This is a genomic window from Parasutterella excrementihominis YIT 11859 (genome assembly GCF_000205025.1).
GTDB lineage: Bacteria > Pseudomonadota > Gammaproteobacteria > Burkholderiales > Burkholderiaceae_F > Parasutterella > Parasutterella excrementihominis.
Map to the genome: position 1 here is coordinate 1 of NZ_GL883727.1, position 57,671 is coordinate 57,671.

Below are 57,671 nucleotides of genomic sequence, written 5' to 3' on the forward strand. Positions count from 1 at the left end.
ATATAGTACAAATAATTGAGAAACCTTTAATTGAAATTTTTGATTGTATCTCTTTTTACTTCTTCCAACTTTCCACAGTTCCTGCTTAAAAGTTTGAAAATAACCGAATAATTCTTTTAATTCAAGTTGTTAGCTATGACTTTGAAACGTTGGCAATAGTTTAAAGGGCCTCAAACCGGCTAGTACTAAACTATGAATAAAAGATCTTATGGTTTACCAGTTCTACCAAGGAGTAAAAAATGGCAAAGGCAATCCGACCATTGGCACCACAAGAAACTGAGAAAGTATTATCAATGCTTTCAAATCTTGGTTTTCACCAATCAAAAATTACTGATAAGCAAATTGAGTTTTCAGGCGACAATTTGCCAACCATTTATTTGCACAATAAGAGAACAAAAGAAGAGCCTCTTATCTGCGGTATTGTTTGTTTTAACCCTGAGCTTGACTTCGAAAGAAATCATTTAGAGGGGTTCATGCATCGGCCTTCTCAATCCGGTGAATTTAAGTCAAAGAATTCAAACTGGACTGCTTTTCCGAAGGATCTTATCAACGGAGGCGCTAATGAAGGAGTGCGAAGCGATTTTGTCTCTCCGGAGCATTTGAAAAACCTTGTTCTTCAAGTCATGAGCTTGTATCGGACTGGAAAAGTAAATTCCAAAGAGAAAAACAATTCACTGTTCACCGCTAGCAATCTCAATAAGAAGTCCCAACCAAAAACCATGGAAAATAAAGAACTCCATGGGGCGAACATAACTAAGTCTCCTCTAGATGACTTCCATACCGAAGCCAAAGTGCCCGAAGGCAAACCTAGGACTTTTTTCACCTACCGCTACGAAAGAAGTCCTAAATTAAGAGCTGCTGTATTGAACAAATTTGGGTATAAATGCGCTGTCTGCGGATTTGATTTTGAGAAAATTTATGGGCAGCTCGGCAAAAATTTCATAGAAGTGCATCATATGATTCCTGTTTCTGAAAAGGAAAGGGAAAATGATGTAAATAATCTTCGTCCCCTCTGCTCAAATTGCCACAGAATGATCCATAGACTTTATTCAAGTCTTGAGCCAGAGGAATATGCCGGAGCCATTGATTTGCTTAAGTTAACGATCAACAAATAATTTCTGAGTTAAGCGATAATTTCAGGCTGTCGAAACAGCCTGAAATTTAAAGAGATTTAGCTTCAAAAGTCCCTATCGAGGCTTCTTCACTCACATAATTGGTCCCGGCAAAAGTCTTGAGCAACGCATTAAGAATGATTGACGCTCCCTTCGGAGGGACAGCCATACCAATTTGTTTTCTTACAGATTCTTTCGAACCGATAAATTCAAAATCATCAGGAAAGGTTTGAATTCTTGCCCTCTCCCGATTAGTTAATGCTCTGGGTTCTTCCCAGTGATAAGTATGAGTCCCGCCGCCGCCCGACCCCGTGACCGTGTAAGCAGGTTTATCAGGATCTAACCTTCTGTAAATCTGAGAGAGACGAGCACCTTTCACCTTAAGCCGCAAGTGTTCGGGCATTCTGTCTTCTGCTTGCCAAACGTTTTCTCCGGGTCTTATAAATTTAAGACGCTCCATCACGACCTTGCTTTGGTTAGTTTTTTCCTGATTAGAGGCCCAGTCAGGGATGTCTTTCAAAGCTTCTTTGACAGAAGTCACTATTCCAGGAGCTTTGGGCACCCTGAAGAAAAGTTTTTCTCCATTCTTTGGCGAGACAAGGTCCCCTCTAATACCAATGAGAATAAATCTATGTCTGGCTTGAGGAATCCCGTATTGCTCAAATTTATAGAGATGAGCCGTGACGTTATAGCCAAACTTTCCTGCGTTGTTTAATGCTTTTAGAATGGTCTTGAATGCGTTTCCTTCATTAGCAGACCGGAGCCCAGAAACATTTTCGGCAAAAAAGAAAAGCGGATTATTGATATTTATATACTCAACACCGTATGAAAACAGCGGCCCAAAATGACCATCCAAGCCTTTACTCTCACCGACATTCGAAAAATCATTGCAAGGGAAGCCATAAAGAAAGCCGTCTGCCTGGGGAAGTTCCTTAGCTATATCGACTTCTCTAATATCTTTGCAGATGCTGAGGGCCTCTTTATGAATACCTGTGAAGATATTCTTTCGATACGTCTCACATGTATCTGAATCGTAGTCTGTAGCCCACAAATGCTTGAAAGAAAGCTTTCCTCTTTTCGTTTGATTAAGAGCTAAACCAATACCGCCCGGTCCGGAGAACATCTCTCCAACTGTTAATTCTCTTGGGCCTTGGTATTGGGGAAGAGGCCTATCTAAAGGCTCTTCGGAGAACAAATCCCCCTGAAAATTGAATTCTTTCCTCGACATCTTAAGCTTCTTGACGTTGGTCCGTAGAACTATAATTCAATTCAGGTATTTCTCCAAATTGATCCGAACCTTCTAACCAAGCAGCAATCTTTAGTGGAAGTTTTTCCCTAGCCTCTTTCGTTTTCATCGAACACTCCCACACCCAAAGGACCCTCCATCCAGCCTTTAGAAGTCTTTCTTTGTTCTCATAGTCGCGGACTTTGTTCTTTGAAAGTTTTATGTGCCAATAATCTTCTCTTGATTTGGGTAAAACAGCTCGGGAACAACCGTCGTGTTGGTGCCAAAAGCATCCTTGAACAAAAATTACCGCTTTCTTTTTTGGGAGAACAATGTCAGGTTTACCGGGTAGGTCTTTTCGATTGATTCTGTAGCGATAGCCAAGCCTAAAGAGCGCAGAGCGTATAAATACTTCTGGGCCAGTATTCTTTGACCTAATCTTTGACATGTTTAGGCTCCTGGCCTCAGAAGATTTATTGTCCATAATTACTATCGAATATAACGAGAAGTTTCAAAAGGATGATCTAAACTGATTTCTGCTCTATCAACGAGTTCTAAGCACTGATCTTTTCTGGCAAACATATTAATCATTTGGTTGCCCATGTTCCTTCTAATAATTTGATCTAACTTTTTAGCCAGCTCTGTCAAGGGGTATAGGATCTCCTCTGGTACTTCTTGGAGGCTCCATATTTCTGACCAATCTATCCGATTCCTATATTTTTTAGAAAATAAATAGATTGAGTAATTAACTATCGTACGAGGATTTTTAAAATTGTCCTCCTTTAGTCTTCGTTCTAAAGTTGAAAATACCATCCATTTGCAAATTAATTCTTTAACCTCCTTAACATCTGGAATCCGTTCTTTTACTCCCTCATTAAACTCCAAGAAAGCTAACTGAGCTCCTTTACAAGCCGACTTGGGTTTTAAGTCCCAGCACAAAGCCGAAACGGCAAGATCAGTTTTATCAAACATCTTTTCTTTAGGATATGTAGCCCTAAAGAGGTTCATTCCCTTCCGCTGGCCAATAAACTTTGCTTCTTCTGCCTTGTAAGATCCACGGGCTCTTTCAAAGAACCAATGATCCCCATTTGAGGTTGTAAGTTCTCGGGATATTTTTTCAAACTCCTGGTAATACTTAACTGAAGCAGATAGATCTGAGGCCTTAATTGCATTTTGTGTGTTAGCTGCGATGGGTATTTGAGCCGCAAAATCAAATCCGTTGGACTCTAGATTCGTTTTCTTTATTCTCACAATTTTTAATGGAACTTGAATCTTTGCGAAATTATCTTTAATCCTCTTTCCCTCTTCCTTTTTCTTCATTCTTTCGGCTGCTTTAAAGGTGTAGTAAAGAGTAGCTGTCGTTTGGCCTCCATTCACAATCTGAAAATTTTTTAGCTTCTTTAATTTTCCTAAGCTAGTTTCCACATCTTCCGCAACCATCACTAATCCATTGTTAAGGGCAACGAAAGTCTCAGGCGCTTCTTTGATTGTGGATTCAATTCCTTTATTGGCTTTTTTATTTCCAAGATAGGCGCGTACATTTTTTTCTATTAATCTGGTTCCGTACGCGGAATAAATTTGAACTAGATAATTTGCTGGGATTGAGGCTAGATAGCAGTCAAATTGGCTATTATCTCCAAGGTTTAATTTAAGAACGTCTATGCCTCCCACAGGCGAAAAGTCGAGAAAACTGTGAGCTCTTTCGGCGTCAGAATCTGCAAGATAACTCAAATCCACCACACGTTGGACCAGCTCTACAGGCTGTCCCCACAACGTAATGTTAGCTCTCTGACTATATTCTTCATTAGCGAAGCGATTACTTAGAATCCATATAAAAACTGAGGAAATCTGAGCTTTATTTTTGATAATTTGGTTGCATACTTCATATGCACTTCTCTCGCGCGACAGCTGATTCTTAAAACTTTCTTCTCCCGCGTTATAAATGAAGTAGTAAGCCTCTGAGGAAAGTTTTTTTACTTCCTCCTTCGTAATCTTTTCTACTTTCACCCTTCTCTCGTAGTCGGTCACAAAAATGTGGAGATCCAACTCTCCATGACCATTTGGAAGAATCAGACAGCCGTCCATTCTCATCCTTTTATCTGACCCTGGAAACACGGCTTCAAATCGATCAATTTCGTTGAAGTAATTCAGCTCATCCTCGGAGGGTACCTGGATAACACTGTTGCTAATAAGTTTATTTAAAACCACATCGGCAAAGCATATTGACTCGAAGGCTCTTTCTGGCTCGGCATTGTCCATTCCACAGGAAACGGCCTCATTGAGATCTTTTAAAGATTGTTCTACTTGTTCAGTTGATGCCATTTAGTTCTCTTTCTCTTAACAAAAGTAAATATTCTTCCTTTGACAAAGGAGGCGTCCAAAATTCGCCGTTCTCAGTGGTCAGCGTAATTTTGTATTTCGCGCTAAGGATTCCATGAATAGATGAGGGAGTAATCCTTGGAAGCTTAGAAACATCGTAAAAGGACATACCTTTACAGACAAACTTATAAAGTTCCTCCTTCTTTTCGATTTGTCCCAATCCAGCCGACATTAATAAAGATTCAAACTCTATAACGTCAAGCTTGTTAGAGAGACGAGACTTAATCCTATCGCCAAGATCGGAAATGTTGACACCATCTTCTTGATTACTGCAAAGAACAGCGGCAAGAAAAAGATGTTCTTCCGGACCATGGTCAAACTGCAGCAATGAATCGACCGTTATTTCAAAAGGATTGTCTTTCAGAGATGTTTTTACTTCTAAGTACTCGCTATCACTGAGTTTAAAATCGTGGCTATCTCTTAAGGGACCTGTCCAAAAATCAGTAAAGCCAGTAGACCTTTGCCCATTAGATAATAAAAATTCCAGAACTGTTAATTCTCCAAATATTCCCATTTGGGCCTTCTGATCTAGCTTCCTGCCGCGTATAGCCATAAATTTCTGCCAAGCTTTGATTCGGGAAATTAATGACTTGAATCTATTCCCGGCATTTTCTTCTTTCGTATCAAAAGAAAGCCCCAATAAATTTGCTGCCAATGAGGAAAAGATGCTCTGGTCTGAACCTGGATTTTTTAAAATTGTTAACTCTTTGCTATCCCCTTCATCTTTAAGTTCCACGGAAAAACCCAGAGAGGAGATCTCTCCCAAACGGACGTTTTTAGGGAATTGAAAAGCCAATCCTACAATGTCATCTTTGAGCCTTATTAATTTGGTTGGATGCCGCCCTCCTTCCATAAGGACGTAACCGTCCAGAACGATTTTTTCCCATAAAGCCTCGATCAAGGAGGCGTTATAAATCTGATCTGTCATTAAAACATCCTCCTAGCCTTCTGATTCAGAAATAGTACTGTTGCCAAAAGCAATGATATTTGAAGCTTCCTCATCCTCCGGCATCCACATAAAATAAGAGACCAAAGGAATATGCCCATCGGAAGTTTGGAGGTCTTTTCTCTCTCTTATGGTTTTAGTGGTTATCAAGTAGAGCTGAAAGAAACCTTCTTGGTTTACACCGTACTTAGTGTCGCTTGCTAACTTTCTCATTCTGCGAAAGACAAGGTTCTCCTTTTGAGAGGATGCTGCGGCGGCTTGATAAAGCGCCGGGGGAACACCAACGTACTCACTCAAACCCGTCTTTAAAATTGAAAAGCGCAGTTGTTTTGCCTCAATATCGTCTGACGAGTACTTGGCAGATTTGCTTCGGTCTACAAATTTGGACCCAGCCTCTTTCTCAGTTTTAGTAGCCAAAGATTTGGGATCTCCTGGAACCCAAACTGTCCAATAATTAATCTTCTCTTTCTCATCCTTCTGCTTTAAATATTCAATCAGCATCTTTTGATCTTGGTCCGTATCTTCCCCCTCCGTTACCTTTGTCGCATGAAAATGATCCAGGAATTCTATGATGATGGATGTGGGGACATTCCTCCACAACCTTCCCTCGGGTCTTTTGTTTTCGTCGTATGGAACGGGGGAAGGCAAAATATTGGCTTCCTCTGCAGAAGAATAGGCTCGTTCCCCAAATTCTTCTATGTTGGAAAGAAGGGTTTTGGCGGCAATCCAGTTGTTTTGAAAAACGTCGTAGTTCAAATCAAAAGAACTTTTGTAAGACACCGGCTTAATTGGCCCCTTGGTAACAACTCTGGCGCTGAGCATTTTGTTTCTTGCTGTTATTCTTAACCCAGGGTGTGCTCGAACTTTCAGGCCGAAGGTCTCCGGGGTGAGATCATGGGAGTTCATCTCATCAATCTGCGCCGTAAAATCTAAAATGGCGTCTGTGATGCTGATATAACGATCAATTACTTCCAAAGGAGCATACAATCGGCATAAGTCAAGATAGCCGTCTCGATAACCGAACCACCTGCCCATCTGCATCAGCGTGTCATACATAATGGAACCGCGGAGAAAGACGCTCACACACAATCCAGGAAGTGTTAGTCCGCGAGAAAGTTTATTCCCGCCTATGAAGAGAACTGCTTTAGGAACCTCTGAAAAAGTTTCTTCGGGGTCAAGATTTTCTTCTTTTCCTTTGCTGCTTTCCCCGTTTACCACTCGAATCTCGATATTAGCGGCAACTTTTCGAATATCTTCAATGATTTCGTCTAGAGAATCAGGCAAGCTCCAGTCACCTACTGTATCAACATCGTGCCTCTTTTCTTTAACTCTTGGAGTGATTTCATTTTTCTGCAGTTCGAAAAGCTGTGCAAGAGTGTCAAGGGAGTCATTACCAAAGATCGAACCGTTCAAATCCGCTGAAATTTCTTCTAGTACCGCACTAACTTTTTGCCTTTGGTCTTTATGATCTGCAATTAAATGAGAAACATGGAAAAGCATTGAGGATTCGAAACGTTCCTTTTGGGAGCCTGAAAGGTAATCGCCTCTTGTTTTAAATCGTCTCCACTTAATAGCAGTAGAAAGAATAAATTGCAGAATCGCTTTTTTTAGCGTCTTTGAAATGAATTTTTTATCTTTTGTGAATTGCTTTGCTTCGGAAGGTTCAAAAATCTCGTACAGCCCTAAACCTTCTTCATTTTCAGTTCCAAAGAGTTCTTTTGGTCCAACATAATTGGCGGGAGAAGCTAAGCGGACAATAAAATCTTTAGGGTATAGGTCTTTGGAATACTCGTCGTTGTCCGCTTTTGAATCAATGAATACATTAGCGAAGGGAGTCGCTGTATATCCTATGAAAGCCGAACGCCTAAAAAGTTTTAGGATCTTGCGAATAAATCGATTAGTTGCTGTAGCTTCGTCAACAGCACTCGTGTTAATAGAAGCTAAGTCCGCCTCGTCATCGATTACAAGAATTGGTCTATCAGAGTGATCCGTCAGCCATTTTTCCAACTTACCTAAAACCGTCGTATTTTTCTTTACGACAAAGAGCCAAGGAAGCTCTTCTGCCGTTATGGGCGTCCCCTTAAAATCATCATCTAAGGTAGTCGCTGATTTCGGTTTTCTTTCATCCGAGTAATCCGGTAGAGTGCCCACACCGACAGGGTCGGAATCAAATTTGCCGCCTTCTAATGTCCGATTATGAAATCCTGTAAAAGCTTGATCTAACCGTATTTGTGTTTGTTGTCTAAGGTCATTATGAATGCCGGACAGGACCACAATAATTTTGTAACCTGCATCTGCTGCCTTACACGCTAAGGCACAATAATTAGCTGTTTTTCCACTCTGGATTGAACCCAGGACAAGGCCGCGGATGTCCCAATCCTCTTCATCTTTTGGATCGTGAAGAACTTCCAAAATTCTTTCACTTTCGTCGTCAAGTTTCTCAACAATACTCAAATTACCCCACTGTTGAAGCAACTCACGATACAGCGGCCAGTAATATCTTTCTGAGATTCTTTGTTTACTAAGCCAATTAGTACAGCGTTTCGGAACTATAACATCAGCTTTGGGTACGATTGCATAGTTACCCAAACCTGCAATGATGGCTTGCTTTTGTTCTTTTATATATTTACGCACCAAGTCTTCATTCATCAAGCCTTTTAGCAAATGGGTGTCGGAAAGTTCATCTAATTTTTTCGTAACCATTTCAATTATTTCTACAATGGAAACTGAATGGCCCTGTCCCTTTAAGCTCTGTAACTCTATCTCGCAATCGCGCTCTACGCTGCCCAAAAGCATAGAAATTAGTCGTTCCGAAGAAATCCCTGTCATTTTTCTATTTCCTTGAGTATTTGTTTGACTTCGTAGGGGTATAAGTTAAATGGAGGTAATTTAAGAATATTGACCGCCTCTTCCTGAAACCTTTCTTCTTTTTTGATTTCTCCAACCGCAGAATGAAGCGCAAGCAATTCATTTTCAGAAAGTTCTTTCCTCGCTCTTTTTAAATTGGAAGGCGAACATCTGGCAATTAAGTCTAAGAAACCTTCCGTTACCTCCTTAGAAACTCCCTTCGAACAAAGCTCCATAAAAATGATCAGAAACGGCTGAGAAAAATCTAGACTTTCAGCTTTTCCCCTTTGTTTAAGCCAAATTCCAGAAGTTTTACCGCTCACACTTCTCGATATGTCATAAAGTTCCTCTGCCTCTTCCCTTGCCGCACGGAGATAAGGTTCAATCCATTTCTTTACTTCTATTGGAGGTATGGCGTTCTTCTTACGGATATCCAGTCTCCAGCCGCCATCAACTTCACCAGTAAAATCAATTTTCGTTCGAATCAGAGATGTTTCCTTAGATTTCGGCATGTTCTTTAAGCCTAGCCAACCCCCGTAACTGATAAGCCGCTTGGAACGATATATGTAAACCCCCTGCATGTTATAAATTTCTTCCTCGGTAAGACTTGAATCTACCTTCAGCATTTCTGGAGAAAGAAGAAAAGTTTCTGCGGTAACTTTCGGCTGCTCAGGCATTGGCGGCCACGCAATTTTTGGGCTCCGTCTGATTAGAGCCATGCTGTCGGGATTAAATGGGTTTAAGGACTCTAGCCTTTGCCCCTGAAACCAAATGTTCGTATCGCCGTCTTCTAGGAATCTATGAAAGATTAAACGAAGGTGCCTTCTAAGGGACATAAAGGAGGCATTGAAGGATTCCTTATCTTTCCCCCTCAAAGCTTTTACTTCAGGCCAATAAACTAAGGTTCCGCTTTTTAAACTTTGTTCTTCTGATCGAAACCTCATTTCGGGGAGACAATTTGAATGTTCAATTAATTCCCATCTGTCTTTTTTTCTCACTAAATCCAGATTCCATTCAAAACAGGAAGCTTCCTGATCACTTTTAGACCTTACAACCAAGCGATCACTTTGAGATAAAGAAGCCGTTTTCAAGCCTAGACCAAATTGCCCCAAATCAGATATTTTTCTTGTTTGCCGAGGATCAAAAGAACCAAATCTCATTGCCCTCAATAGTTCAAGCCGCTTCATTCCGCATCCATCGTCTTCAATTTTGAGAAAGACTTCTTTTGACTCATGAAGCGCAAAATCCACGTAAATATTTTTAGCTCCCGCCGCAATGCTGTTATCGAGAATGTCAGCCACCGCGCTGTTGAGATCATAGCCAATCGAACAGAGGGACGTTATGAGATTCGAGGGACTAGGCGGAGTCTCAAAGGTTTTATCTTCCATTTACCGCTCCGTACGACTGAAATATTCAGCCATGATTTCATAAAGAAGCTTTCCTCTTTCGACCAGAAGATGACCAAATCTTCTTTCCAGGTCTTCTTCTGATTCTTCATGACTTCTCCAGGCTAAAAATAGTTCTTTTGCTTCCTGAGTAATTGGCATATCTGAAATAGCTGATTCAAATGATTTTTTTCTCCTTCAATCGGCGTAAGTATCCCTTCAGTACCAAAAGGGGACGCGGGCAATGGAGGGGGACAGGAAATAACTTCCGGCCCCGGGGATCCAGCCTCCCCTTTTGGCTCTTCCCCTTCACCAAAAGGAACCTTCACACCCTCCGTACCAAATGGCGAAGGCGGTATTTTGGGGGTTCCTTGGACAACAGGTACTTCAGTAGGGCCTATTTCATCTCCGGTGTTTTTCTTTCCTTTTTCAGGATTTCCATTGCCTGTTTCACCGAAAGGTGATTCTGGTATCGGTGGAAGCACTGGTATTATTTCCGGTTCTGGCGATTTATTCTTTCCAGCCGGAACGCTTTTTCCTTGTCTTTTTGTTTCAGGCAGCTCGCCTGTTGGCTCTTCGCCTCCATTTTTGTCGTTTCCGCCGCTTAGCTCTTGGAGGTATTTATTTGTTTCAATCCCGCCCCTAGACCTAAGGAAACTTGCCATTTCCTCTCTTTCTGCGAATAAGGAAAGATCTACGAGGTTATACCCTAACGACCCAGTGAATTCATTCCAATCTGGGTTCTCTTTAATGAAGTAATCTATAGAAGAAATGTTACCGATCCCTACCGCACCCTGAATAACAGCAGGGAGTGTTCCACCAAAAACCTCACGTTTTTGATAATACTTTTTGACGATTGGCTTAACGTCAAAACACAGAGATTCAAGATCTGCCCTGGACAGCGGGACATATACCCCATAACGCAGCATTAACTCAATGGATTTTAATTTTTTCTTTTCAAGAGCCCATAAAAACAAGTCCTGCACTTTAAAATTCAAAAAAGACGCTCGGAGACTGAAAACTCTTGGATCACTGAACAACTTCTTAAGTCTCTCAGTGTCCTCTTTCAGTACGAGCCTTTGTGCAACTTGAAAACTAATATTGTAAATTTCTGGAAATAAAATCTGCTGAAACCAAGGTTCGAGAATATCCTTGTGCCGAGAATGCTCAACAAATTGAGCTAATGTCAGAAGAAAAGATTCGTTCTCTTCTCGAACTTGAAATAACTCTTTGTTTCTATGAATGAATGGGATGATTTCATCAAAATCTGCATTTGCGATCCAGGCATTGAGATCTACAGATGGGAATTTGTTTTCTGTTAACACAATAAACTAGCCCCTCAGATCCAACTCATTTTCTATCTGGCTGCATGAAACAAAATAATCTCCTGTTTCAAATACTTTGCTTAATTCGTGGGCAAGCTCCCTATCGCCAATTTTCAAAAATCCGTCTTCTCTTCTTTCATTCAAATCAAGCAATGCATTGACCGTCACAGCCGAAACCGGCCGTCCAAATTTTTCGGTGCAGTCTTTCAGTGAAGATAAAACTGACTCCGTACCGCGGCTAAAACCACCGGCAACGTAAAGAAAGAAACCACAAGGATGAACGTTGTCTATCTCTTCTGAACAATCCTTGTAGTAAGTTTGAAGCTTGTTCTTATCGGTTAAACCAAAGCTATAGGAAGAGGTTGCCTTAGTATCGCCTAAGCCGCAAACCGTCATCCCATCCTCGTAGATGTAAATATCTGGGAAGCCTCCATCACGTTTTTTCTTTGACTTCAACTGACCAATGTGGCGGGACTGTTTAAATCCCAAATTTTTGAGGATATTGGTAACGCCTTTTTCAAGCGTAAGAGCTTCTTTTCCTCCAGACAGGGAGGCTCTTATGAGAACATCACGTTCGAGCGTCCTTTGACGAGGAATTATTGATTCAATCCGAGAGTAGATGTCTTGCTCAGGTTTTCCTAAATTCCCGGCTAAGCCTTTTACAAAATTCTGGATGTCTACGCCGTAGGGATCTTTCTCCATCGCCGATATGAACAGATTCCTCGCCATTACAGCCAGACCATCGAGTTTTTCCGATTCGCCTACGTTCTGAACTCCTCGTTTGCTGTCGTACCTGCCGTAAAACTGCTGCCACCTGCTCTCGTCGCCGGAAACAAGAGGATAAATTTTTTGTTCATTTAGATAAGGCTGAATCTCTTTCCGAAGCTTAGAATCCTCGATTAGAGAAAAAGTTTTATCTTCGTCCTCATTAGGTTTTATTAATAGAGCTGCACGAAGATAGTTAACTGCCGTATTCGCAATTTCAAACGCATCCACTATGCCAAGCTCAAGATCGCGTTTATCTCCATCTAGCAAGTCAGAATGATCCCTTTTTGGAGTTCTTACAAGGTCAGGATCGGTAATGACAGAAGAAAGGTCATTGTCGTTAGACCTAAGTTCAATAATTTTTGATACGCACAATTCAAAATCTGAATCTGTATGTCCAAAGACCACGGGCACAGTAATGTCTTTGCAGGAAAGTTTGTATCCGAGCCGCTCTTCGTTCAGTAATCTAAGTAGAAACTGAAAAGGTTTAATTTTTAAAGTCGGAGAAATTCGTACATTATTTCCTAAGCCATAAACGGATGGATACTGCATTCTGAGAAGTTGACAGCGAAGGACTTTTAGCGGATTTTTTCCGGCGATTACTGACTTACCCGCCTTTGTTGGATAAAATTTTTTATCTTTTCTCCAAAAAAGACCGAGGCAGGCAAGCTGAGCAAGGTAAGTTCGAAAGCCGCCTTGATTTGTAGATCCGTCTTCGTTTTCTTTTCTTTTGACGCCTAATTCACTCAGCTGTTTATAGAGTTCATCCTGAACATCCTGAGACTGAACATCGCCAATGCATACTTCCAGCGCACTTGAAATCTGTGTTAGTTTCCAAGGTTCGATTCTTCGAATATTTCTAGGAAACATCCACATTGTTCTAAATTTTTTAGATTCCATAGTTAAAAACCAACATCAAATTTTCCGGCTCGAAATTCCTGATAATGAAGAGACAAAAATTCTTTGTTTATCGGAGTCCTTGTATCTAAATCTATCTTTATCCCTTCCAACGGCTCCAAAAAATTATCCCAAAATTCTGTTGACCGTTGCTTTAAACTTTCTGCAAACTCAACTGTCCCGTCAGGAGAAATTCCCATAAAGTTCTTGTCATAAGCCTCATGGAAGAAAGGATTTAAGGCAATACCGTTCCCTATCGTAAGTCTGTCAGCTTCACCGGCTGACCAAGAAACAATATGTGCCGCTTCCAATAACTCAGGTGTCCTGCAGTGAGAAATAAGACAAGTATTTCCACAATTTGCTAGCACGGCGTTGCGAAAATATCCTTGTCCGACTCGTCGCTTCACTATTGAAACAGCCTCAGTCTTTCTGATTTCCGGAAGGATATCTACACCAAGTATGACTTCTAAGGCATGACTTTTATCAACAGGAGAACAAACGGCACCAAAAATTGATTGAACGGCATCCGATAGTTTTTCCAAATCCACACTTCCCGAATCAGGGTCTAGGAATCGCTCCATAACCTCGGTGTCGGTTCGACTTCCGTGAGAAAAGCCTCTAGGCCCTTCTCCTGCGTTCCTGTCGATGGCCCTAAAATTTGCAAGCTTAAATGCTATGGCAGAAGAACTCCTTCCAATGTAGGCGCTTGCATCTTTCAGCATTGGATTAGTTCCGGATATTTTTGTGGCAGGAACACGATAATAAAGAGCCAGCGCAAGTGTGAGCTCCCTCTCATTCCAATTTGAATTCCTGCTCATAAATAACCTCGAGACTTCGCGATTGGTTTTACATTTAGTTATATTTTCAATAGTGTATTACGAAGTGGTAAAGCTGTCCTCCCTGCGCTGAGTTTCTTGAGCGCGATGCTTCAAATGCATTATTTTTAAAATTTTCTCCAACCATCTATGAGTAGGAAATCGAGTGGGATATCCACTCATTAAAATGGATGTCTTCTTTTGAGAGAGATTAAACTGTCGCTCTGTCTAGTCTCGCTAAGCGATCACCTCTGTCCAAGGCAAAGTCATGAGAAAGTTATGAAAACTATTGAAGTTGTTGCTGCCATTATTCATCACGATGGAAAGATCCTCGCTACACAGCGAGGATATGGTGACTTTAAAGACGGATGGGAGTTCCCGGGCGGAAAGATGGAAGCCGGAGAAACAGCCGAACATGCAATTGTTCGCGAAATCGAGGAAGAGCTCAATGTAGAAATTCGACCCGAAAAGCTTCTTCATACTGTTGAATACGACTATCCGAACTTCCACTTGACGATGCACTGCTTTATCTCGGTCATTACTAAAGGAACCATCGAGCTGATTGAGCACGAAGACGCAAAATGGTTAAAACCGGATGAGTTGGATTCCATTGCTTGGCTTCCGGCTGACGTGGAAGTTGTCGAAAAGCTCAAAATCTATCTAAAAGAAAAAAACGAACTCTAAAGAGTTAGTACGGACTTATGCCAACGTCCGTTGGCAAAGTCACATTCAGTGCCCGACGGACAAGGCTAACGTGAAAGCCTTATCTTTGTTCGGCAGGAATTACTTTTCAGCCAATTTATTGAGGTTTTCCTGGGCGGCGATCAAGTCAATGATGCCGAAGGCCAGTTTTTCTACTTTCGTATCAGGAGAGTAATCCGTCGGTGCAATGTAAGAACAACGATTGTCTGCGAGAAGCTGACCGGCCTTCTCTTTCTTTCGCGCCGGATAAACAGCAATAGAAAATCCGCCCTCTGCCTTAACGAGCTTCATGCAGGGTACATCCGTATCACCGTCTCCGAAGTACACCATCCTTCTGAAAGGTACGCGCCGTTCATCTTGCGGAATGTATTGATTTACTTTCTTGACGTCCGCTAAATCTAATGAATCCTTGTTGATACGGAAAATATATTGCGTCTTAGTCGTGAAATTCACTATCTGCGCTGGCCAAATCGGCTTTCCATAAGCATCAAAAATGAAGGCCGATGCAAAAATTTTTCTGAACTCTTTAGCGATCGGTGTTCCTTCGATGATTTCCTTCAGACCCGAAGAGATAATAAAGTGCTCGACTTTTAAGCCTTTGGTGTGAGCGTATTCATTAATTCGCTTGAACCAAGTTTCAACGCCGGGAAACAACTCCACAGTTTGCCCGAGCTTGATGAGGTTTTCCTTACTAATGTTGAGGGCCCTGCTTTCCGTTTCCTTGATCATCAAGTGCATGTAAGCGGAAATCGGATCCATCTCGAACTTCCTCGCCTCTTCATTGGATTTTCTCCAGAATTCCGTACTACTCTCGCCTAACTTATCCAGGAAGCCATACTCCTGCATATTTCCAGGCGACAAAGTTCCGTCAAAGTCATACATAAAAGCGACAACAGGTTTGTTCAAACGCGTACTCATAACACTTGGTCTTTGGGAGAAAAGCTCTGGAAACTATAAAGCGAAAGCTAGAATCGCTTCGCTCAATCATACCCGCGATGAACGATATTACCAATAACAAGTGATGCTCCTATCCTCTGAAGCACCTGCTGACATTTGCCGTATGCTTTCTTTATTTACCAAAATGATTTTCTGTCCCCACAATTTCACTGAAAGGAGTCCACGCACGGTAAATGTTTCGTCAGATATAAACTTCCGGCGGGACCAAAAATTCAACAGTCAATTTCCACTAATTTATCCCTAAGCCAATATGCAAATGTTCTGTGTTTTCTCGAGGTCAGCAAATTTTGATGAATGGCGATAAATGTAGGTTGTTCTCCAACATGCCAATCAGGCAAAATTTTAACTAACTCCCCTTTCTTTAGTTCCGCTTTGCATAAAGGGAGCGGCATATCAAGACAGAGACCCGCACCATCTAAAACGGCCTTCTTTATGGTCAAAATATCAGCGGACAACAATACATTTTCGCCTGAGATCAGAAAACGTTCTTCACCCCTTATTAATGCACTGGGACTGGTTCGATTTTCACCGTCATACTGATAAATCGTATGCTCTTTTAACTGTGCAGGATCATTAGATACAGGATTTCTCTTAATATAAGACGGCGCTGCTATTGAAGCATATGTCACCTTACCTCTCGGGATTAAAAAGATCTCGGGTGAAGATATTTTTCCCGTTACACAGGCAATATCTGCGAGATTATTTTCGATATCAGCTATGGAACCGTGGCCTGCCAATTTAAAAACGACCTTAGGGTGGTACTTTCTAAACTCTGTAATCAACTTAATCATATAAAGTGAAAGACCTTGAGCGACAGAAACCCTAATCTCACCCTCAAATAAATAGTTAACTGATACCAGCTCCGAAATAATTTGCTGATGTTTCCTGAGATGCGGACTCATCAGCTGCTGGGCTTTTTTTCCAAACTCGGTAAGTTCTAAGGGTCTCGTTTTTCTAAAGACTAACTTCTGACCTAACGCTTTTTCTAATGTGTCTAGGTTCCGTGTGATCGTAGAAAGATCACTTTCAAAATAATCAGCGGTAACCTGGAAATTTCTTGTATTCGCCAGAGAAAGAAAAATTTTCCAGCTGTTTAAGTTGTCGAGTTTGTTCATTATGAAGTTTTCTTTTGGCAAGAAATTTGTAGCGATATTCGTCGTTTTGGGGCGAAAACTCTAACAAAAATTTAACACCGTTTACTTGCAATTAATGCAAGTCCCGACCGAACTCATCCTATAGATGAAAAAAGAACAAACGCTAAGAATAGAGCCCGTGCTCAGATCAGAAACGAGCCAATGCCTCTAAGGAGAAAAACATATGACAACACGTCGATCATTCTTAAAAACTTCATCATTGACGGCAGTCGCGGGCCTAGGTGGTGTTGCAGAAGCAGTCTTCGCTAATACTACTCTGCCCTCTGCCTGGGACCTTAGCACTGAGATCGTAGTTGCTGGTTCCGGCCCCGCTGGAATGGGTGCAGCAGTGACCGCTATTGACAACAATGCAAAAGTATTAATTTTTGAAAAGGGAAAAAATTACGGCGGCTGCGGGGTCATCAGCGCCGGAATCTTGAAGCTTGAAGGCGGAACACGTTCCCAAAAAGCTGCGGGAATTCAGGATTCTGTTGAACAATACTACAAGAGACTGACAAATCCTAATGAAGATTTAAGCAGAGCGGAACGCATGGGAAACCAGGAACTCCTGGCTAAGAAAGTCGAACATACTGCCGCATTTGAAGACTGGGCCATTAACCATGGAGTTAAATTCCGCCCCGGCCTTACAACAGCAGGAGTTGATTCACAGCATCCAGGTATGTGGCACCATGTGTGGTGGAAGGACGGAGGAGAAGGAAGAAACATGATTCCCCCGAACAAAGACGGATACGTGACCTGTGCCGGCTTGATGCTTCCGCTGAAGGAATATTTTGAGAGCAAAGGCGGAAGAATATATCTTGAACATAAAGTAACTTCTGTTATTAAAGATGCTAACGGCCGTGTTATCGGTGTTGAAGTACTCAGTCCGAATGGAAAAATCTTAAAAGTCCTGGCAACAAAGGGTGTGGTTCTCGCTGGCGGCGGCTTCAGAGGAAACGTGCCGATGCGCATGCTCTTTGATGCCAGAATGACAAAAAACATGATTGCAACCGGAGAGCCTTTCGTCTTCCAGGATGGCAGTGCGATCAAAGTCGGCGTGAAGGCAGGTGGCTTTATGGTTCGAGACGGCAATCGCCCACATAGTAATTTCCGTCGAAAGTTTGGAACGATCCACTATAACTTCCCTCTTAATTCGCCCTATGGTGCGCCTGGATTAGATGTTGCAGGAAACCGATGGAATCAAATTATTTTCACCAATAAAAACGGTGATCGCTTTGTTCAGGAAGTTGACAAATGGGATCTGGGCACGGGATATAACTTCTATGACTTAGCCTTGGCTCAGCCGGATCAGCTTATTTGGACGATTTTTGACGACGCAACGGCAAAGAAATATCGCTGGAGTACCAAACCACCGGTTTGTGAAGAAGGTTTAGCTTTTGATGCAAACACCTTAGATGAACTCGGAAAATTAACCAATCAGCCTAACCTTGCTCAGACCGTGGAGCGTTATAACAATTTTGTCGATACGAAGGCTGACAGCGATTTTGGCAGACCGGCTGCAACAATGACAAAGAAGATCGAGAAAGCTCCGTTCCATGCGGTCAGGTGTGTACTAGCAGTCCATAACATTTCCGCCGGATTGGCAATAAATGGCGACGGTCAGGTCATTGATATTGACTTACAACCTATCCCCGGACTTTACGCTGCGGGCGAAAGCGCCGGTGGTATCGGTGGAGGTGTCACTGGTTCTATGATCGTCGGACAAATTGCTGCAGAGCATTTGACTAATAACTAATCCAATGAGAAAAGGCGGGGTTTCCCCGCCTGAATACCCATGAAAAAACGTCCACTCCTCTTTTTTTTGAGTCTTATCCTCGGACTAACATTTGCAGGGCCGGTTTCTGCGCAAAACGCACAACAACAAATAACCAAGGAGCAATGTTTGGCTTGTCATGGTCTAACATTTAGCGAGTTAGTGAATAAAAACATCCAGGTTGAAAGTGATACAGGCCCGGTAAACCCGCATGTATTCCTGCCCCACAATGATCCGAACGGCGAGGTGACGGAATGTACAAACTGCCATCAAGTGCATACAACGCCCCCTCCTAAAGGATATAAAGATGATCAGGCATCCCTTGAGACTTGCTATTCATGCCATCATAACTATGAACTAAAAAAATGTTCATCTTGTCACGATAAGTAGGCCTCCTGGAGATGAATGCCAACCGCATCGCAGTCAACACTGCATGTTTGGAGATCGCCGCTTGCTTTTTTTATTTTTCCAGCTTGAAAAGGGAAAACTTAATAGAATAACTCGGCGCTGGGTCGACTTCTCAGCGCCGAAGTTTTAATTGATAACTATAAGGTGTTGCTCAATGACAGCCACAAAAAAATCCTTCTCTCTGATCTAAATTAACGATCATTCCTCAGCATACTGAAGGACGGTCGGGCTCTCGACATCAACACCGAATTCCTTTGCTCTCTTCAAAATTGCACGAGCCAATTCGGGTTTCAATTCTTCAGGGCAATATCTGAAATAAGCTTCAGCTGCTCTGACGTGTGCCGCATCAGGCATCGGGTATTCGCGTCTTTCGGGCAATCCGTATACAGATGTCGGAAGTTCTTCTTTTTCTGCATAACTTAATCTGTCGCTCATGGTTCCTCCCATATCAAAAATGTTCCGAGTATAGGAGTTCGATAAATTGTCTCAGTATAATTTTGAGCATAAGTGGGCACACAAAAATACAGACCTCAACCATGTTTTCCTTGCCATCCTTTTTGCTTTATACATTCGTAACGTCCATCACACCTGGACCCAACAACATCATGTCTATGTCTTTGGGGCTCAAGGTCGGATTCAAAAAAACGCTTTATTTCAATGCCGGTGTCCTCACCGGGTTTTGCATCATTACCCTTCTGTGCGCCTTCTTTTGCGCAAAGTTAAACGAATGGATTCCTGAAATCCGTTTACCCATGTTGGTGCTGGGAACGCTTTATCTCATCTGGCTTGCCGTAAAGATTTTGAGAAGTACATATGACACAAAAGCCGTTGAGCCGAAAAAAGGACAAGCGTATCTCTCTGGTTTGTTACTGCAGTTTGTAAACGTAAAAGTAATGGTGTCGGCCATCGTCTCCATCCAAATGTTTGTTCTTCCGTACTATCAAAGTACAGAAGCGCTTGCAGCGTTTGCGATCTTCATCGCGATCGCCGGAACAAGCTGTAATTTGGTTTGGTCTGGATTTGGATCTGTCGCTTCGAGATTATTTGCCAATCACACAAAGCTGATAAACACAATTTTGGCTATTTCGTTGGTTTTCTGCGCCGCCGGTTTTTGGTTCTAATCAACTTCATTCAGGCAAGCTCCCTCATTTGTTTAATTCGTCCTTTCTATATGACCCTACTTCCTTATTGTTATAAATTCAATAAATTATTCATTAGAGGTTAATTAGAAAAGGCATAATCCAGCCCGAAGAAATGAGAGAAATTAGCCGCCCGTTAAAAAATTTACTCTAATACGAGCAAAAATCGGCGCTAACTGTCATACAAAGAGATAAAGATACAGAGGGGAATTTTTAGTCTTCTTAAAACCGAACTTTGTGTAAAAACTGGCCACTTCCGGTGTTTTTGCATCCACTATCAAAGCCCGCACCCCAATATCCTCTCTAACTTTTAGTGCACTTCGAACAGCGTGACCTAAAAGAGCTGAGCCAACTTTATTACCTTGAAACCTTGATGAAACTGCGAGCCGAGCAATCTTTATTGCTGGTATGGGATAACGGGGAAGACGCCTCAGATCAGAGGGATTCAAGTCCTCAATGGAAAGTGATGAAGAGCATAACGTGATGAACCCTAAAATTTCTTCTCTTCTTTCTGTGTTAGCCAAAACGTGAGTTGTTGATTGACTAATTCTTTGATTTTGTGCTGCGTATTTTTTCAAAAAAACGTCAAGTTCCTCATTTCCGCAGGAAAACTGTTGTCTGTTATGAACGGCTGGTTCAAGTTTTTCAAAAACCAGCATTCAAAGCTCCGTTTTTCTCAATCTGCTCTGCAATTGTCATGGCCTCTTGAAGTCTCTTATTCGGAACAAAACCGTTGTCGAGTACAGAAAATAATTCCCTTACTTCTCTACCGGAAAGAACATAGCGATCATTTTTGCTTATGGTGTCTTTCGCAGCTGAGATAGCGGCTTTTCTTATAAAAGCAGATAAGGAGGTTCCGTCTAAAGAAGCGGCCAATTGAAGAAAAGCTTTATCTTCCGAACTTAATCGGATGTCACATCTTTCAAGTGCAGTTGTTGTCATATTCTACCACCTCATATTTTGTACGTAATTATACCGTACACAATAGAATTCCGTACTCCTCTTGGGTAAGCAAAGCTATGAGGTCTTACTCAGTGGCTCTAAAAATCAAAAAGTTAAACGTAACCAGTTAGTGCCTCCAACCCCGACCTTTTATTATTAACGGTCCACAGGGCATTTTTTGTTCTCTTCAGGATATTCAATGTGTTATGCGTTCAAAAGACATGCTTTTTATAAAAGCGAATGGTTCGGAAAAATCCCGTAAATTCGGAAAATTCCTCCAAACTGAACTTTTTCTTGGTTTCCATCAAATCTGTCAGATACGTTTCCTCAAACTTCGGAGTTGTCGTACACCCGTTTATGACACTATAACTGTCATGAAAAAAAATAAAACAGCAGAAAAAAGAGGACGGGTTTTAGTCGTCCTCTCAATAATTAGTGAAACTGATCTTCGGCTTAATTTTGTTTCTGGGGAAGAATCTTCTTCATATTCCACAGCGTGGCAAAGGCCGGCGCCATATCGACGTCAATCAGCTTGCGCTGGAGATTTAAGAGATCACGATACAGCTTGGTGTTTTCAGCACGCGGCTGGTAAGACTGATCGATCTGAAGAATCTTCGAGAGTTCAGGAATGATTTCCGGAACATCTTTAACGGCATAAGCCGCAAAGATGCAGTTCGTCACAACAGCGCCGCCCGCATTCTTATAACGAACAACTTCGGCGTCGAGCATGTCGGACTTGATTTGGTTCCAGAGCGAGCTGCGGCTTCCGCCTTCGGCAACCGTCAAACGCTGAAGGTCAACACCGGCAGAGCGGTAAAGATCGCAAATTTCCATGTAGTCAAAGCCGATGGATTCCAAAACCGAACGCCACATCACAGACTGATCGTCATCAAGCGTCAAACCCAGGAAGCAGCCGCACTTCTTATTGTTGATATCCTGACCGCCGGTAAGGTACGGAAGGAACAAAACACCGTTGGAGCCCACCGGAACCTGGGCGGCGCGATCATTCAGATCGTTGTAGTAAACCGCGTCATTGGCCTTGTGGCAGACATTGTCTTTAAACCAGCGCAGAGCTAAGCCCCCGGTACGAATCGTGCCCCAGTAGAAATAAGTGTCAGGAAGCGATCCGGAATTAAAGATAAGGTTGTTGCCCTTCTTACTTAACTCAGGAATGATGCCCTTAGTCGAAACGCAGAACATCGCGCAGGTACCAGCAACGTCAACGCCCTTGCCTGCTTCATAGTTTCCGCAGCCGATCATGGACTGCATGGTGTCCCCGGCGCCGGCACAAATCGGTGTGCCTTCGGGTAAACCTGTTTTTTCTGACATCGCTTTTGTTAGGCCGCCAATAATGTCCCAAGGTTTGAGAATACGCGGCATGTATTTTTCGTTGATGCCGAGAATTTCGAGCTGTTCTTTGGACCATTCTTTCTTCATAACGTTGTAGCCCAGACCCCAGCCGGACATAGCGCCCCAGTCGATAAAGGCATCTTTGCCTTTTAAGCCGGCTAAGTGAGAAAGAATGTACGGAGCGTTGTGCATGAACTTAACGCCCTGCTGCTGGAATTTGGTGTTGTTTTTCAGGAACCAGCGGGCAAACATTGCCGGGAACATCGTGCAGGCTTCCGGATTTCCGGTTTCTTTAACCCAGATGTCCAAGTTCATGTCATTGATGAAACGTACGTCATCATCGGTACGTGTATCGAGGTAATTAATATAAGGGGTGATCGCGTCGCCCTCTTCGTTCACACCGGCGATACCGCAGATAATGCCGTCGCCCATAACAGCTCGCACGTCTTTGGGATCGTAGCCGAGCGCTTTAATGTCATCGACACAGCGTTTGATGCATCGAACCGTAATGTCCAAAAACTCATCCAGGTCCATTTCGACCCAGCCGGCATGCGGATAACGAAGAATCGTGGGCAGACTCTGTGAAGTGATGCTCTTGAGATTCTCGTCATAGACAGATACCTTAACGCTCTGAGTTCCCGCATCAAAGCCTAAGTAAAGTTTGGACATTACAGACTCCTTCTTATTAATTTCGTTTTCTAAATAAGTCCGTCAGCGCGGCGGTCAATTCTTTCCAAAGCTTTCAGGCTCAGCGCGCCAGCGAAATCAAGATGACTCCTGTCATCATAGCAAGAACACCCGCCGTCTTTAAAGGCGTAACCTTTTCATGAAGGGCTTTTGCTCCGATAAATAAGGCAAGCATCATGGAAACCTCTCGGGTTGGTGCGACATATGCGAGCGGCGCGTAAAGCAAAGCGAACAAAACCAAGAGGTAAGCAGCCGGATGTGCAATACCGATGTAAAGTGCGTACTTCCAACGCTTTTTAATGTCTTCTTTAAAGCTTTTACGCCCCGATTCCTTGGAAAGAATCCCAGGGCCTAGAAGAAAGAGCCGAACCGCCATGCCGGGGACGTAATACATTAAAGGCGTCAATCCGATCAGCTGAATCGCAAATCCGTCCAAGCTCGAATACGAAGCAATAAACACGCCCGTCAACACACCCCAGAACAATCCTTCGGATAATGAACTCTTGAGCTGCTTGTCTTTACCCGGCATTGCGAGCAGCACAATACCCAACAGAACGCAGGCAATTCCGGCAAACCCCAGCGGTGCAAGCTTTTCTCCAAAAAGAAAAACCGCCACTAAAACCGTAAACGCGGGGCCCGTGCCTCTGGCGGTCGGATAAACAACGGAATAATCCGCCTTTCGATAACCAGTTTGGAGAACAATCGTATAAATGACATGAAGCACTGCGCTGAGAATAATCAGCAGCCAAAGTTCAAGCGGAAGAGACAAAAGCCTTTTGAAGTCCACTAAATACAGCAAAGGCATGTAAATCAAAAAGGCAAAGGTCTCGTAAAGCAGGACAAAAGACGGACCTCCTCCGCTCTTCTTAGAAACGAAGTTCCAAGAAGCATGCAGTACGGCCGCGAAGAAAACCAGCGCCAGTGCTATAGCATTCATTTGACGTATTCGATAGGATCTTTAACACCATTGGCTTCAAAAGCGGCTTTACGATCAATGCAGGTGCCGCATTCTCCGCAGGCCTTCTCGCCGCCGTCATAGCAAGACCAAGTCAGCTCATAAGGAACTTTTAACTCCAGGCCCTTAGCAACGACCTGTGCTTTGTTCCAGCGGTTCAGTGGCGCACGAAGTGAAACCAAACCGTAAGTTCCGATATTGATTGCCTGATCCATTGCATTATTAAAGCCTACAGAGCAGTCGGCATAAGCGTTGCCTGCTGCATCATCAGCATGGGCCCCGATCCAGATTTCGCATTTTTCTTCCGGGAACAAGGATTGAGCCAGTGCCGCTCCGGCTGAAAGCATTAAGCCGTTTCTAAAAGGAACGTACGTCGAAACCTTGCCCTCTCCGTTTTTAGAGATCTGTTCGGCATAACTTTCATGGACGGGCTTTTCCGTGCTAGTAGATAACAGGGAGCAGTTGCTGAAAGAAAAGATCTGAGTCAGGTTAAAAACAACGTGTCTGACACCGTAATAATCTGCGACCTTCTGAGCGCTTTCTAACTCTTTGCAATGTCTCTGACCGTATTCAAAGGACAGAGTAACGACGTTTTCTTTGCCTAATTCATGGACGGCCATGGCAAGACAAGTCGTGCTGTCGACACCGCCGCTGCTGAGAACAATGGCTTTCACCGTTTTTCCTCGACTAACTATTAATGAGTGTTTGGTATTTTAATCAGCGGCTCTGCAAAATTCCCGCTGCCAAAACAACTCAGTCCGCCTCTGGGACGGACTGAATTGACCTCTTCTTAGTTTGAACTACTTGATTTTGAATTGGATTTCAGCGGGGAATCCTTTCACCAAGTCACCGGCCTTTACGCCTCTGAAAGCGTTTTCTTTATCGACACCGGCTTTGATCGCTTTTTCAATCAAAGCCTTATTATCAACTTCCGGTGTCTTGCACATTGCCGTGTTGACCTTAAAAGCCGCGTCCCCGGCAATCGCATTCACCGTAGCACCGCCCTTAAAGTCGGTAATGACGGCACATGGAAGCGCTTTTTCAAGTTCAAGAACTGCTCGGCTTCCGGCGTGAACGGCATTCGTGTTGCCGTAACTTCCGTTGGAATGGCCGCCGGGGCCGGTAATGAAAACTTCATAAGTTGCGGCAGAAACCGCTGATGCTGCAAAGGCGCAAACTAACGCTGCTAATAATTTATTCATGTCTGCCCCCTTATTTGTACAGCTCTTCAGTCGTGCGATTGCCTTTGGGAGAAACCAACGGCGGAACAACCTTTCCGTCGGAAGTATGGTATCCGGCAGCCATAAGTCCCATCAGAATCATTCGATAAACGCGTTTGCCTTCGTCCTGGCCGTTTCCGGGAATGCCCCATTCATACCAAGCATGTCCGCCGCCACCGCCTGCATTCGTACCAACGTTGAAGTTAACCGTCGGAACGCCAACCGCTGCAGGAACGTTGTCGTTGAGCGATGCCGCTCGCTCGTTCAGTTTTTCACGAATATCAATGCCGGCTGTGCGGGCAGACTGCCAGAATGCCTGCATAGCAGGATCGTCGTAATTCTTGCGTTTATGGGCGGGACGATCGCCGAACCAAACCAATTCCATCTTCACGGCTTTGGCGTCTCCGTCTTTCAGACCATATTTGGCGTTTTCCTGCTGGAGTGCCTTTGCGAAAGCAGGTTCAATCTTGCTGCGAATATCTTTCAGCGGTCCGGGTGTCGGACTTCTCATATCGACGAGAAGTGTGCACTCTTTGCTTCGTTCACCTTCCGGCGCCGGTGTGCAGGAACCAACACCTACGGTGTAAGTCGTTCTTTCTGCTTTTTTATCCAGATCGTAGGGAGTTTTCAGATTGGAAATCATTTCAATGGCACGGTTCATAGCCATTAAAGCGGAAGGCTGGTTTGCGCCGACCTTCACTCCGGCAGGTTCCGAGTATTTAATTTCGAAACGGTAAGAACCCAAGTAGTTAACCGTTCCGGAACCGGGAGATGTACTGTCAGCGCCGAAGTTAGCAACGAAGTTCAGAGCATTGTTGCCTTTGCCGGTGTCTTGGTTATAACCGTAAAGCTGCTTCATGCCGCAAAGGTTGCCTTTGCCCTCTTCACCGGTCGTACCGCAAATCCAGATGTCATAAACCGGCTTGATCTTATATTTGTTGAGCATGTAAGCGGCTTGCATGACAGCTGCCGTGTTAATCATCGCGTCGTTATAACCAGGAACATAAATTCTCAGAGCGCCGCGACCCAAAGCGTCTTCATAGTCGTTATAACGCTGATAGGCTTTTTTGTAATTGGCGTCTTCAATAATCTTTCCGTCTTTATCGAAGTGGAGTTCATCTGGCAAAGCGGCAAGTTCTGCCTTTGTCTTAACCAATGCGTCAGAAGCTTTCTGAAGCTTAACCGGCACGAAGGGAGCTGAAGCCGGCGGCAGTTCCGCAGGATTCACTGTGTCAATGTGACCTTCTAAGAGGACCTTAGGAAACTGGCCTTTGTAAGACTGAGCATCTTTTTGCTGGGAATAAGTGCCGGGAATTCTGACGCAGGCGTTATATACAGGCAGACCGTCAACCTTCTGAAGTCCAGCACCCTTGATGATGCCGTCGATACGCGTCATTACCTGCGCGGGAGAGAAGCCCCATTCTTCGGTGAAACGACGCATCAGTTCCTGCTGACGGCGCATTTCTGATCGGGACGGAGATGCAATTCGGACGATTTCCATTTGAGTATTGAATCGCCACTTTTGTCCTTGAGGACTCGTGAGCTCTGCCAACATTTTCTGCATCGGAGCATCGGCGTTAATCATGTCAGCAGCTTTTTTTGCTTCAGTACTGACTGTCGGAGCCGCAGCTATAGCTGACAAGGAAACGGCCGACATGACGGTGAGTAAAGAGAGTGTTCGAATGCGCATATTTCTCCTCAGTTTGGTTTTTAGTTTTTCTTTCATTTTACCCCTCAGAGTTTTCCTGGTGTTCAATTTTTCTTTACTTTACTTGAGATTCTTGAGTTTTCTCTAAGTTTTGCTTTGCGTTTTTTCTTTCAGCGCAAACAGTATCCGCACATGAAGTTCTTGCCTTCCAGACAAGCCGCAAAAATAGACAAACCGCTTCTTTTGAATCGTTCTAATATTAATAAGTTATATCCGCAAAACTTTTTAGCGAATAAGGAGAAAGAAGTGAGCGATTGTTGTACTGGTTCCTGCGGCTGCGGCAAAGTGATTAATGCGCCTGTTGTTACAGCCGTTATTGGGTCCAAACGGGTTGAACCCGGGAAATACAAAGGATCTGCGGCGAAAGTTTTCTTCTCGCCGATCATTGACGCTGAGCACCTCATCAAACTCTATAACTTAGTGAACAGCGAAATTTACGGCAAAGTTGCGATCAAACTGCACACCGGTGAAAAACACGGTCCGAATATCCTTCCTCGTGATTTAGTCCAAGCCCTTCAGGCGACGATTCCGAACAGCAACATCGTCGAAACAAATACACTTTACGAAGGCGACCGCTACACAACGGAAAGCCACCGAGAGACCATCAAGGTTAACGGCTGGACATTCTGCCCGGTCGACATCATGGACGAGGACGGCTTTGTCAACCTGCCCGTTAACGGCGGCTTCCACCTGAAAGAAGTTGCTATGGGCAAGAACATTGTCAACTATGACTCCATGCTGGTTCTGACTCACTTTAAGGGTCATGCTATGGGTGGTTTCGGAGGCTCGATGAAGAATATCGCCATTGGCTGCGCTTCCGGCCAGGTTGGTAAACGCCAGGTCCATGGCATCGAAGGCGAACCTCCTGCCGATTGGAATGCATGGCCGGCCAAGGAAAAGCTAATGGAATTGATGGCTGACTCGGCCAAAGCCACGATTGACCATTTCGGCAAGAGAATTACTTACATTAACGTCATGCGCAACATGTCTGTTGACTGCGACTGCGCTGGCCTTTCCGCTGCTAAACCGACGATTGCCGATATCGGTATTTTGGCTTCTACCGACCTCCTCGCTATTGATCAGGCTTGTGTCGACTTGGTTTACTCTCACCATAGAGACAATCATGATCTAGTTGAAAGAATGGAATCCCGTCACGGCCTGCGCCAGCTGACCGCAATGGCAGAGCATAAGATGGGCAACACCCAGTACGAATTGATCGAAATCGACTAATTTCCTTCAATGCAGTATGAGGGCTCCGATCTACGGAGCCTTCGTCGTCTCAGGCGGAAAATGACAATCGGTACTTGGTGTGTTTTTTCTCAATGGTTTGTGAAAACCATTTGGATGCATCGCCCCAGGATTTATAGCTAGCCCCCGAAATTTAAGACCGTGATCAGTTAAGATAAAGAAAATTAATCCTGAAGGACTAATTAAGGCTTTAACGGAAGAATATTAAGAATGCTTGCACCGGTTCGTATGATTGTGACTTACCCTCTTTACATGGCAATGGAAAGAGCTATTTTTCATTCTCAGACTTTTGAGAAAACCTGGTCAGGCCTTCGTCCGAAACTTGAAAAAGGCGTTGAACTCATCGCGCAGGAAGTTCACCCTCAGGGCCGCAACTTCATCCGCCGTTATGTCTATCAGGAACCCGCGACCCGCAGAATTTGTTCCGAATGCTTCGAAGAGATGTTCAATAATGAAGTCATGTCTCTTCTCGGCTTAGTCAAAAATGTCCGTAAAGACATTCGCGGCCGCCAAAAGCAAATCCTCGAATGGGAAAAAGATTTAATCGCGGCTCCGAAAAAGACCTGGAACATTCTTAACAGTACACAAAGCAATTTAAAGGACAAGATCAGTCGCTACAAAAGCAAGATCGAATACGACGAAAAACAAATCGTTGTGCTTTTGGATAAAGCGCTGGGTTCTTTGAAGGCACGCGGCGTTCGCATCGATCGCGAGCAGCTGGAAAGCCTGATTGAATCGGCCGAAGGCGAGGACCTTGCGGCCATTCTTTCTGTAGCTGACTGCGTGGGTCAGGTGTTAAAGCGTTTGGAGTCTCAGCTTGCTGAGTCGAACCCGACTCCGGAACTCTCTAAAACTTACGCAGGTTTTTACATGATGTGCAATCGCCTCTATTTAGAAGCGGTAAATCGAGCTTTGTATCAAATCGGCAAGGTTTACATGAAGCGCGTTGCAGGAATCGAAAAAGAAGCCTTTAAGCAAATCAACACAGCAGAAGAAAAACTCACTTCTCCTAATCTTTCTGAAGCTGCGCGCGCCACGCTTAAAAACAACGTCAAGATCAACCATGAGATTCTTGAAGTCGTTAAGTTCTACACACGTCATTTAAACAAGCGCACAAAAGAACTCTTAGAGATCCGTGAAAAAGCCGCTTTGAATTTCGAAATTTCTTTGAATACCTTCATGACGATGAAGATCGGCGCAGATTTAGCCGACTGCATCTCGAATGCAGAAAAAGATATCTCCAAGATCTTTGCTTTCGAGCCGCCTGCTCTTTCCGCCCTTTATGATGTCGGATTCAAAGAACAGTTCAGAGCTGTTACAAGACAAATCCGGAACGAGTAATAAGAAAACCGGAGCCTAAACGGAATCCGGTTTTTACTTTTGGAGGCCCTTCAGGAATTTCTTCGAAGAGCTTTAATTTTGATTAGCCTAACTGGATCTTCTTCCACACATGACGGATGGAAGGAACGGCAGGCGTCTTGCTTCGATCGTCGTAAGAAGTATGGAGCAGCTGATGAGCTTTGTGAGAATTCGGCTCTCCCAAGAACTCGTCATAAAGCTCTTTGACCATCGGATTGTTGTGAGACTGACGAACCGGACTGTTTTCGTCGGCGCGTTCCAGAACTTCGAAGCGCTTCGAAGTAGCGTTCAAATAGTTTCCTCTGAAACGAATCGTGCCGCCGCCGTTGACGCATCCGCCCGGACAAGTCATCACTTCGATAAAGTTATAGTCGCAGGTTCCCGCGGCCACTTCATCACAAATCTTGTTGGCGTTGGCTAGACCGTAAACGACTGCGATTTTCAGCTTCACGCCGCCTTCGTCCATATCCGCTTCTTTATAAACATGCGGGTGGTTGGAGGGCTTAAAGGGAACGTTGTTCACCTCTTTTCCGGTGAGGACATGGTAAAGCGTTCTTGAAGCCGCTTCTGCCACACCGCCGCTTTTCCCGAAAATCACACCGGCGCCCGAACCTCGGCTCATAAAGGGTGTATCAAATTCACCGTCTTCGATCTCTTTCAGATCTATCCCACGGCTCTTAAAGAGTCTTGCCAATTCGCGGACGGTTAAAACCAGATCCGTGTCCGGCACGCCGTCTTTGGCCAACTGTGGGCGTCCTGCCTCGATCTTCTTTGCTGTGCACGGCATGATGGAAATCACACGGATCTTTGAAGGCTCGGCGCCGATTTTTTCCGGCAGCCATGTCTTGGCAAGAGAACTGAGCACAGCCTGCGGAGAGCGAGTGGTGGAAAGATGGTCCAGCATTTCAGGACGATGCTGTTCAACAAAACTAACCCAGCCGGGGCAGCAGGAAGTAAACATCGGCATCACTGAGTGCTTATCTTTGATTCGATTAAGCAGCTCAGTACCTTCTTCCATGATCACAACATCAGCTGAGAAGTTGGTATCAAGAACATAGTTGGCACCCATCATCTTCAGCCCGGCAATGATGCGTTTTTCAACATTAGTTCCGGAAAGCGTTCCGAATGCATCGCCCAATGTTGCGCGGACAGAGGGCGCAAACTGAACTACGGAAATAACACTTTCGTCTTCAAGAATTTCGCGGGCCTTATCCACATTATCCGTTGACATTAAAGCCCCCGTAGGACAGACCATAATGCACTGTCCGCAGCGAACACATTTAGTGGAATCCACCCAATCTTTGGTGCCGTTCAGGCATACACCGGCTTTCGTTCCGATTTCATCAATACGAAGCGCTCCGATGCCTTGGATCTTATTGCACACCTCCACACAGCGCATACAGCGGACGCACTTATTAACATCGAGCTCGATCGCCGGATCGGTATGGTCAACCTTTCGTTCAGCAATAAATTTGCCCGTGAAAGGCGCCTTCTGGACTCCTAAGTTGCGAGCCAGCTGAAGAAGTTCACAATTACCGTAACGACCGCAGGTCACACAATCCATGTCGTGGTCTGCGAAGATCAAAGCCACCTGAGTTCGCTGCATTTTTTTGACCTGAGAGGAAATGGTGTCAACTTCCATTCCGTCTTCCAAAGGTGTCTTGCAGCTGGTGAGCGTAAGTTCCTGACCGTCGGCCCTTTTTACACGGACGATACAAACTGCACACGTCCCCGGTGTGTGACAGAGCGGCTTAAAAGCACAAAGCGTCGGGATAAAGAACCCCATTTGTCTGGCCGCTTCTAAAATTGTAATTTCTTGATCAAAATCAAAAGGTTTGTTGTTGATATAGGCTCTCATTTCTATTCTCCTTTTTCTTATTGAGCCTTTTGGTTAAAACCGGGAATCGGCAGCTGAGTAACAACGCCGAAGAGCCGGTAGCAGCGCATGCATCGTTCCGCTTCTTTCTTAGCTTCTTCCGGAGTTAATCCGAGTTCGACTTCTTCAAAGTTATGGGCGCGAATTTCGGGCGCCAGTTCTGGCATCTGCTGACGATCCTGATGAATGGTCGGAAGAACGGGTTCAGTCTCCTCAAGAAGATTGCATTTCTTAATCATCTGAGTCATGCGTGATCGCGGTTCAAAACCGACGGAACCTCGGGTTAGATATTCATGAATAGATTCGGCAGCTGTTTGACCCTGAGCCATACCTCCGATCAGCGTGGTCGGTCCGGTGGCACAGTCTCCGCCCGCAAATACGCCGGGACGGCTTGTAGCCAATGATTCCGTCACGGAAATGTTGCCGCGCTTATCAAACAGAATATTGTCTTTCTGTTCAAAAATACTTTGATCAATTCGCTGTCCGATAGCACTGATGACATTGGAGCAAGGAATGACAAATTCCGTACCCGGAATCTCGATAAGCTTTCTTCTGCCGTTGGCTTCAGGCGCGCCTTCGCGAAGTTTGATGCAGCGAAGTCCGGTAACTTTACCGTTTTCGAGCACCAGTTCTTTTTGAGCTGTCAGGAAATGGAATTCGATGCCCTCTTCTTTAGCCGCCTTGATTTCCAAAGGATCTGCCGGAGCTTGAGCTTCAGTTCTTCGATATATGACATGAACTTTGCCGTCGGTCATACGCACAGCAGAGCGAGAACAGTCCATTGCAACGTTGCCGCCGCCGACAACCACAAAGTCTCCGGAGAAGGAAGGAGCCTCACCTTCTACGACGCCGCGTTCAACCTGAAGAAGAAAATCCAAGCCGTTGTAATAGCCTTCAATTTGTTCATTGTCCTCGGGGAATCCAAGTTTCATACCCTTGGCACAGCCGACCCCTATAAACACAGCATTAAATCCCTCGTTAAAAAGGTCATCCAATGTGAAGTCTTTCCCTAAACGCCTGCCGTAATGAAATTTACCGCCCAGCTGCTCAATCGTATTGGCTTCAGCCAATAGAATATCTTTCGGCAGACGATACTGAGGAATACCGACTAAAGCCATCCCCCCGGCCTTTCGCTGTGCCTCAAACACTTCAACTTTGTAGCCTTTCAGCAGCAAATGATATGCGCATGTGAGTCCGGAGGGACCGGCGCCGATAATTGCGATTCTGGGAGAGAATTCGCTCGGTTCTGCAGCGGCACCTTCGAACATTTTGTCAACGGTGTACCCCAATGAGTCAGCGCAATAACGCTTCAGATTCTTGATGTCGACAGCTCCCTCCAGACGATTTCGTCTGCAAGCCTTTTCGCAAAGACGGACGCAGACTCGTCCGCAGGAGCCGACTAACGGGTAGTGACGAAGAACTACACCCGTGGCGTAATCCGTACGTCCTGCCTTTATGTAATCAATATAACGAGGCACGTTGACGTGCGCCGGACAGGCTTCGATGCAGGGAGCCGTCATTACTTCATAGCCGCCCCATGGCATATCAGGAAGCGGAACGAGTTTTAGATCTCCGGGAAAAGCTTTGATCGCTTCAATTAAAGCTACCGGCGAAGTCTGACCCACCCCACAGAAACTCGTATTTCTCATCATGCGGGCGATATCGAGAAGATTTTCCCAATTAATCGGGTCTCCTCTCAATGCTTTTTCCAGCGCCTGAGAAATGATGATTGAGCCGCTTCGGCAAGGAGTACATTTACCGCAGGAATTGTCTTTTACCGTTGAATAATATTTATTCATGGCAAAAAGCAGGTTTGCATGCGGGTGGAAAACTAAGAATCCCCGATGCGAGATAAATGTCATAACGGGGTTGCCGTTATTGAACTGCAGAAGATTTTTAAGATCCAGACCCTCAGGTTCTTTGTAATCAGCAGTGCCGCGGTTGTCATAGACGACACCGTCCCACACGCCATAATGAAGCCGCATATTCTTTTCCTTGTTTTGAGAGCAATTGTTTTATCGTAATGAATTCCATTTTAGGCGAGCCACGCCCTCATTTTTACATTTCAACATTTTTTACATGTTGTGAGCTGTCGAAGTTCCTCCTTCGTCCATTTCTTATTTATTGACTACGAATAGATGTACTACTTTGAGAAGATCACTGCAAAGATTTTCAGAATTGATCATTAGAATCTATTTGAAGTGAGGAGTTTTATGAAAGTCGGATTAGCACTTGGAAGCGGTTCAGCCCGCGGTTTTTCCCACATTGGCATTATTGATTGTTTGCTGGACCAAGGAATTGTTCCAGATGTTGTTGCAGGTACATCAATCGGAGCGATAGTGGGCGCCTGTTATGTCAGCGGACATTTAGAACGACTGCGTAAACAAGCCCTTGCTATTAACCGCTTAAATTGGACGACGTTTTTTAATCCGAGCTTTTCTATTGACGGGTGGATCAATTTGCATCAAATGCAGATGTTCCTCGTAAAGAGCGGCGTAGAACGGAAACAAAAATGCATTGAAGATTTAAAAACCCCTTTTGGAACCGTGACCTGTGATCTTATGAGCGGCAAAGAAATCTGGATTACAAAAGGTCCGGTTTTTGACTCCGTTTGGCCTTCAATGGCCATGCCGGGCGTCTTTCCGCCTGTTGAGGGACCTGAAGGCCGGTGGTATATCGACGGCGGCATCGTTAACCCAGTTCCTGTCTCTTTATGCCGGGCTCTGGGAGCCGATGTTGTGATCGCGGTAAACCTTAATAACGACCTCCTGAGGCGGGTTGAAATTGAAAAACAGTCAAAAGGCTCCAACAGAAAAAAAACGAGCGAAGTCGCAAAAATTTTTGCCAAGGCCAAAAATCTGATTCCGTCGATCAAAAAGGAGGCTGAGTCCGATAAACCTAAACCTCCGGATTTCTTTGAGACGATTTCCCGCTCTATTAATATTGCTCAGGACCGTATTACTAAAACCCGTCTCGCCGGTGATCCTCCCGAGATCATCCTTTGTCCGAAAGTCACCGACATAGGCTTATTAGAAACTTACCGTGCCGAAGAGGCTATTCGAGCCGGGTATAAATGCTGCGAAGCAAATATCGCTGCAATCAAAGACGCTATCGGTCACTAAAACGATACGTCTTAAGCCTTTTTGATATTGGCGGCGAGGTAAAGCATACCCACCAAAACCGAGCCGCCGATAATATTTCCTATCGTCACCGGAACCAGATTGCCCGCAACAAATGAATAAAAATCAGCTTTAAGTGCCGCAGCCTTCCCAGCTTCCGCTAACGCGATGTAGCGAGGATCGGTTCCTGTCAGGATTCCGAGCGGGATAAAGAACATATTGGCAATGCAGTGCTCCATGCCTAAAGCAACGAAAGCCATCGTCGGGAACCAAAGGGCTGCGATCTTACCGATCGTTTCCGTTGAGGCGGCTGCAGCAAATACAGCTAAGCAAACCAGCCAGTTGCACCCGATTCCGCGAAGAAGCGCCTCTGTAAAACCTAACGAACATTTGGCATTGGCTAAATTCACGACAGCGGCTGCCCAAGGCATCGTCCCGCCGGCACTCTCAAAAATCAGTCCTGAAAGATAAGCGATGAAGAAAGCAACAAAAAGCGCACCGGCAAAATTACCGATCCAGGAAGTCGCCAACGTAAAGGCGGTCTGGCCGAAAGTAATCTTTTGCTTAGCTTGGGCGGTGGTCAGCGTCATACAGCTGCCGGTAAACAAATCAGCACCGCAAAGAACAACCAGCATAAGCCCAAGCGGGAACACTGCTCCGAAAATCAGCTTTGACATTCCACCCCACTGCTCCCAAGGAAGCGCGAGTCCGATACGAATTGCGAGAAAACCGCCGATCGCAATATACATACCGGCGAGAAGTGTGTTCGCGGCACGGGCAATCCAGCATTGATTGGCTTTGGAGAGACCCATGCTCACAGTGGCATTCAGGATTTCTTGTGAAGTAAGTGTAGCCATAATCTATGGAAAAAAGAGGTCGGAAATTGAGCGAAATTCTAAGTGAAAATTTTCGCCTTTTTGAAAAAGCCGAATGACTAAAAAGAGACCTTTAGTCGGTGCTTTCCTCTAAATTCCCGTACACTTATGTCAAGTATGTTTCATTAAGAAAATAATTATGAAAAAAATTCAATTGGCTGCCTTCATTGCTGCTGCCGGCCTGATGCTCGGATCAGCTTACGCGGCTGGTCTCGACGCACCGGTTCCCCCTTCTTTCAACGATGCTCCCGACAATATTCAAAGACCGTCCAAGAGCGGTGAAACGATTGAGGAAAAAGTCACTGATTTAAACCAGAAAAACCCGGATATTGTTAATTCCAAAGCTGGTAAGAAAGACACCAAGGCTGAGGAAGCTCAATCTAAGAAAGACTTAAAAGCTGCTCAAAAGCGTTCTAAAGATCCTTCCTTGTGGCCAAAGACTAAAATTGAAGAGACCGTTGACAATCACAATCAGGTCACTGAAGTGAAAGTCACTCCAATGTCCACTCAGGTTCCTTATGTCATGACGCGTGAGGCTCCGAGCAATAAAACCGGCGGAAGCGGTCCCGGTACAGGAAGCGACAATACGATGAGCATTCCAAAATTCATTAATTTCGGCTTCTAAGCAGAGGATCAAAGCACAAAATGGCAGTATTTACTGAGGTTTCTAATACCCAGCTCGATGAGCTTTTGTCTCATTACGACATCGGTCAGGCTCGTTCCCTAAAAGGTATAGCCAGCGGTATTGAAAACAGTAATTTTTACTTGGACACCGACAAAGGTAAGTACGTCCTTACCATTTTCGAACGTCTGAACAAAGATCAGCTTCCGTACTATCTTGAACTGACCAGTCATCTCGGTAAAAAATGCCTTGCAGTAAGTTATCCCATTCCGCGCAAAGATGGCGGCTTGCTTTCCGAAATCAACGGCAAGCCATGCTCCATTGCTCCCTGCCTCAGCGGAACTTACGTAGAAAAACCTTCTGCCAAGGCTTGCCGTGAAATGGGAGAGATGCTTGCCAAGATGCATAACGCCGTTGAGGACTTTCCGCTTTCGCAGGAAAACACCAAAGGCTCGGCATTTTGGCTCTCCTCCATGCCGCTGCTTAAACCTTACATTCCCGATCGTCTGTACCAGATGCTCGAAGAAGAAGTCACGCGTCAGCTGGAGCTTCAAAAATCCCCGGAATATCAAGCCCTTCCGGCCGGTGCCGTCCACGCCGACTTGTTCCGCAATAATGCTTTGATCAACAAGAACGGCGATGACGAATCTTTGGCAGGCGTCATTGACTTTTATTTTGCGTGCAACGCACCGTTTCTCTATGACCTCGCTGTCACGTTAAATGACTGGACGATTGACTTAGAGACCGGAGAATTCGAACCCGAACGCGCTCAAGCCATGCTTGAGGGTTACAACAGCGTTCGTCCTTTAACCGAAGAAGATCACAAGCTCTGGCAGGATATCCTGTCTGCGGCAGCTCTTCGGTTTTGGGTTTCCCGACTTTACGATTACTATATGCCGAGACCTGCGTCGCTTCTCACCCCGCATGATCCGGCGCATTTCGAACGTATTCTTAAACTTCGCCGCGAATCCGCGCCTGAAGATTTACCTTGGATTTGATTTGAAACTTCGTTTTTATGGAAAATTATCACCTTCCTTTTAAAACGGGAATGGACTGGCTGCGAGGCGCATGTGTTGTTGTCAAACGTGCGCCCGCAACTGTTTTCGGCATTCTCGGCTGTTACGTGCTTGCTTTGTTCGTTGCCAACCTGCCTTCCGAGCTTCTCGGACTTTCCTGGCTCGGCGCGATCTTAAGTTCTTTGGTAACGCCTTTCGGGGCCTTGGCTTTTGCCGCTTGCGGCAGAGAGCTTGCCCGTAATTCCCGCCCGACCCTCTTCTCCTGCTTCGGCGAAGGCTGGAATGACATGGACACTCGTAACAAGCTGATTTTGTTAGGCTTGATTTACGGTCTCTGCGTTATCGTCATCGGCTTGATCGTGAGCCTCCTGACCTCCGGTGACATCGCACAGTGGAAGAATGCTCAGGGCCAAATTGATCCTCAGAGCGTCCTGAGCCATATTCCTTGGCTGGGCTTCATCGTGGGGGCCGTCCTATACGCCATGCTGTTGGGCATCACATGCTTCTCTCCGATGCTGATTGCCTGGAAAAAACAGCCTATCGGCAAAGCCTTCTTCTTCAGCCTTGTGGTCTGTTTCAGAAATATCGGCGCCATTGCCTGCCTCGGTCTGCTGCTTTTTCTGCTGGCTTCCGGCGGAGCAGTTGCCTTCGGCGCCTTGGGCGATCTAGGACAGATCCTGGTCATCCTGTGGGCACTCTTTGTCACAGGACTTTCTTACAGCTCTCTTTATCCGATGTGGCGTTCGATATTCGAGTCTGAAGTTCCGCCGCTTCATTAATGATTCGTTGCACATTCCCGGGCCTGCATCTGCAGGCCCTTTTGCTTCTCGATTAAGCTATCGAAAACAAGAAATCTTTTGGAGTTGAAATGCGTAACTTAATTCTTTGTCTTGCTCTCGGCGCTGTCGCCTCTTCCGCTTTTGCGCTGACTAATGAAGATTTGGCTGCCAATACTTGGATGCCGCTCGAAGAACAAACTAAGTCTTCCTGCGAACTTCCGGCCATGATTGATTTTCATAAAGACGGTACGCTTTCCTCCGAGCCCGGATGCAACAACATGTCCGGCCGCTACAAAATCGGTGAAGACGGAAAGATTGATTTCTCCGAAATGGCCATGACCCAGAGAATGTGCGCTAAGGAGTACATGGACCAGGAAATGCGTTTCACCACCATGCTGAATGCAACACACTACATCAAGAAAGATGACAAGCAGCTGATCCTTCTTGACGGAGACAAGAAAGAAGTCGGTCGTCTGGTTCCCGAAAAAGCCAAAGCCTGCAACTAATTCATGACCAGGCGCTTTGAGCGCCGTCAACTAAAAACGCTCGGTCGGTCCCGAGCGTTTTTAGTTAGTGAGCGGCTTCCCAGTTGTCTCCGACCCCGACTTCAGCGATCAGAGGAACATGGAGCTCAGTGACTGAATCCATGATCTTCGGAAGATTTTCTTTAACAAGGTCAACTTCGGCCTCCGGCACTTCCATGATGAGTTCATCGTGAATTTGGAGAATGAGTTTGCTCTTAAGGCCTTTCTCTTCAATCCATTTTTGAACCGCAATCATCGACAGCTTGATCAGGTCCGCAGCCGTCCCCTGCATCGGCGCGTTAATCGCAGCTCTTTCTGCCGCGGCGCGACGAGCACCGCCCGCATGGATCTCCGGGAGCCACAGCCTTCTGCCGAAGGTTGTTTCGACGTAACCCTGGCGATCGGCTAAAGCTCTTGTCCTTTCCATGTAGTCATGAACACCTGGAAAACGAGCAAAGAATTTGTTGATGTAATTCTTAGCCTCGTCTCTTCCGATGCCGAGGTTCTTTGCCAAACCGAACGGACTCATGCCGTACATCAAACCGAAGTTAATCACTTTGGCAATACGGCGGTCATTCGGTGTGACCTTGTCCCTTTCCTTTCCGAATACTTCCGCCGCTGTCGCACGGTGAATGTCCTCATTGTTCTTAAAGGCCTCAACCAAGCGCTTATCGGCTGACAAATGCGCCATGATGCGCAGTTCGATCTGAGAATAGTCAGCGCTGATCAATTTGCAGCCGGATGCCGAGATGAATGCTTCGCGAACTTTGCGGCCTTCTTCGGTTCGAATCGGAATATTCTGAAGATTCGGATTCGTGGAAGACAAACGTCCTGTCACAGCGACCGCTTGTTCGAAGGTCGTGTGGACTCTTCCGTCTTTGGGATCGACCATCTTCGGAAGTTTTTCCGTATAAGTCGTCACGAGTTTTGTGATCGTGCGGTACTCCAAGGCGATCTTTGCCAAGGGATAATTTTCAGCCAGTTCAGAAAGAACTTCTTCGCTGGTGGAATAATTCCCAGAGATCGTCTTTTTCGGTTTCGCACCCTCGAGAACAACACCCATCTTGTCGAACAAAATCTCGCCAAGCTGTTTCGGGCTGGACAGCTTGAAATTTTCCCCGGCAACTTCAAAGGCCTGCTCTTCCAATTCTCTGGCTTTCGTATTTAGCTGGGCTGTCTGCTGATCCAAGAGTTTCGTATCGATAAGCACGCCATTTTGTTCCATTTTGAAAAGAACATCTGACAAAGGCATTTCAATATCACGGTAAATTTTCTCAAGTTTCGCGTCGTCAGACAATGCTTTCTTAAAGAGACGATTTAACCGGCTGACGATAAAGACTCTTTCCGAAGCAAATTCAGCTGCCTTTTCGACAGAAACTTGGGAAAAAGACAGTTTTTTGGCGCCTTTTCCTAAGAGTTCTTCTTCCCCTCTTAATTCATATTTAAGCCAATTGGCTGCAAGTTTTTCTATAGTGTGAGAACGATGGGCCTCTAAAACATAGCTTTCCAGCATTACGTCATCGGAGACACCGGCGAGATTAATACCGACATTGGCGAAGACGTGTTTCATGTACTTGGTGTCATAACCGCATTTAATCGGTTTCTTATGTTCAAGCACCCTTCCGAAGATCTCTTTAAAAGTACCTAGAGTAAGACCTTGAGCTAAAAGGACATCGTTGTCGATCGGAACGTAACTCGTCTTGCCGTCCGTAGTTCCGAAAGCAACGCCGACCGGCATATATTCCTGCTGAGATGATCCGTCCGCTAAGACATAAAATTCAAAGCCGTCCTTGGTGACCAAATCTTCAAGATGTGCGGCCAGCTCTTTAGCTTTTGCCTTATCAGTAATGATTTCAAGCGTTCTTTCGGTTTCGGATTCTTGTTCCTGTGAGAACAAATCCAAAGTATCGCCTTCAACAGGAGCAGCTCCGACCGCAGCTCTCTTTTGAGCCGTTGTTGAAGTTTCTAAAGGTTTGACTTCACCGGGTACATCCGTTTTCTTTAGTTCTTTAGCCCAGCTTCTGAATTCCAGCTTGTTGTAGTAATCCAAAAGTTCGGTGCGGTTCGGCGTCTTTAACTTCAAAGACTCTAAGGAAGGAACTTCTGCCGATAAGTCAGCATCAGTCTTGATCGTGACTAGCTGACGGGCAATCGGAAGAAAGCCCAAAGCCGAACGAAGATTTTCACCGATCTTGCCTTTCACTTTTTCTGCGTTTTCGATCACGCCGTCCACTGAGCCGAATTCAGTGATCCATTTAGCAGCGGTCTTTTCTCCGCACTTGGGAACGCCCGGAACGTTATCGATCTTATCGCCCATAAGGGCGAGGAAATCGATGATCTTTTCCGGAGGTACTCCGAACTTCTTCTCAACGCCCTCACTGTTTAGCCAGCTGTTGTCCTTGCCCATCGTATTCACAAGGAGAACATTGTCATTGACGAGCTGAGCAAAGTCTTTGTCGCCGGTGGCGATAACGACATTGAAGCCCTCTGCTACGGCTTTTTTCGTCAATGTTCCAATGGTGTCATCGGCTTCTATTCCGGGAATCTGAAGGAAAGGAATGCCTTCTTTTTGAACACCCTCAAAAATCAGCGGTATTTGCACGGAAAGGTCTTCCGGCATCGGAGGACGATTGGCCTTGTAGTCAGGATAGATATCCGAACGGAAAGTTTTTCCTTTCGGATCAACCACACACGCAACATAGTCCGTAGGTACATCCTTCATCAATACTCTGAGCATCGAGAGGAAGCCGCGAATCGCATTCGTGGGCGTGCCGGTCGATGTCGATAAAGGAGGCAGCGCGTGGTAAGCACGAAAAATAAAGTTTGAACCGTCAATAAGAAGAAGCGTTTTTTTCAAGATAAGGTCCTTTTCCCTAACTACAACGGGTGCACCGAACATAAGTTGAAAGAGTACCAAAGGATGGCCCACTCGGTACGAAATTCTGCCAATTATGGACAGTTATTCAGTTTGTGTGAACCGAGATCTTAAGCCACTAAAGACATCAACGATAAGGAAAATAATTGTCTAGAGAGGCTCATTTGAAAAAGTATTCCTTTGAGCCTCAGTATCTAAACTTGCCTACCAAAAGCAGGATATAGAAACCGGAAACTGATCAATTTAATTTATTGCTTTAAAAGAAATCAGACTTGAAATTTTGCCCAGATGAACTGCAGAACTATCATGAGGAAGCGATTATCTCGGTAAATTCCAATAGCCGATTGTTTTCATTCGATTTTAAATAAAACAGTTTAGGAGAGAGACAAACTTAATTCGGTCACATTATTCTTTAAAAATAAATTTGAATTAAATAAATATCTCTATATCGCTTATAATCATCAACAGATAATCTTATTATCTAATTTTATTTTGTTATTTCTTTTTATCAATCGGTGTCCAAATGGCAACTTTAGAAGATCTGATTCGTCAAAAACAAGAATTAGAAAAAGAAATTGAAGAAGTTACTCGCCGCGAACGTATTAACGCCATTAATACTTGCCGAGAATTGATTCAAAAATTCGACCTTCAGCCTGCAGAAATCGGGCTTAAAAAACTTATGCGCAAAGGCGCAATGATCCCGAAATTCATGGGACCCAAAGGCGAAACTTGGACGGGGCGCGGCCGCAAACCTATTTGGCTCCAGCAGGCTGAGCTTGAAGGCAAGAGCCTTGAGGATTTCCGTATTACTTCCCCCGTTGCAATGGAAGAAGACGAAGAAGCTCGCTTAGAAGAACTGACTCGACCCGACAACGTTAAAGCCTAATCGCATTGCTTTATCATCAAAACCGCAGTGAAAATTTTCTCTGCGGTTTTTTCTTACTACTATTAAACACGACTTTTTAAGTCTTTGAAATTAATTAGTCGTTGAGATCTTGGTTTAAAGATTTTTGAACACTTAAAATTTCTTTCGTTTCTCCGGAGACACTTATCGTCGGACCAACAAACAAATATTTCCGATAAAAGATACCATTATCTAATCAGCCTCTTTAAAAAGAGTATCCGAGTCAGACTCCTTCTCTCTGCTTTACCTGTTCTTTTATATTTGAATCTATGATCGAAGGGTCATTATCAGTTTGGTTTTAATTAGACTTCTGATATGCGTAAGTTATTCGATCCTTATTTTTTACTTCATTTAATTCAAAAAGTAGCAAATCTCTCAGAAGTTAAAGAATAATAATTTGTCTGAGCATTTAATCACGAGAGATAATTGTTAATACCGTTCAATCATTCTTCTAGATTCAGCATTAGAGGATCAAAAACATAAACAGTTTCCAATCTCTCGCACTCCTAGATCCGCCAGGAACATAACCGATATCTGCTTGCAGATCTTGCAAATGTAATTGGTGGTAATACTATTGCCCAACTGACTATTAACGTCTAAGCTCGAGCCATTCCTAAAGGAGGATGATTAAAAATGATTGAACCCGTAGCAAAAGACAAGTGCCTTCCGGAGCTCGTAGCTCTTTTCCCGGAATTAGTCGCTCACCGTCACGATATCCATCAGCATCCTGACTGCGGCTTCGAAACTCAAAGAACCATCGGAAAAATCAAGGAATTCCTTGAAAAACACAATGTTTCTCCCAAAGACATGGATGACACCACTTGCCCCGGCTCTTTGTTCGTCGAAATTAAAGGCAATCAGCCCGGCAAGACCATCGGTTTCCGCGCTGACATCGACGCACTCAAGATGAAAGATCTTAGCGGAAAAGAATGGAGCTCCCAGATTGACGGTCAGGCTCACGCCTGCGGCCACGACGGTCACCAGACCTGGCTCATGGGTGCGGCTGCATACATGGCTGAACATAGAGATTTCCCCGGTACGCTCGTCTGTGTTTTCCAGGGCGCCGAAGAAATCGGTAAAGGAGCCGAAAGCGTCGTGCAGTCCGGTTTCCTCGACAAGTACAAAGTTAAGGAAATGTACGGTGCGCACGATGAGCCCTTCTTAAAGAAAGGTCAGATCGGCTTCAAAGTCGGCCACCTGCAGGCGGCATCCGATACTTTTGCGGTTAAGTTCATTGGTGCCGGCACACACGGCGGCCGTCCTCATCAAGGTGCCGATCCGATTCCTGCCCTCTCCGAAATGTACCTGGCAATGCAGACAATTGTTTCCAGAAAGGTTGATCCTCTGGAAAGTGCCGTCGTTTCCGTCTGCTTTATGAATGCCGGAACTTTCGGAACATTTAATGTGCTTCCCGGCGAAGCTGTCATGGGCGGCACCGTTCGTACTTTCCTTCCAGAAGTTCGGGATTTGGTCGAAAACACGATCAAGCGTATGGCAGAAGGCATCGCCATGGCCCACGGCCTGAAAGCTGAAGTCAGCTACGAACGTCTTATCTCTTCAGTGAATAACGACGAACGTCTGACCAAAGAAGGCGTCCGCATCGCTCAGGATCTGTTGGGTAAAGACAAAATTTTCCCCGACTTTAAGCCCTTCATGTCCAGCGAAGACTTCTCCGTCTATCAGGAAAAAGTGCCTGCAACCATTTGCAGAATTGGTATTGCCGACGAAAACCACACGGTTCCGCTTCATAATCCGAAGTTTGATTTCAATGATGAAGTGCTTCCGCTGGCAAGTACTTTATTTGTGAAAATTGCCCAGGCCCGCTTGAAAGCATTAAGCGAAGAATAGCGGGCTTCAAAACCAAATCTGACGGCTCTGCATTGAAAGATGCAGAGCCGTTTTCTTTGTTAGAAACCGCTAAGACGCAATATACAGAAAGACAGAAAGGCGCTGAAGAAGCGCCTGCACAAGAACCGCAGAGCCCGTCTGCGGTAACCGTCACGAAGTTTTCAAACAGCTAATCAGTGCGTTGTTTGATGGAAAAGATCATTCAACTCCGGATGATCTTTTAAATCCAATTTTCCGCGTGTCTGATAGCGCTGAAAGCCCAACATAAAGAGGCAGCGTCTGCGGCTGCAGCTCAAAGAGACAGATGTCTGATGGGGCGTAAACTTGGGGCAACGATGCTTGGCTCCGATTCTGTTCACAATGATCTCCTAAATCGCGTGCAAATCATAAACACTTCAAATTTGAAAATACGACCGCTTGAAGCAGAAATCTTTTCTAATTATGTCACTTCTATGACACTTCAAAATTAATCAATCAGTTAGGAAAATCCTTAAGAATTGCAACCAAATTTTTATGGAATAACAAACTTTAGTTGTCTTATCTGACAAGAAGAGAAAGTCGATAATTTTGCTTCAGGATTAACGAGAACAAGTTGCGTCAATGAGCGAAATACAGCCTGTTTAAAAAAGCTCACGCTAAATATTCCGAATAACTCCAAGAACTTAAGGCTTTTGGGCAATTTTTTGCCTTTTCCGCTTGTAGACGCTGTGAATGCTCTTCGTTAGAATAGCGAAAATATTATCGTTGTTAACCCTGACAAAAACAAAAAAGGACTGATCGACCGAAATGCATTTCCAAGAGATAAGGCGTGCCGCCGCTCAAGGTACTATCAGCCTGCCTCCTCCCATGGATTCCGAAGGACTGGAAGACTTGGCTGTTTTGAAGTCATGTTTGAAAGTCATCCGTGAACTCTCGGGATTTCGCTATGCCTTTGCCAAAGATGCAATGGCGGAGACTTTTGCGCCCTTAATGGCCTCCGTAGAAGCGAAAAACGAACTCGAACGTCAGGGTTTAAAAGTCAGTTTGAAGTCTTATTTCTTGTCTTTAATACTGAAAGACTTAGAAAATCCCGACATCGTAACGATCGATAACTACATTAATGCTCTGTTTAATTGCGCAGATGCTGCCGCTAACGGTCCGATAACGGTTCAAACCGTCGTAAATGTTGCCAACAGCTTCCCGCAAGATGGTATTAATTGGCGCCAAAACCCGCAAACCGAAGAGGAGCAGATCCTTCTTCAGCCGGATACCTTTCCCGACAGCAAAGCCGTTCAGGTTGAATTGGCCAGATGGGAAAAATACTCCAAAGAACTGAGAGACTTAGACCCTCTGGTTCATGCGCTTTTGACGAATCTGTACTTTATGGCGATCTCCCCTTTGAACCGTCATAACGGAAGAGTGACTCAAATCCTTCTGCAGCTCTCCTTGATGGGACAGAACATCAACTCGCCTGCTCCCTGTCTGATGCTCGGTCGCGCCTTGATGACCAATGCGCACTTCGGCATCGAAGAACGTTTATACGGTTTGAGAACCCGACAATGGTCTCCGTACCTTCAGTACATGCTGAAGACATTATCCAAAGCAATTCTGCTTTCCGGCGACCTTTTGGCTTCCTTACAGCGTTTGTACGCTCAGACAGAGGCCTACTTGAAGATGATCGGTTTAGCCTCTCATGCAGCATTCCTGCCGGTGATATTCAAACATCCGGCATGCCGTACGGGTGAGTTTTCCAGTATCTTCACAACAAGGCGTCAGGTAGCCAGTCATATTTTGAATGATCTGGCCCGCGCCGGAATCCTGGAAAGAGTTGAAGACGGAAGAGACCGTGTGTTCTACCACACGAGATTGATAGAACTGCTAGAAAGCGAAAACTATAGTTTCTCGCCTCTTCCTGCCTCTATTGATCCCTTCGTTCCTTTATACCAAAAAGGAACGCCGGGTCGAACAAAACGAGAGCCGCTTCCGACACGCGAAGACGCGCTCCCGAAATTCTCCGTCACCGGCGATTAATTCCATTCGAAGTTTTCAGCGAATCTCCCCGTGGACTTCCTGATGCTCCACGGAGGTTACTGCGTTCGTATCCGGATCGACAAAAACCACTGTCGGTTTATGTTCTTTCAATTCCTCTCGAGTCATTTGAGCGTAGCTCATGATGATGACCAAATCGCCTTCAGAAACTAAACGAGCAGCCGCCCCGTTTAAACAAATAATACCCGAGCCAGGTTTTCCTGAGATGGCATAAGTGGTTAATCTATTTCCGTTATTAATATCAACGACATCAACTTGCTCGTATTCATTAATACCTGATTGTCTTAAAAGTTCTTCATCGATCGTGATAGAACCAACGTAATTTAAATCCGCCTGAGTAACTTTTGCACGATGAATCTTACTCTTGAGTATCGTTAATAACATCTATTACATCCCGAAATCATTTATAAAGTAAATAAATTATAGTCCTTAGACATGAGCAGAAACGTCATTATCATGAAAGAATATCCCTCAGAAAGGATGATAAGATGTTATCCGCTAGATCTATATGTTAGGTATCAATAATAATTAATATGCAATACATATTTGATTGAACATAAATTTATAAATAAATACTTGAATTATTTTTATCATATATACAACGAAGATTTAAATCTATAAATAATATATCTATGTATATCATCATGAAATAGATCTTCAAGCTATAACTCATATATTTTATTTACAAAAAGCCTGTATCAATTTAATTTTAACGATTTTTAAAGTGAAATTTCGCGTATCTCAGCATTCTTGTTTAATTGTTTTATATGCGTTATTTAACTATAATTCAAATAGTTACTTGTATCACATAGAAGTTGAACCTTCACTTTAAGTAAGAAAAATTCAAGACCGTATATCTATCGGGATGAACTAGATTTATATATCTAGATAAATGATCTTCAAATACACTAGATATACACTTTCTAAACTAAAAATTAATTTTGTCTAGCTAGCCTAGATAAAACCTATCGATGTATCAAATACTTAGAATAATAGAATTTTTAGTCAAAAAATAAGGTTCTGTTTTAAAGACAGAACCTTACCAAAAGTTTTGTATTAAGTTACAGGATTGTAATTTTCTTTCCGGCAATTCTCGCTAAAAGATTCTTAATTCCTCCGGTCTTGAATTTAACAATCAAGACCATGTCGTCCCCTGCTCCCTGAGTGTCAAGGATGACACCGGGACCAAATTTTTCATGATTAATATTAATACCTGCTTTATAGGGTGAATCAGAATTCTGTTTAGCACGTATTTTCTGAGTTTGGAGTTTTTCTTTCTTCGTTTCAATAATTCCCTTCGCCCATTCAGGAACATTTGAAGCGAATCTATGGCCGGACGGTTTTGTAGATCCGCCACAAGAAGAATTGCGATAAGAACTTGAATAATTTTTATTCGAGCCGGATCGGCTTCCCCAAGAGTCTTCATCTTCCGCTTCGTAACGTGACTCGAACGGATTTCTGCTCAGCCACTTGAGCGTCTCTCCCGGAATTTCTGTGAGGAAGGAACTCGGATAGCTTGAGAAACTTCTGCCCTGGAGCATGCGTTCTTCGGCAAGCGTCAGATAAAGTTCTTTCCTTGCTCGAGTAATCGCCACGTACATGAGGCGGCGTTCTTCCTGAAGGGCCTTTTTGTCATTCTTGCTTCTGAAGTGCGGGAACATGTCTTCTTCCAAACCGGTAATGAAGACAATATCGAATTCCAAACCTTTCGAGGCGTGTACAGTCATCAGCTGGACAGCATCTTGACCGACCTGAGCTTGGTTTTCTCCGGCTTCTAAACTGGCATGAGAAACGAATCCTGCTAAAGCAGAAAGATTCTCAACCGCCGTGCCGTCGGAATTTTCCGTATCGATGGCTTCTTCTTTAATGAAGCCCTGAGCCGCGGACGTTAATTCCTGTAAGTTTTCAATACGCTCGCTGCCGTTCGGATCCAATTCGTACATATTCCTCAGGCCGCTCTTTTCAACAGTGAAGTCGACGAAAGCGGGAAGCGGCATTTCGTCTTTTGCAACACGCAGTGTGTCGATGATCTCCTTGAAAGCGGCAAATTTATTGGCCGCCGCTCCACGGATGTACTGCATAGATTCAAATAAGGAAATGCCGTTCGTCGTCGCAAAATCCACAAGGTTTTCAATGGACTTTGCGCCGATTCCGCGGGCCGGTACGTTAACGACTCTTAAGAATGCAGAATCGTCTGAAGGGTTCTCGGCCAAGCGCATGTAAGCCATAGCGTTCTTAATTTCAGCACGATCGAAGAATCGTAGACCGCCGTAAACCATGAACGGAATACCGCGTCTTGTCAGTTCCGTTTCAAACAAACGAGACTGCGCGTTGGAGCGATAAAGAATGGCGATATCTTCAGGAGAGACGCCTTTGTCGATGTATTCCTGAATCGTGGAACAAACAAAGCGGGCTTCATCAAAGTCATTGTCCGAACGGTTGGCTCTGATCTTCTCGCCTTTGCCAGCATCCGTCCACAAGTTCTTGCCCATGCGCTCAGAGTTGTTGGAAATCAAAGCGTTAGCAGCATCAAGAATGTTGCCTTGAGAACGATAGTTTTGTTCAAGTCGGATCGGTTCTCCGATTCTGAACTCTTGAACAAAGGACATCATATTGCCGACGTTGGCGCCGCGGAAAGCATAAATCGACTGGTCATCGTCGCCGACCGCAAAGACCGCGTTCGGCGGATTTTTTTCTCCCAAGCCGGCCAAAAGCTTCAGCCATTCATACTGGAGAACGTTGGTGTCCTGAAACTCATCTACTAAGATAAAACGGAAACGTTCCTGGTAATGATGACGAATCATTTCGTTACGGCTCAAAAGCTCATAGGCTCTTAAGAGCAGTTCCGCAAAGTCGCAGGCTCCTTCTCTCTGAAGCACTGCTTCGTACATGGCATAAATCTGAATATATGCCTTGTCTTTAGAGAACTTTGAATAGACCTCAGAGGCGCGCTTGCCTTCTTCCTTGCAGCGGTTGATGAAGTTTTGTACCTCACGAGGCTTGAACTCTTCCGTATCAATGCCGTTTGCCTTCATCACGCGTTTGATCACGCCGAGCTGGTCGCTCATATCCAAAATGGCAAACGTCGACGGAAGGCCGGCTTCCTGATGATGCAGACGCAGCAAACGGTTGCATAAGCCATGGAAAGTACCGACCCACATAGCACGCGGGTTGATCGGAATCATGTTCTGCAGGCGAGCCAGCATTTCTTTGGCAGCCTTATTCGTAAAGGTCACCGCAAGAATCTCGCTCGGATGAGCCATATTCTGTTGAAGCAGGTAGGCAATGCGGCTTGTTAAGACGCGCGTCTTCCCCGAGCCGGCGCCGGCAAGAATCAATGCAGACTTCGGTTCGGCAGTCACTGCCTGGGCTTGTTGCTTATTAAGCGATTCAGTAATGGATTGCATTCTTTTCTTCTCATCCAAAGGAGTGAGAAGTCTAGCAAACGCATCTGCTCGCTGCAGACCCAGTGACGAACGTTTACTTCTTCATAAAGGTAAATCTCATCTATAAATTACAAACGGAACAAGATCCTTCTGCCCTTTATTAGAATTTAAAAATAAGTTTTACTCGGGTTCATAAACTAGGATGTCTATCAATGCCAACCTTGAGTTCCAAATTTGACGCTCTTTCGTTTGAGCCTTAGGTGGCTTTGAGTTATACCATTCCGTGGAGTAAAAGAGTCGCAATAATTTTTGGTAGTTTTTAACTGTTGGATAATCACCTTTTAATTTCCCAAGTAAGTTTAGTTTCCTTACTGATCCTCCGTTGTAAGAAAATGCTAAATCTGGCCTGGTTATTGCTAAAAACCTTGAAGCAGAAGCCACTCCAATTTCTGGAAGAGAGTCCAACTCTTTTAGGAAACTTATAACCACATCTGCTTTTTCATCCACACTTAATCCGTCCACATTAACTTCTTTAAAGCTTTTAAGAATTTTAATTATTTTCTTTCGTTCTTCTAGGTTTCTATCCTTCACCAGGACAGAGCACAATCCTCCCCGAGCCTGAAGGGAACCCAAGAATTTGTACGGGAAAACATTCCCTGCCAATACATTGCCGTATACAGGCTTCCATCTCCGGCTCGATAGCAACTCAGCAGTCAAACTGAAAAGATTGGACCACGGATCATTGCGAGGATCCCCAAGAATGGTTTCTCTAGAAAAATTATTAAAATTTGGCGCGGCTTTTTGAAGACTATCTTTATACTTTTTCCAGTCCGTTAGATATTTTCTTTCCATCAGCCAATTACCAACGTCCTCCATATCGGTTGAATCCGGGTCTCGACCATCGTTCACCAGTTTATTACCTGCAAATTGAGCGCCAAGTCGGTCCCTCTCCTCTAGCGTTATCTCGTGAGAATTTTTCCAAGTTTCTTCAAACCAATTAACCAATTTTTCATTCTTTCCTTTCAACTCGACAAGAAGTTCTTTATTTTGTAAAAGTCCTGCCTTTGTAAAATTCATACTTCCGATGAGAACTCTAGTCCCACCCACTTCGTCATAAAAAAATATAGTTTTGGATGAAAGATTTTTTCATATAATTCTGCATTTGGGATTTTTATTTCAAAGCATCCTTTATATTCTTTCCATTCCCTTTTCCCAAGTTCAAAAATCTCTGGATCCGTCCCTCCGAAATTTATTCCCGATATGATCCTTAAAAAAACACCGTTAATCGAAGGACGTAACTCTTCCATTCTTATTCCTATCTTATCCAATACATCAGATTTCGTTACCCATGCGGAACAAATATCTATCTTTTTAGAGGATGAAATTAATTTTTCAATTCGCCCTTGTATGTTTTCAATCAAAGATAATTCGACTTGTTCAAGATTTTTTAAATCCTTCATTTAATACTCCTTGATTTGGGAATCCAGATTTTTATTAAAAAACTACTTGCTTTTTCGATAGTCAAACATTACTTTAAAGTCTCTCATTCCCTCAGTTTTTTTTAGTTTTTTAAAAAATACCCTTGAGCTTATCTCTTTATATGTTCTCGGCTTAGTCGTCCCGATATGAAGAGCTTGCCTCAAATCCTGGTTCATTTCGTACAAATCGTAGGGATCGTCGGTAGATGGTGTTATAAAGGTATCGCCTATTTCAAAATCGACATCTTCATTCACCCTAAGTAAACGTTTTAAAAATTCATTTTCAGTACCGTCGAATAAATCAACCTCTTTCCTAGTCAGAAGCCTTGATTTTTTTCTTCCGAACGATTTTTTGGCATTCATATTGGAATTAATCAAATAAAAATCTTCAAACGGTTCGTTGTAAATTATTTGTTTTAATTTTCCAAAGTTTGCAAAAAGCAGTGAGTAATAAAATAAAAAATATCCGTGATATGGCTCTACCAACACCTCGAAATCACCTTTTCCATCTCCTCTGAGATATACGTTTTTTCCTCCGTCAAGAAGCCAGTCATATAAAAAAAGACCAATACCTTCCTCAGAAGTAAAAGAGAAAAAAGCGATTTGCGGAGCAAATGTCTTTTTACTAATAGCAAATGCTACCTCTGCAGTCTGATCCTTGTATTGTCTGTTAGAAAAAAAGAGAAACGCCGTTGCACATCTCTGACTGTAGTATTTGAATCGATTTAGTCCGCATCTTTTAGCTTGAGGATCTACTACAGCTTCGCCGTCAGGTAAAAGCGTGAATCCCCCGGGAATCTTCAAATTTTTATCAGTTGTATTCATAAGATAATTACCCCTCACTATTCTTTCTTATAGTCGAACAAGACCGTAAAGTCAGTCAGTTGAGCCGTCCGTAAAACAATTTCGAAAAGAGGATTTGACATTATTTCTTCATACATCATTTTTCTGCCGTCGCCCAAACAGACATCTTTTTCCAACACTTCTCGTAAATTATTTGGTAAGTTCGTGGTCAGTGACCTACGATATAAATGCTCTTGAACATTGATTTCTTCAATCTCGATATTGCTATCACTATTCAGTTGCAAAATTATCCGTAGAAATTCTTCTTCAGCTATTGGTTTACTGTCTGCTTCTTTTCTGGTTAAAGGAGTAAATCTGGCTTTACCGAAAGATTTAGGAGAATTTAGATCCGACTTAATCAAGTAAAAATCATCAATTGCATCCTTGTAAATAAAATGTGTAAGTCCTCCAAAGGTTGAAAAAAGCAATGAATAGTAATACATATAGCTTCCTCGGTCAGGGATAACAAGACCAACAAAATTATTCTTGTTTTCTCTCTTCAATGATAGATTTCTTCCACTCCTTAGAAGCCAGTCGAAAAGAAATAAGCCTTCACCACTTTCGCAATGAAAAGGTATAAAACCAATTTCCGCAGCCTTTGCTTTCTCTTCAATCTGCTTAACAACTGATTGAGTAAACTCATTGAAATCTTTTCTTGGGAAAAATAAAACCGAAGTTGTACATTTTCCGCAAAGAAACCTGAGCCTGTTTATGCCAATTTCTTTTCTTGGAAGGCTTGTAGTAACATAACCATTGGGATGAATCTCGTAACCGTGTAACGCTTTCATTTTTAATCCAATCTATATTTTATTGTTTCGTCCGTAGAAGAATTTGATTGAAAAAGAGCTAGATTTATTCCGTCAGTAACAACAATTACTAGGCCTATTATCTTCTTTGCCTAAAGAGAGCTATAAACTTTAAAAGGATACTCTCCTATTCGTTCCATATATATTGATTCTCTGTCGTAATTTTTTAGGGTCTGATGAAAATGAAATACCTTTGATAGCTCTTTTTCTTTTATTCCATACGACAGACGCGTCGTTAGATTGATTTTTATTAAAGGATCTAACTTCCCAAGTCCTTCTTCAGTTTCGCCGACAATTACGAAGTACCCTGCTCTTCTTCCATTTTGGATAATCTTTAGAAGAAAATCTTTATATAGAGGATCGTAACATTCCAAAAATGAAGTTCCTTTTTCTACTAAGATGATTTGTATTTTTCCATTACGGATAAATTTTTCAAATTCTTCCAAATTGGCTGGACTTCTCTTATCTTGAGGTGATAAATAATTTTGTAATGATTTTCTTTTAAATTTTAGGTCACAAAAGTCTCTTACATTAAACTTTTTCATCTCCTCCAATCGATCACTCATAGACTCATAAAAATCTTTGACTTTCAGAGGATTCCGCAAATCATAAGTTCCCCTTGTCGTCAAATTAAAACCATATTCTTCTTGGATGCCATCATATTTGGAAATTTTGGTTACACAGACGGCCATTGAAAGTCCGTTAAAAAAGCGTTCACAGTAATCAAATAGAAATCTGAGCTGCTTAAGATCTCCGGCCGCCATGAGAATGTGCGGATTAATCGTAAGGTCCAGGACCGTTTTGCCTTCATCCGAAGCCTTTACGAAAGGAAGAGGAAGGAGGATTTCACAAAATTTCTTCTGCTTCACAACGTTTTTCATAGTTCTCTTGCCTAGCTTATCAAGTGAGGATTGTTCTTAAAACCTCGTACAACCTCTTCGGCACATCTCTGTCATATGTAGACCTTGAAAATTGAGAGTTCTCCTTGTTATCACCAAAACCATCTTTAAAAAGTTCTGATTGGTTTGCAGCCTCCCTGCTTTTAACCGAAACGTTCGCTAACACTTTGAGTTTTTCGTCTATTTTTTCTTCAAACTCCCTACTATTTTCTTGTTTCTTATCTTCCCTTCTTGCTGGAGTAATGCATCTGTTCTCTCGAATGGAGAAGCTAACGATATCGACATCGTTTAAAGACCCATCCTGTCTGTGAGTTTGTTCCTCTTTTTCTGTTTCGACTTCGATTGTGAAATCCTCTGAACTGCAAACTTCTAAAACCGGGCCTTCACTTTCGTCCTCTCCTTCGGGAGTGACAGGAAAGAGATCTTCCATGTCATCTCCCTGACCGCTATCCATTGGGAGGTCAAGAGAATCTTCAAAAATGCTTATGTGTTTCGGTATCGTCGGGGTGGAGAAAGTACGACTTAAAAATAAATCTAAAGTTTCTTCTTTCGAGTTTTTATCTTTTTGAAATTCTTTAGATTTTTTTTTACAGCCTTCAATTCGTCTGAACCCATTGTGAATATCAAAGTCTTCTTCTAATAATTCATCGAATGCCCTGCAGAATGGATAGGGCTCACTTCGATCTGCTTTAAAGGCACTATAAGAGTAAAGAGAATCACAACCATAAGGTAGCGAATTAATTTTCGAAGAAAAATCTTCTAATGCTTTTTTTAGGCACGCTAAGGTGTAAAAGCAATCGCTACAACTAACGGCTTCGTCCAGGTATTGGACCGATTTGATGTAATTTTTGTCATTTTTTCTTTTATCTCTTTCTTGAAGAAAGTTTTTTCTCGATATAAGCGCACAGTAGCAACTATTCAGGCAATGAAGTTCTTCCGGGATCTCTTCCTGCTCAAAAGGATCTTCTAGATAAACATAGTAATGCCGTCCAACACCATCAAAAGTTTGAATAATAACCGCCTCTAAATCTTTAAGAAACTTCTCCCCGTCACCTGACGCACAAATGTTAGAAAGGTAGGCATTCGCTCTCATGGTATGAGTTAGCTTAAGTTCAGGATCTGTGGCCTTCTTAGATAACACTTGGTGATGGAGGGCTTTATAAAGCGAATACCAGCAAACAAGCTTTTCCTGAAAAAGAACTTCACACGAACTAACCATCACCTTCCCCTCTCAAAAATTTTGTTAGAACAGCTCCTCTTGTAAAATTTTATTACATTTGTTAATTGTGGGGCACAACATTTTCAGATAACCGCCAGCTAGGCAGTCTTGCTTGTTGTTTATTAGACGTTACATTCAACGCATATAACCACGTTAGCAATAATAAAACGCAAGCCCAAGCTCTATTTTTCGAACGTTTCCAAAAAGTTAAAGGGTGTACCCTTGCTTAACTTCAAGCTCCGTCCGAAAATGTAACTTCCTATTAGCTTGTCCATTGTCTTCTCCAGTTCTTTCAAGCCCCGGATCCTTGCTGCGTTTCTAATCATCAATCAACAGAGCAAAATATTGCCTTTATCTGTCCTTTGCTGAGGTTTTCGATAAAAATTTGTGCCTGATTTAGCTTCTCTAATATAAGTAGACAACCCGAATGGCTTTCTTGCGGCAAAGCCGAAACTTTCGACTCCATCACCTATAATTGACACATTTTCCAGCTTCTTTAACTAAAGAACTCTCATGAGAGAAACATACGATCCGGCGGAAGTTGAATCCGTCCAGCAAGCCCACTGGCGTGCTAAAGATATCTACCGCGCCGTCGAACATGCCCTCGACGCCAACGGTAAAGAAAAACCAAAATTCTATGTTTGCCCGATGCTGCCGTACCCAAGCGGAAAACTGCATATGGGTCACGTTCGTAACTACACCTTAAATGACGTCCTTTACCGCTACCTGCGTATGCGCGGCATGAACGTCATGACCCCGATGGGCTGGGACTCTTTCGGCCTGCCGGCTGAAAACGCCGCCATCGCCAAGAAAGTCGCTCCGGCTAAATGGACATACGACAACATCGCCGACATGAAGGCCCAGATGGAACCTCTCGGTCTGGCTTTTGACTGGTCCCGTGAAGTCACGACCTGCAAACCGGACTACTACCGCTGGAATCAGTGGATGTTCCTGAAAATGCTTGAGAAAGGCGTTGCCTACCGCAAGACCCAGACAGTGAACTGGGACCCGGTCGACCACACCGTTTTGGCGAACGAACAGGTGATCGAAGGACGCGGCTGGCGAAGCGGCGCTATCGTTGAAAAACGTGAGATCCCCGGCTATTACCTCGGAATTACTCAGTACGCCGAAGAACTCCTGAAAGACCTCGACCAGCTTCAGGGCTGGCCCGAACAGGTCCGCCGCATGCAGGAACACTGGATCGGCAAGTCCTACGGTGTCAACCTCGCCTTCCCGTACGAACTCGACGGCGAAAAGAAAGAACTTCGTGTTTACACAACACGTCCTGACACGATCATGGGCGTCACGTTCGCTGCCATTGCTGCCGAGCATCCGCTTGCGCTCCGTTTGGCAAAAGACAAACCCGAACTCCAGGCCTTCATCGACGAATGCCGCAAAGGCTCCGTTTCCGAAGCCGATATGGCCACGATGGAGAAGAAAGGTGTTCCGACAGGCTTCTGCGTCAAGCATCCGCTCACCGGCGCCGACGTTCCGGTTTGGATCGGCAACTATGTATTAATGACCTACGGTGAAGGCGCTGTGATGGGCGTTCCTGCTCATGACGAACGCGATTTCGCTTTTGCACTTAAATATGGCCTGCCGATCAAACAAGTCATCGGTAAGAAAGGTGAGGTTTTCGATGACAAAGTCTGGCACGAATGGTACGGCGAAAAAGAAGGCACCTTCTGCGTCAATTCCGGCAAATATGACGGAATGGATTTCGAACAGGCTCGCGACGCCGTTGCGAAGGATCTTGAAGCCCTCGGCTTAGGCAAGCTTCAAGTTCAGTATCGTCTGCGTGACTGGAGTATTTCTCGTCAGCGTTACTGGGGCACCCCGATCCCGATGATCAACTGCCCGCACTGCGGTCCGGTTCCTGTCCCTGAAAAAGATCTTCCTGTCATCCTGCCCGAAGACTTAATCCCGGACGGCTCTGGCAACCCCTTGAATCAGGACGAAGCCTTCCTTAACTGCAAGTGTCCGAAGTGCGGCGGAGACGCTAAACGCGAAACCGACACGATGGACACCTTCGTCGATTCCAGCTGGTATTACATGCGCTATTGCTCGCCCGACTGTGAAACTTCCATGGTCGACGAACGCAATGACTACTGGATGGCTATGGACCAGTATATCGGCGGTATCGAACACGCCGTGCTTCACCTGCTCTACGCCCGCTTCTGGACCAAAGTCATGCGCGACTTGGGCCTCGTCAAATTTGACGAACCCTTCAAGCGCCTCTTCACTCAGGGCATGCTCACGGCTGAATGCTTCTACCGCGAACTCCCCGACGGAAGAAAACGTTGGTTCTACCCGAGCGAACTCGGTATCGTTTATGACGCCAAGGGCAGAATCGAGAAGATCACTGCAAAGGAAGACGGTCTGCCCGTCAAATCTGGCGGCATCGAAAAGATGTCCAAGTCGAAGAACAACGTTGTGGAACCGTCTGCCATCATCGGCAAGTTCGGTGCCGACACTGCCCGCGCGTTCGTGATGTTTGCAGGACCTCCCGACCAGAGCGCAGCCTGGAGCAATTCTGGAGCCGAAGGTACGTTCCGCTTCATGAGAAGACTCTGGAACTTCGGATTCACACATCAGGATGTCATTAAAGAAAATGTCAAACTGGATGTCGCCAAACTGAATCATGAAGAAAAGGCTGTTCGCCGCGATATTTACACGGCGCTCAAACAGGCTGAATTCGACTTAGACCGCATGCAGTACAACACCGTTGTCTCGGCTGCCATGAAGATGCTCAATTCCCTTGATACCCTCAAGGACAACACATCCGAAGGCACACGCGCCGTGATCAACGAAGGCATGTCCATCCTGCTTCGCACGCTCTACCCGATCGCTCCGCACATCACGGCTCAGCTTTTCGAAGACCTGGGCTACGATCAGCGTTTCGGCACTTCCATCGTCGACGCTCCCTGGCCGAAGATTGACGCTCAGGCTATGGTTGCCGATGAAGTGAAGTATGTGATTCAGATTAACGGCAAACTGCGCGGAGAAATCAACGTTCCGGCCGAAACACCGAAATCTGAAATCGAAGCAGCTGCCCTGGCCAACCCTGACGCACAGCGATTTATTGACGGCAAACCTGTCCGTAAGATCATTGTTGTGCCAAAGAAATTGGTCAACATTGTGGTCTGATAAGGCTTAATTCCTCAGGCCCTCTTAGGGCCTGAGGTTTCATTCTTTTTGTTTTACTGGGTGCTTATGAATTACATAGGACTGACTCGCCGCAGTTTCATTCTCGGTCTTTCGGCCCTCGGCCTGAGTGGCTGCGGATGGCATCTGCG

At 44.3% G+C, this 57,671-nt stretch carries 49 protein-coding genes (1 of these 49 running past the window's edge); 17 read left to right on the forward strand and 32 right to left on the reverse strand.

What is annotated here, in order from left to right; genetic code table 11:
* Window positions 1-239: 239 nt before the first annotated feature.
* Entirely contained in the window at window positions 240-1,115 is an 876-nt protein-coding gene (locus HMPREF9439_RS12930) for an HNH endonuclease (protein ID WP_008864454.1), read from the forward strand.
* 46 nt (window positions 1,116-1,161) lie between these two features.
* Here the strand turns inward: HMPREF9439_RS12930 and HMPREF9439_RS07880 are convergent, their stop codons facing one another.
* From HMPREF9439_RS07880 to HMPREF9439_RS07920, 9 genes are all read right to left on the reverse strand, one after another.
* A complete protein-coding gene (locus HMPREF9439_RS07880) occupies window positions 1,162-2,340 on the reverse strand; it encodes a DNA cytosine methyltransferase (protein WP_008864455.1) in 1,179 nt (392 codons plus the stop codon).
* A 1-nt stretch (window position 2,341) separates the two neighbouring features.
* Window positions 2,342-2,821 carry a very short patch repair endonuclease gene (locus tag HMPREF9439_RS07885; protein WP_008864456.1) on the reverse strand — a complete coding sequence of 160 codons (480 nt, stop codon included), beginning with the start codon at window positions 2,819-2,821 and terminating at the stop codon, window positions 2,342-2,344.
* A gap of 5 nt (window positions 2,822-2,826) precedes the next feature.
* Window positions 2,827-4,659 (reverse strand): AIPR family protein, encoded by a 1,833-nt coding sequence (locus tag HMPREF9439_RS07890; protein ID WP_008864457.1) that lies wholly within the window; start codon window positions 4,657-4,659, stop codon window positions 2,827-2,829.
* Window positions 4,646-5,644, reverse strand: a complete 999-nt coding sequence (locus HMPREF9439_RS07895; RefSeq protein WP_008864458.1) for a PD-(D/E)XK motif protein — start codon at window positions 5,642-5,644, stop codon at window positions 4,646-4,648. The genes HMPREF9439_RS07890 and HMPREF9439_RS07895 overlap by 14 nt, the downstream gene beginning before the upstream one ends.
* 12 nt (window positions 5,645-5,656) lie before the next feature.
* Window positions 5,657-8,491 carry a Z1 domain-containing protein gene (locus HMPREF9439_RS07900; protein ID WP_008864459.1) on the reverse strand — a complete coding sequence of 945 codons (2,835 nt, stop codon included), beginning with the start codon at window positions 8,489-8,491 and terminating at the stop codon, window positions 5,657-5,659.
* On the reverse strand, window positions 8,488-9,897 hold the full coding sequence (locus HMPREF9439_RS07905) for an ATP-binding protein (protein WP_008864460.1): 1,410 nt from the start codon (window positions 9,895-9,897) through the stop codon (window positions 8,488-8,490). The genes HMPREF9439_RS07900 and HMPREF9439_RS07905 overlap by 4 nt, the downstream gene beginning before the upstream one ends.
* A gap of 122 nt (window positions 9,898-10,019) precedes the next feature.
* Window positions 10,020-11,219 (reverse strand): hypothetical protein, encoded by a 1,200-nt coding sequence (locus HMPREF9439_RS07910; protein ID WP_008864461.1) that lies wholly within the window; start codon window positions 11,217-11,219, stop codon window positions 10,020-10,022.
* Between the two features lie 6 nt (window positions 11,220-11,225).
* On the reverse strand, window positions 11,226-12,884 hold the full coding sequence (locus tag HMPREF9439_RS07915) for a restriction endonuclease (protein WP_008864462.1): 1,659 nt from the start codon (window positions 12,882-12,884) through the stop codon (window positions 11,226-11,228).
* Window positions 12,885-12,886: 2 nt separating this feature from the next.
* The gene (locus tag HMPREF9439_RS07920) at window positions 12,887-13,699 is read right to left on the reverse strand and encodes an HNH endonuclease (protein ID WP_008864463.1); all 813 of its coding nucleotides are present in this window, start codon (window positions 13,697-13,699) and stop codon (window positions 12,887-12,889) included.
* A gap of 276 nt (window positions 13,700-13,975) precedes the next feature.
* On the opposite strand from HMPREF9439_RS07920, the gene HMPREF9439_RS07925 reads away from it, so the two are divergent.
* Window positions 13,976-14,380, forward strand: coding sequence for a (deoxy)nucleoside triphosphate pyrophosphohydrolase (locus HMPREF9439_RS07925; RefSeq protein WP_008864464.1), 405 nt, complete (start codon window positions 13,976-13,978; stop codon window positions 14,378-14,380).
* Window positions 14,381-14,479: 99 nt separating this feature from the next.
* Here HMPREF9439_RS07925 and HMPREF9439_RS07930 read toward each other — a convergent pair whose 3' ends face one another.
* A complete protein-coding gene (locus tag HMPREF9439_RS07930) occupies window positions 14,480-15,316 on the reverse strand; it encodes an HAD family hydrolase (protein WP_008864465.1) in 837 nt (278 codons plus the stop codon).
* 251 nt (window positions 15,317-15,567) lie between these two features.
* Window positions 15,568-16,470: a LysR family transcriptional regulator gene (locus tag HMPREF9439_RS07935; protein ID WP_008864466.1), complete on the reverse strand. Its 903-nt coding sequence runs from the start codon at window positions 16,468-16,470 to the stop codon at window positions 15,568-15,570.
* 202 nt (window positions 16,471-16,672) lie between these two features.
* On the opposite strand from HMPREF9439_RS07935, the gene HMPREF9439_RS07940 reads away from it, so the two are divergent.
* Together HMPREF9439_RS07940 and HMPREF9439_RS13660 are read left to right on the forward strand one after the other, a co-directional pair.
* Window positions 16,673-18,244 (forward strand): FAD-dependent oxidoreductase, encoded by a 1,572-nt coding sequence (locus tag HMPREF9439_RS07940; protein ID WP_040603524.1) that lies wholly within the window; start codon window positions 16,673-16,675, stop codon window positions 18,242-18,244.
* A gap of 39 nt (window positions 18,245-18,283) precedes the next feature.
* The gene (locus tag HMPREF9439_RS13660; RefSeq protein WP_155165408.1) at window positions 18,284-18,652 is read left to right on the forward strand and encodes a cytochrome c3 family protein; all 369 of its coding nucleotides are present in this window, start codon (window positions 18,284-18,286) and stop codon (window positions 18,650-18,652) included.
* 216 nt (window positions 18,653-18,868) lie between these two features.
* Here HMPREF9439_RS13660 and HMPREF9439_RS07945 read toward each other — a convergent pair whose 3' ends face one another.
* Window positions 18,869-19,105 (reverse strand): hypothetical protein, encoded by a 237-nt coding sequence (locus HMPREF9439_RS07945; RefSeq protein WP_240141200.1) that lies wholly within the window; start codon window positions 19,103-19,105, stop codon window positions 18,869-18,871.
* A gap of 101 nt (window positions 19,106-19,206) precedes the next feature.
* Between HMPREF9439_RS07945 and HMPREF9439_RS07950 the strand changes: the two genes are divergently transcribed.
* Window positions 19,207-19,791, forward strand: coding sequence for a LysE family transporter (locus tag HMPREF9439_RS07950; RefSeq protein WP_040603525.1), 585 nt, complete (start codon window positions 19,207-19,209; stop codon window positions 19,789-19,791).
* A gap of 197 nt (window positions 19,792-19,988) precedes the next feature.
* Here the strand turns inward: HMPREF9439_RS07950 and HMPREF9439_RS07955 are convergent, their stop codons facing one another.
* From HMPREF9439_RS07955 to HMPREF9439_RS07985, 7 genes are all read right to left on the reverse strand, one after another.
* Entirely contained in the window at window positions 19,989-20,468 is a 480-nt protein-coding gene (locus tag HMPREF9439_RS07955; protein WP_008864470.1) for a GNAT family N-acetyltransferase, read from the reverse strand.
* Window positions 20,455-20,751 (reverse strand): type II toxin-antitoxin system TacA family antitoxin, encoded by a 297-nt coding sequence (locus HMPREF9439_RS07960; protein ID WP_008864471.1) that lies wholly within the window; start codon window positions 20,749-20,751, stop codon window positions 20,455-20,457. Before HMPREF9439_RS07960 ends, HMPREF9439_RS07955 begins: the two co-directional genes overlap by 14 nt.
* Before the next feature lie 453 nt (window positions 20,752-21,204).
* The gene (locus HMPREF9439_RS07965) at window positions 21,205-22,770 is read right to left on the reverse strand and encodes an FGGY-family carbohydrate kinase (RefSeq protein WP_008864472.1); all 1,566 of its coding nucleotides are present in this window, start codon (window positions 22,768-22,770) and stop codon (window positions 21,205-21,207) included.
* A gap of 79 nt (window positions 22,771-22,849) precedes the next feature.
* The gene (locus HMPREF9439_RS07970) at window positions 22,850-23,725 is read right to left on the reverse strand and encodes a DMT family transporter (protein ID WP_008864473.1); all 876 of its coding nucleotides are present in this window, start codon (window positions 23,723-23,725) and stop codon (window positions 22,850-22,852) included.
* Window positions 23,722-24,417, reverse strand: a complete 696-nt coding sequence (queC, locus tag HMPREF9439_RS07975; RefSeq protein WP_008864474.1) for a 7-cyano-7-deazaguanine synthase QueC — start codon at window positions 24,415-24,417, stop codon at window positions 23,722-23,724. Before queC ends, HMPREF9439_RS07970 begins: the two co-directional genes overlap by 4 nt.
* Window positions 24,418-24,543: 126 nt before the next feature.
* Complete coding sequence (locus HMPREF9439_RS07980) at window positions 24,544-24,945, reverse strand: peptidase dimerization domain-containing protein (RefSeq protein WP_008864475.1); 402 nt, start codon at window positions 24,943-24,945, stop codon at window positions 24,544-24,546.
* Between the two features lie 10 nt (window positions 24,946-24,955).
* The gene (locus tag HMPREF9439_RS07985) at window positions 24,956-26,653 is read right to left on the reverse strand and encodes a zinc-binding metallopeptidase family protein (RefSeq protein ID WP_244862416.1); all 1,698 of its coding nucleotides are present in this window, start codon (window positions 26,651-26,653) and stop codon (window positions 24,956-24,958) included.
* Window positions 26,654-26,917: 264 nt separating this feature from the next.
* Between HMPREF9439_RS07985 and HMPREF9439_RS07990 the strand changes: the two genes are divergently transcribed.
* Both HMPREF9439_RS07990 and HMPREF9439_RS07995 read left to right on the forward strand, forming a co-directional pair.
* Window positions 26,918-27,901: a DUF362 domain-containing protein gene (locus tag HMPREF9439_RS07990; protein WP_244862417.1), complete on the forward strand. Its 984-nt coding sequence runs from the start codon at window positions 26,918-26,920 to the stop codon at window positions 27,899-27,901.
* 228 nt (window positions 27,902-28,129) lie between these two features.
* Window positions 28,130-29,260, forward strand: a complete 1,131-nt coding sequence (locus tag HMPREF9439_RS07995) for a hypothetical protein (protein WP_008864478.1) — start codon at window positions 28,130-28,132, stop codon at window positions 29,258-29,260.
* Between the two features lie 82 nt (window positions 29,261-29,342).
* On the opposite strand, the gene HMPREF9439_RS08000 is transcribed toward HMPREF9439_RS07995, so the two are convergent.
* The gene (locus tag HMPREF9439_RS08000) at window positions 29,343-31,136 is read right to left on the reverse strand and encodes a [FeFe] hydrogenase, group A (protein WP_008811863.1); all 1,794 of its coding nucleotides are present in this window, start codon (window positions 31,134-31,136) and stop codon (window positions 29,343-29,345) included.
* Window positions 31,137-31,153: 17 nt separating this feature from the next.
* Window positions 31,154-33,139: an FAD-dependent oxidoreductase gene (locus tag HMPREF9439_RS08005; protein WP_008811862.1), complete on the reverse strand. Its 1,986-nt coding sequence runs from the start codon at window positions 33,137-33,139 to the stop codon at window positions 31,154-31,156.
* Window positions 33,140-33,367: 228 nt separating this feature from the next.
* Between HMPREF9439_RS08005 and HMPREF9439_RS08010 the strand changes: the two genes are divergently transcribed.
* Window positions 33,368-34,276 carry a patatin-like phospholipase family protein gene (locus HMPREF9439_RS08010; protein ID WP_008864479.1) on the forward strand — a complete coding sequence of 303 codons (909 nt, stop codon included), beginning with the start codon at window positions 33,368-33,370 and terminating at the stop codon, window positions 34,274-34,276.
* 11 nt (window positions 34,277-34,287) lie between these two features.
* On the opposite strand, the gene HMPREF9439_RS08015 is transcribed toward HMPREF9439_RS08010, so the two are convergent.
* Window positions 34,288-35,130: a formate/nitrite transporter family protein gene (locus tag HMPREF9439_RS08015; RefSeq protein ID WP_008811860.1), complete on the reverse strand. Its 843-nt coding sequence runs from the start codon at window positions 35,128-35,130 to the stop codon at window positions 34,288-34,290.
* Between the two features lie 157 nt (window positions 35,131-35,287).
* On the opposite strand from HMPREF9439_RS08015, the gene HMPREF9439_RS08020 reads away from it, so the two are divergent.
* From HMPREF9439_RS08020 to HMPREF9439_RS08035, 4 genes are all read left to right on the forward strand, one after another.
* Window positions 35,288-35,773, forward strand: a complete 486-nt coding sequence (locus HMPREF9439_RS08020; RefSeq protein WP_008811859.1) for a hypothetical protein — start codon at window positions 35,288-35,290, stop codon at window positions 35,771-35,773.
* A 20-nt stretch (window positions 35,774-35,793) separates the two neighbouring features.
* The gene (locus tag HMPREF9439_RS08025) at window positions 35,794-36,768 is read left to right on the forward strand and encodes a homoserine kinase (RefSeq protein ID WP_008811858.1); all 975 of its coding nucleotides are present in this window, start codon (window positions 35,794-35,796) and stop codon (window positions 36,766-36,768) included.
* A gap of 17 nt (window positions 36,769-36,785) precedes the next feature.
* A complete protein-coding gene (locus tag HMPREF9439_RS08030) occupies window positions 36,786-37,565 on the forward strand; it encodes a BPSS1780 family membrane protein (RefSeq protein ID WP_008811857.1) in 780 nt (259 codons plus the stop codon).
* An 89-nt stretch (window positions 37,566-37,654) separates the two neighbouring features.
* Window positions 37,655-38,071 (forward strand): META domain-containing protein, encoded by a 417-nt coding sequence (locus HMPREF9439_RS08035; RefSeq protein ID WP_008811856.1) that lies wholly within the window; start codon window positions 37,655-37,657, stop codon window positions 38,069-38,071.
* 64 nt (window positions 38,072-38,135) lie between these two features.
* Here the strand turns inward: HMPREF9439_RS08035 and polA are convergent, their stop codons facing one another.
* A complete protein-coding gene (gene polA / locus HMPREF9439_RS08040; protein WP_039896335.1) occupies window positions 38,136-40,946 on the reverse strand; it encodes a DNA polymerase I in 2,811 nt (936 codons plus the stop codon).
* A gap of 541 nt (window positions 40,947-41,487) precedes the next feature.
* Between polA and HMPREF9439_RS08045 the strand changes: the two genes are divergently transcribed.
* Window positions 41,488-41,850 carry an H-NS histone family protein gene (locus tag HMPREF9439_RS08045; protein ID WP_008811854.1) on the forward strand — a complete coding sequence of 121 codons (363 nt, stop codon included), beginning with the start codon at window positions 41,488-41,490 and terminating at the stop codon, window positions 41,848-41,850.
* Between the two features lie 651 nt (window positions 41,851-42,501).
* A complete protein-coding gene (locus HMPREF9439_RS08050; RefSeq protein ID WP_008811853.1) occupies window positions 42,502-43,716 on the forward strand; it encodes a M20 metallopeptidase family protein in 1,215 nt (404 codons plus the stop codon).
* A 173-nt stretch (window positions 43,717-43,889) separates the two neighbouring features.
* Here HMPREF9439_RS08050 and HMPREF9439_RS08055 read toward each other — a convergent pair whose 3' ends face one another.
* Window positions 43,890-44,075 (reverse strand): hypothetical protein, encoded by a 186-nt coding sequence (locus HMPREF9439_RS08055; protein WP_008864482.1) that lies wholly within the window; start codon window positions 44,073-44,075, stop codon window positions 43,890-43,892.
* Between the two features lie 427 nt (window positions 44,076-44,502).
* Here HMPREF9439_RS08055 and HMPREF9439_RS08060 point away from each other — a divergent pair, with 427 nt between their 5' ends.
* Complete coding sequence (locus tag HMPREF9439_RS08060) at window positions 44,503-45,726, forward strand: Fic family protein (RefSeq protein ID WP_008811852.1); 1,224 nt, start codon at window positions 44,503-44,505, stop codon at window positions 45,724-45,726.
* 15 nt (window positions 45,727-45,741) lie between these two features.
* Here HMPREF9439_RS08060 and panD read toward each other — a convergent pair whose 3' ends face one another.
* The 8 genes from panD to HMPREF9439_RS08100 form a co-directional block, all read right to left on the reverse strand.
* Window positions 45,742-46,128, reverse strand: coding sequence for an aspartate 1-decarboxylase (panD, locus tag HMPREF9439_RS08065; protein ID WP_008811851.1), 387 nt, complete (start codon window positions 46,126-46,128; stop codon window positions 45,742-45,744).
* A 677-nt stretch (window positions 46,129-46,805) separates the two neighbouring features.
* Window positions 46,806-49,151 (reverse strand): ATP-dependent helicase, encoded by a 2,346-nt coding sequence (locus tag HMPREF9439_RS08070; protein WP_008864483.1) that lies wholly within the window; start codon window positions 49,149-49,151, stop codon window positions 46,806-46,808.
* Window positions 49,152-49,310: 159 nt separating this feature from the next.
* The gene (locus HMPREF9439_RS08075) at window positions 49,311-50,207 is read right to left on the reverse strand and encodes a phospholipase D-like domain-containing protein (RefSeq protein ID WP_008864484.1); all 897 of its coding nucleotides are present in this window, start codon (window positions 50,205-50,207) and stop codon (window positions 49,311-49,313) included.
* Window positions 50,204-50,590, reverse strand: a complete 387-nt coding sequence (locus HMPREF9439_RS08080) for a phospholipase D-like domain-containing protein (protein ID WP_008864485.1) — start codon at window positions 50,588-50,590, stop codon at window positions 50,204-50,206. Before HMPREF9439_RS08080 ends, HMPREF9439_RS08075 begins: the two co-directional genes overlap by 4 nt.
* A 42-nt stretch (window positions 50,591-50,632) precedes the next feature.
* Window positions 50,633-51,433 (reverse strand): hypothetical protein, encoded by an 801-nt coding sequence (locus HMPREF9439_RS08085; RefSeq protein WP_008864486.1) that lies wholly within the window; start codon window positions 51,431-51,433, stop codon window positions 50,633-50,635.
* Between the two features lie 17 nt (window positions 51,434-51,450).
* Window positions 51,451-52,239 carry a hypothetical protein gene (locus HMPREF9439_RS08090; protein ID WP_008811847.1) on the reverse strand — a complete coding sequence of 263 codons (789 nt, stop codon included), beginning with the start codon at window positions 52,237-52,239 and terminating at the stop codon, window positions 51,451-51,453.
* A 110-nt stretch (window positions 52,240-52,349) separates the two neighbouring features.
* Window positions 52,350-53,138, reverse strand: coding sequence for a hypothetical protein (locus HMPREF9439_RS08095; RefSeq protein ID WP_008811846.1), 789 nt, complete (start codon window positions 53,136-53,138; stop codon window positions 52,350-52,352).
* 19 nt (window positions 53,139-53,157) lie between these two features.
* A complete protein-coding gene (locus tag HMPREF9439_RS08100) occupies window positions 53,158-54,375 on the reverse strand; it encodes a hypothetical protein (RefSeq protein ID WP_008864487.1) in 1,218 nt (405 codons plus the stop codon).
* A 513-nt stretch (window positions 54,376-54,888) separates the two neighbouring features.
* Here HMPREF9439_RS08100 and leuS point away from each other — a divergent pair.
* A complete protein-coding gene (leuS, locus tag HMPREF9439_RS08105; protein WP_008864490.1) occupies window positions 54,889-57,522 on the forward strand; it encodes a leucine--tRNA ligase in 2,634 nt (877 codons plus the stop codon).
* 66 nt (window positions 57,523-57,588) lie between these two features.
* On the forward strand, window positions 57,589-57,671 hold the 5' portion of the coding sequence (locus HMPREF9439_RS08110; RefSeq protein ID WP_008864491.1) for an LPS-assembly lipoprotein LptE. The gene runs 451 nt beyond the window's last position; the window shows 83 of its 534 coding nt (coding positions 1-83); its start codon is at window positions 57,589-57,591; its stop codon lies off the right edge, out of view.

What these genes read in the sequence shown, in the direction of transcription:
- HMPREF9439_RS12930 (WP_008864454.1), top strand. Translation starts at nt 240, where the DNA reads ATGGCAAAGGCAATCCGACCATTGGCACCACAAGAAACTGAGAAAGTA.
- HMPREF9439_RS07880 (WP_008864455.1), bottom strand. Translation starts at nt 2,340, where the DNA reads ATGTCGAGGAAAGAATTCAATTTTCAGGGGGATTTGTTCTCCGAAGAG.
- HMPREF9439_RS07885 (WP_008864456.1), bottom strand. Translation starts at nt 2,821, where the DNA reads ATGGACAATAAATCTTCTGAGGCCAGGAGCCTAAACATGTCAAAGATT.
- HMPREF9439_RS07890 (WP_008864457.1), bottom strand. Translation starts at nt 4,659, where the DNA reads ATGGCATCAACTGAACAAGTAGAACAATCTTTAAAAGATCTCAATGAG.
- HMPREF9439_RS07895 (WP_008864458.1), bottom strand. Translation starts at nt 5,644, where the DNA reads ATGACAGATCAGATTTATAACGCCTCCTTGATCGAGGCTTTATGGGAA.
- HMPREF9439_RS07900 (WP_008864459.1), bottom strand. Translation starts at nt 8,491, where the DNA reads ATGACAGGGATTTCTTCGGAACGACTAATTTCTATGCTTTTGGGCAGC.
- HMPREF9439_RS07905 (WP_008864460.1), bottom strand. Translation starts at nt 9,897, where the DNA reads ATGGAAGATAAAACCTTTGAGACTCCGCCTAGTCCCTCGAATCTCATA.
- HMPREF9439_RS07915 (WP_008864462.1), bottom strand. Translation starts at nt 12,884, where the DNA reads ATGGAATCTAAAAAATTTAGAACAATGTGGATGTTTCCTAGAAATATT.
- HMPREF9439_RS07920 (WP_008864463.1), bottom strand. Translation starts at nt 13,699, where the DNA reads ATGAGCAGGAATTCAAATTGGAATGAGAGGGAGCTCACACTTGCGCTG.
- HMPREF9439_RS07925 (WP_008864464.1), top strand. Translation starts at nt 13,976, where the DNA reads ATGAAAACTATTGAAGTTGTTGCTGCCATTATTCATCACGATGGAAAG.
- HMPREF9439_RS07930 (WP_008864465.1), bottom strand. Translation starts at nt 15,316, where the DNA reads ATGAGTACGCGTTTGAACAAACCTGTTGTCGCTTTTATGTATGACTTT.
- HMPREF9439_RS07935 (WP_008864466.1), bottom strand. Translation starts at nt 16,470, where the DNA reads ATGAACAAACTCGACAACTTAAACAGCTGGAAAATTTTTCTTTCTCTG.
- HMPREF9439_RS07940 (WP_040603524.1), top strand. Translation starts at nt 16,673, where the DNA reads ATGACAACACGTCGATCATTCTTAAAAACTTCATCATTGACGGCAGTC.
- HMPREF9439_RS13660 (WP_155165408.1), top strand. Translation starts at nt 18,284, where the DNA reads ATGAAAAAACGTCCACTCCTCTTTTTTTTGAGTCTTATCCTCGGACTA.
- HMPREF9439_RS07945 (WP_240141200.1), bottom strand. Translation starts at nt 19,105, where the DNA reads ATGAGCGACAGATTAAGTTATGCAGAAAAAGAAGAACTTCCGACATCT.
- HMPREF9439_RS07950 (WP_040603525.1), top strand. Translation starts at nt 19,207, where the DNA reads ATGTTTTCCTTGCCATCCTTTTTGCTTTATACATTCGTAACGTCCATC.
- HMPREF9439_RS07955 (WP_008864470.1), bottom strand. Translation starts at nt 20,468, where the DNA reads ATGCTGGTTTTTGAAAAACTTGAACCAGCCGTTCATAACAGACAACAG.
- HMPREF9439_RS07960 (WP_008864471.1), bottom strand. Translation starts at nt 20,751, where the DNA reads ATGACAACAACTGCACTTGAAAGATGTGACATCCGATTAAGTTCGGAA.
- HMPREF9439_RS07965 (WP_008864472.1), bottom strand. Translation starts at nt 22,770, where the DNA reads ATGTCCAAACTTTACTTAGGCTTTGATGCGGGAACTCAGAGCGTTAAG.
- HMPREF9439_RS07970 (WP_008864473.1), bottom strand. Translation starts at nt 23,725, where the DNA reads ATGAATGCTATAGCACTGGCGCTGGTTTTCTTCGCGGCCGTACTGCAT.
- HMPREF9439_RS07980 (WP_008864475.1), bottom strand. Translation starts at nt 24,945, where the DNA reads ATGAATAAATTATTAGCAGCGTTAGTTTGCGCCTTTGCAGCATCAGCG.
- HMPREF9439_RS07985 (WP_244862416.1), bottom strand. Translation starts at nt 26,653, where the DNA reads ATGCGCATTCGAACACTCTCTTTACTCACCGTCATGTCGGCCGTTTCC.
- HMPREF9439_RS07995 (WP_008864478.1), top strand. Translation starts at nt 28,130, where the DNA reads ATGCTTGCACCGGTTCGTATGATTGTGACTTACCCTCTTTACATGGCA.
- HMPREF9439_RS08000 (WP_008811863.1), bottom strand. Translation starts at nt 31,136, where the DNA reads ATGAGAGCCTATATCAACAACAAACCTTTTGATTTTGATCAAGAAATT.
- HMPREF9439_RS08005 (WP_008811862.1), bottom strand. Translation starts at nt 33,139, where the DNA reads ATGCGGCTTCATTATGGCGTGTGGGACGGTGTCGTCTATGACAACCGC.
- HMPREF9439_RS08010 (WP_008864479.1), top strand. Translation starts at nt 33,368, where the DNA reads ATGAAAGTCGGATTAGCACTTGGAAGCGGTTCAGCCCGCGGTTTTTCC.
- HMPREF9439_RS08015 (WP_008811860.1), bottom strand. Translation starts at nt 35,130, where the DNA reads ATGGCTACACTTACTTCACAAGAAATCCTGAATGCCACTGTGAGCATG.
- HMPREF9439_RS08020 (WP_008811859.1), top strand. Translation starts at nt 35,288, where the DNA reads ATGAAAAAAATTCAATTGGCTGCCTTCATTGCTGCTGCCGGCCTGATG.
- HMPREF9439_RS08025 (WP_008811858.1), top strand. Translation starts at nt 35,794, where the DNA reads ATGGCAGTATTTACTGAGGTTTCTAATACCCAGCTCGATGAGCTTTTG.
- HMPREF9439_RS08030 (WP_008811857.1), top strand. Translation starts at nt 36,786, where the DNA reads ATGGAAAATTATCACCTTCCTTTTAAAACGGGAATGGACTGGCTGCGA.
- HMPREF9439_RS08035 (WP_008811856.1), top strand. Translation starts at nt 37,655, where the DNA reads ATGCGTAACTTAATTCTTTGTCTTGCTCTCGGCGCTGTCGCCTCTTCC.
- HMPREF9439_RS08045 (WP_008811854.1), top strand. Translation starts at nt 41,488, where the DNA reads ATGGCAACTTTAGAAGATCTGATTCGTCAAAAACAAGAATTAGAAAAA.
- HMPREF9439_RS08050 (WP_008811853.1), top strand. Translation starts at nt 42,502, where the DNA reads ATGATTGAACCCGTAGCAAAAGACAAGTGCCTTCCGGAGCTCGTAGCT.
- HMPREF9439_RS08060 (WP_008811852.1), top strand. Translation starts at nt 44,503, where the DNA reads ATGCATTTCCAAGAGATAAGGCGTGCCGCCGCTCAAGGTACTATCAGC.
- panD (WP_008811851.1), bottom strand. Translation starts at nt 46,128, where the DNA reads ATGTTATTAACGATACTCAAGAGTAAGATTCATCGTGCAAAAGTTACT.
- HMPREF9439_RS08070 (WP_008864483.1), bottom strand. Translation starts at nt 49,151, where the DNA reads ATGCAATCCATTACTGAATCGCTTAATAAGCAACAAGCCCAGGCAGTG.
- HMPREF9439_RS08075 (WP_008864484.1), bottom strand. Translation starts at nt 50,207, where the DNA reads ATGAATTTTACAAAGGCAGGACTTTTACAAAATAAAGAACTTCTTGTC.
- HMPREF9439_RS08080 (WP_008864485.1), bottom strand. Translation starts at nt 50,590, where the DNA reads ATGAAGGATTTAAAAAATCTTGAACAAGTCGAATTATCTTTGATTGAA.
- HMPREF9439_RS08085 (WP_008864486.1), bottom strand. Translation starts at nt 51,433, where the DNA reads ATGAATACAACTGATAAAAATTTGAAGATTCCCGGGGGATTCACGCTT.
- HMPREF9439_RS08090 (WP_008811847.1), bottom strand. Translation starts at nt 52,239, where the DNA reads ATGAAAGCGTTACACGGTTACGAGATTCATCCCAATGGTTATGTTACT.
- HMPREF9439_RS08095 (WP_008811846.1), bottom strand. Translation starts at nt 53,138, where the DNA reads ATGAAAAACGTTGTGAAGCAGAAGAAATTTTGTGAAATCCTCCTTCCT.
- HMPREF9439_RS08100 (WP_008864487.1), bottom strand. Translation starts at nt 54,375, where the DNA reads ATGGTTAGTTCGTGTGAAGTTCTTTTTCAGGAAAAGCTTGTTTGCTGG.
- leuS (WP_008864490.1), top strand. Translation starts at nt 54,889, where the DNA reads ATGAGAGAAACATACGATCCGGCGGAAGTTGAATCCGTCCAGCAAGCC.